The organism is Tenacibaculum sp. TC6, from assembly GCF_050606265.1.
Lineage (GTDB): Bacteria > Bacteroidota > Bacteroidia > Flavobacteriales > Flavobacteriaceae > Polaribacter.
Genome location: NZ_JBOCUK010000002.1, coordinates 115,343 through 173,013, shown reverse-complemented (window position 1 = coordinate 173,013; position 57,671 = coordinate 115,343). Strand labels below are relative to the sequence as shown.

39 protein-coding genes (1 of these 39 cut by a window edge) are annotated in these 57,671 nt (G+C 32.1%); 8 read left to right on the top strand and 31 right to left on the bottom strand.

Annotated elements, in window-relative coordinates:
* The 4 genes from ACQY1Q_RS02250 to ACQY1Q_RS02235 all read right to left on the bottom strand — a co-directional run.
* A protein-coding gene (locus ACQY1Q_RS02250) for a glycosyltransferase family 2 protein (protein ID WP_431003657.1) crosses the window boundary here: on the bottom strand, window positions 1–660 show its 5' portion. The gene continues 261 nt to the left of window position 1, outside the view; the window shows 660 of its 921 coding nt (coding positions 1–660); it begins with the start codon at window positions 658–660; the stop codon falls past the left edge of the window.
* Window positions 661–662: 2 nt separating this feature from the next.
* On the bottom strand, window positions 663–1,907 hold the full coding sequence (locus ACQY1Q_RS02245; RefSeq protein ID WP_431003656.1) for a hypothetical protein: 1,245 nt from the start codon (window positions 1,905–1,907) through the stop codon (window positions 663–665).
* A 19-nt stretch (window positions 1,908–1,926) separates the two neighbouring features.
* Window positions 1,927–2,742: a hypothetical protein gene (locus ACQY1Q_RS02240; protein ID WP_431003655.1), complete on the bottom strand. Its 816-nt coding sequence runs from the start codon at window positions 2,740–2,742 to the stop codon at window positions 1,927–1,929.
* A 213-nt stretch (window positions 2,743–2,955) separates the two neighbouring features.
* Window positions 2,956–8,487 (bottom strand): alpha-2-macroglobulin family protein, encoded by a 5,532-nt coding sequence (locus ACQY1Q_RS02235; RefSeq protein WP_431003654.1) that lies wholly within the window; start codon window positions 8,485–8,487, stop codon window positions 2,956–2,958.
* Window positions 8,488–8,769: 282 nt separating this feature from the next.
* On the opposite strand from ACQY1Q_RS02235, the gene ACQY1Q_RS02230 reads away from it, so the two are divergent.
* From ACQY1Q_RS02230 to ACQY1Q_RS02220, 3 genes are all read left to right on the top strand, one after another.
* On the top strand, window positions 8,770–9,351 hold the full coding sequence (locus ACQY1Q_RS02230; RefSeq protein WP_431003653.1) for a tRNA-(ms[2]io[6]A)-hydroxylase: 582 nt from the start codon (window positions 8,770–8,772) through the stop codon (window positions 9,349–9,351).
* 62 nt (window positions 9,352–9,413) lie between these two features.
* The gene (locus tag ACQY1Q_RS02225) at window positions 9,414–9,851 is read left to right on the top strand and encodes a DUF4268 domain-containing protein (protein WP_431003652.1); all 438 of its coding nucleotides are present in this window, start codon (window positions 9,414–9,416) and stop codon (window positions 9,849–9,851) included.
* A 17-nt stretch (window positions 9,852–9,868) separates the two neighbouring features.
* A complete protein-coding gene (locus ACQY1Q_RS02220) occupies window positions 9,869–10,345 on the top strand; it encodes a CAP domain-containing protein (protein ID WP_431003651.1) in 477 nt (158 codons plus the stop codon).
* A gap of 14 nt (window positions 10,346–10,359) precedes the next feature.
* Here ACQY1Q_RS02220 and ACQY1Q_RS02215 read toward each other — a convergent pair whose 3' ends face one another.
* On the bottom strand, window positions 10,360–11,316 hold the full coding sequence (locus tag ACQY1Q_RS02215) for a hypothetical protein (protein WP_431003650.1): 957 nt from the start codon (window positions 11,314–11,316) through the stop codon (window positions 10,360–10,362).
* A 141-nt stretch (window positions 11,317–11,457) separates the two neighbouring features.
* The gene (locus ACQY1Q_RS02210; RefSeq protein ID WP_431003649.1) at window positions 11,458–11,793 is read right to left on the bottom strand and encodes a DUF4870 domain-containing protein; all 336 of its coding nucleotides are present in this window, start codon (window positions 11,791–11,793) and stop codon (window positions 11,458–11,460) included.
* A 764-nt stretch (window positions 11,794–12,557) separates the two neighbouring features.
* Here ACQY1Q_RS02210 and mnmE point away from each other — a divergent pair.
* Window positions 12,558–13,952 carry a tRNA uridine-5-carboxymethylaminomethyl(34) synthesis GTPase MnmE gene (gene mnmE / locus ACQY1Q_RS02205; protein WP_431003648.1) on the top strand — a complete coding sequence of 465 codons (1,395 nt, stop codon included), beginning with the start codon at window positions 12,558–12,560 and terminating at the stop codon, window positions 13,950–13,952.
* 670 nt (window positions 13,953–14,622) lie between these two features.
* On the opposite strand, the gene ACQY1Q_RS02200 is transcribed toward mnmE, so the two are convergent.
* A complete protein-coding gene (locus ACQY1Q_RS02200; RefSeq protein ID WP_431003647.1) occupies window positions 14,623–15,333 on the bottom strand; it encodes a hypothetical protein in 711 nt (236 codons plus the stop codon).
* A gap of 367 nt (window positions 15,334–15,700) precedes the next feature.
* Between ACQY1Q_RS02200 and ACQY1Q_RS02195 the strand changes: the two genes are divergently transcribed.
* Entirely contained in the window at window positions 15,701–15,985 is a 285-nt protein-coding gene (locus ACQY1Q_RS02195; protein WP_431003646.1) for a hypothetical protein, read from the top strand.
* Window positions 15,986–16,218: 233 nt separating this feature from the next.
* Here ACQY1Q_RS02195 and ACQY1Q_RS02190 read toward each other — a convergent pair whose 3' ends face one another.
* The 14 genes from ACQY1Q_RS02190 to ACQY1Q_RS02125 form a co-directional block, all read right to left on the bottom strand.
* Window positions 16,219–18,540 (bottom strand): S8 family peptidase, encoded by a 2,322-nt coding sequence (locus ACQY1Q_RS02190; RefSeq protein WP_431003645.1) that lies wholly within the window; start codon window positions 18,538–18,540, stop codon window positions 16,219–16,221.
* A 4-nt stretch (window positions 18,541–18,544) separates the two neighbouring features.
* Window positions 18,545–19,657 carry an AAA family ATPase gene (locus ACQY1Q_RS02185; protein ID WP_431003644.1) on the bottom strand — a complete coding sequence of 371 codons (1,113 nt, stop codon included), beginning with the start codon at window positions 19,655–19,657 and terminating at the stop codon, window positions 18,545–18,547.
* Between the two features lie 603 nt (window positions 19,658–20,260).
* Window positions 20,261–21,382, bottom strand: a complete 1,122-nt coding sequence (locus tag ACQY1Q_RS02180) for an ABC transporter permease (RefSeq protein ID WP_431003643.1) — start codon at window positions 21,380–21,382, stop codon at window positions 20,261–20,263.
* Window positions 21,383–21,815: 433 nt separating this feature from the next.
* Window positions 21,816–22,922 carry an ABC transporter permease gene (locus ACQY1Q_RS02175; RefSeq protein WP_431003642.1) on the bottom strand — a complete coding sequence of 369 codons (1,107 nt, stop codon included), beginning with the start codon at window positions 22,920–22,922 and terminating at the stop codon, window positions 21,816–21,818.
* Window positions 22,919–23,647 (bottom strand): ABC transporter ATP-binding protein, encoded by a 729-nt coding sequence (locus ACQY1Q_RS02170; protein ID WP_431003715.1) that lies wholly within the window; start codon window positions 23,645–23,647, stop codon window positions 22,919–22,921. The genes ACQY1Q_RS02175 and ACQY1Q_RS02170 overlap by 4 nt, the downstream gene beginning before the upstream one ends.
* Window positions 23,647–24,549, bottom strand: coding sequence for an ABC transporter ATP-binding protein (locus ACQY1Q_RS02165; protein ID WP_431003641.1), 903 nt, complete (start codon window positions 24,547–24,549; stop codon window positions 23,647–23,649). Before ACQY1Q_RS02165 ends, ACQY1Q_RS02170 begins: the two co-directional genes overlap by 1 nt.
* 5 nt (window positions 24,550–24,554) lie before the next feature.
* The gene (locus ACQY1Q_RS02160) at window positions 24,555–25,448 is read right to left on the bottom strand and encodes an HlyD family secretion protein (RefSeq protein ID WP_431003640.1); all 894 of its coding nucleotides are present in this window, start codon (window positions 25,446–25,448) and stop codon (window positions 24,555–24,557) included.
* A 73-nt stretch (window positions 25,449–25,521) separates the two neighbouring features.
* Window positions 25,522–26,781 (bottom strand): TolC family protein, encoded by a 1,260-nt coding sequence (locus ACQY1Q_RS02155; protein ID WP_431003639.1) that lies wholly within the window; start codon window positions 26,779–26,781, stop codon window positions 25,522–25,524.
* Window positions 26,782–26,882: 101 nt separating this feature from the next.
* Complete coding sequence (locus ACQY1Q_RS02150) at window positions 26,883–27,494, bottom strand: TetR/AcrR family transcriptional regulator (protein WP_431003638.1); 612 nt, start codon at window positions 27,492–27,494, stop codon at window positions 26,883–26,885.
* Between the two features lie 206 nt (window positions 27,495–27,700).
* The gene (locus ACQY1Q_RS02145; protein ID WP_431003637.1) at window positions 27,701–27,991 is read right to left on the bottom strand and encodes a chaperone modulator CbpM; all 291 of its coding nucleotides are present in this window, start codon (window positions 27,989–27,991) and stop codon (window positions 27,701–27,703) included.
* A 2-nt stretch (window positions 27,992–27,993) separates the two neighbouring features.
* Window positions 27,994–28,884, bottom strand: a complete 891-nt coding sequence (locus ACQY1Q_RS02140) for a DnaJ C-terminal domain-containing protein (RefSeq protein WP_431003636.1) — start codon at window positions 28,882–28,884, stop codon at window positions 27,994–27,996.
* 278 nt (window positions 28,885–29,162) lie between these two features.
* Entirely contained in the window at window positions 29,163–30,014 is an 852-nt protein-coding gene (locus ACQY1Q_RS02135) for a hypothetical protein (protein WP_431003635.1), read from the bottom strand.
* Window positions 30,015–30,016: 2 nt separating this feature from the next.
* Window positions 30,017–40,135 carry a SpvB/TcaC N-terminal domain-containing protein gene (locus tag ACQY1Q_RS02130; RefSeq protein ID WP_431003634.1) on the bottom strand — a complete coding sequence of 3,373 codons (10,119 nt, stop codon included), beginning with the start codon at window positions 40,133–40,135 and terminating at the stop codon, window positions 30,017–30,019.
* Window positions 40,136–40,167: 32 nt separating this feature from the next.
* Entirely contained in the window at window positions 40,168–42,087 is a 1,920-nt protein-coding gene (locus ACQY1Q_RS02125) for a T9SS type A sorting domain-containing protein (protein WP_431003633.1), read from the bottom strand.
* A 556-nt stretch (window positions 42,088–42,643) separates the two neighbouring features.
* Here ACQY1Q_RS02125 and ACQY1Q_RS02120 point away from each other — a divergent pair.
* Window positions 42,644–45,223 (top strand): M12 family metallo-peptidase, encoded by a 2,580-nt coding sequence (locus ACQY1Q_RS02120; protein WP_431003632.1) that lies wholly within the window; start codon window positions 42,644–42,646, stop codon window positions 45,221–45,223.
* A 67-nt stretch (window positions 45,224–45,290) separates the two neighbouring features.
* Here ACQY1Q_RS02120 and ACQY1Q_RS02115 read toward each other — a convergent pair whose 3' ends face one another.
* Window positions 45,291–46,535, bottom strand: a complete 1,245-nt coding sequence (locus ACQY1Q_RS02115; RefSeq protein ID WP_431003631.1) for a response regulator — start codon at window positions 46,533–46,535, stop codon at window positions 45,291–45,293.
* 222 nt (window positions 46,536–46,757) lie between these two features.
* On the opposite strand from ACQY1Q_RS02115, the gene ACQY1Q_RS02110 reads away from it, so the two are divergent.
* Window positions 46,758–47,114, top strand: coding sequence for a hypothetical protein (locus ACQY1Q_RS02110; protein ID WP_431003630.1), 357 nt, complete (start codon window positions 46,758–46,760; stop codon window positions 47,112–47,114).
* 4 nt (window positions 47,115–47,118) lie between these two features.
* Window positions 47,119–47,505: a YchJ family protein gene (locus ACQY1Q_RS02105; protein WP_431003629.1), complete on the top strand. Its 387-nt coding sequence runs from the start codon at window positions 47,119–47,121 to the stop codon at window positions 47,503–47,505.
* A gap of 2 nt (window positions 47,506–47,507) precedes the next feature.
* Here ACQY1Q_RS02105 and ACQY1Q_RS02100 read toward each other — a convergent pair whose 3' ends face one another.
* The 9 genes from ACQY1Q_RS02100 to ACQY1Q_RS02060 all read right to left on the bottom strand — a co-directional run bounded on the left by ACQY1Q_RS02100 (window position 47,508) and on the right by ACQY1Q_RS02060 (window position 57,481).
* Entirely contained in the window at window positions 47,508–49,916 is a 2,409-nt protein-coding gene (locus tag ACQY1Q_RS02100) for a hypothetical protein (protein ID WP_431003628.1), read from the bottom strand.
* Between the two features lie 12 nt (window positions 49,917–49,928).
* Entirely contained in the window at window positions 49,929–51,353 is a 1,425-nt protein-coding gene (locus ACQY1Q_RS02095; protein ID WP_431003627.1) for a hypothetical protein, read from the bottom strand.
* A 281-nt stretch (window positions 51,354–51,634) separates the two neighbouring features.
* The gene (locus ACQY1Q_RS02090) at window positions 51,635–51,796 is read right to left on the bottom strand and encodes a hypothetical protein (RefSeq protein ID WP_431003626.1); all 162 of its coding nucleotides are present in this window, start codon (window positions 51,794–51,796) and stop codon (window positions 51,635–51,637) included.
* Between the two features lie 248 nt (window positions 51,797–52,044).
* The gene (locus ACQY1Q_RS02085; protein WP_431003625.1) at window positions 52,045–53,196 is read right to left on the bottom strand and encodes a hypothetical protein; all 1,152 of its coding nucleotides are present in this window, start codon (window positions 53,194–53,196) and stop codon (window positions 52,045–52,047) included.
* On the bottom strand, window positions 53,193–53,672 hold the full coding sequence (locus ACQY1Q_RS02080) for a hypothetical protein (RefSeq protein ID WP_431003624.1): 480 nt from the start codon (window positions 53,670–53,672) through the stop codon (window positions 53,193–53,195). Before ACQY1Q_RS02080 ends, ACQY1Q_RS02085 begins: the two co-directional genes overlap by 4 nt.
* A 124-nt stretch (window positions 53,673–53,796) precedes the next feature.
* Window positions 53,797–54,351, bottom strand: a complete 555-nt coding sequence (locus ACQY1Q_RS02075; protein ID WP_431003623.1) for a transposase — start codon at window positions 54,349–54,351, stop codon at window positions 53,797–53,799.
* Between the two features lie 171 nt (window positions 54,352–54,522).
* Entirely contained in the window at window positions 54,523–55,428 is a 906-nt protein-coding gene (locus ACQY1Q_RS02070) for an immunity 49 family protein (protein ID WP_431003622.1), read from the bottom strand.
* 10 nt (window positions 55,429–55,438) lie between these two features.
* Entirely contained in the window at window positions 55,439–56,860 is a 1,422-nt protein-coding gene (locus ACQY1Q_RS02065; protein ID WP_431003621.1) for a hypothetical protein, read from the bottom strand.
* 138 nt (window positions 56,861–56,998) lie between these two features.
* Complete coding sequence (locus ACQY1Q_RS02060) at window positions 56,999–57,481, bottom strand: hypothetical protein (protein ID WP_431003620.1); 483 nt, start codon at window positions 57,479–57,481, stop codon at window positions 56,999–57,001.
* Between the last annotated feature and the right edge of the window lie 190 nt (window positions 57,482–57,671).

The window sequence follows — 57,671 nt, the reverse complement described above, 5'->3', positions numbered from 1 at the left end:
ATAAGCCCCCATTAGCAAGCCTATTTTAGGAGTGCCTTCGCTCAGCATTTTTTTTAGTACTCTGTACCAATAATCGATTCCCTGATAAATAATACGTTGCTCTATGTATTTTACAGATTCTCCATGGGGTCTTTTTAGAATTACATTACTTCCGACTCCCATATAAAAATTATGAGAGGTAACTGTTTTTAAAGGCTGATTCAAATAATATGCTTCTTCAGTTATGGGCGTTATTTCGGTTTCCAGTTTTTCAATTTCCGGACAGATTTCATTACTAGGAAATAGTTGAATTCCTACTACTAAAAAGTCTATGTTATACTGTTTCATTAGTGAACTTGCTGTTTTTAACAAGTCTTTTTCATAGAGATCGTCTGCGTCTAAAAAACTTACCAAATCTCCTGTAGTTTTAGAGAAACCAACGTTTCTGGCATATCCGACTCCATAATTAGCCGTAAGCTCTATAATTTCTATTCTGGTATCTTTAAAGAGTATTTGGTTACATGCTAAGTAATTTCGTGCCACTTCTAAACTACGGTCTGTACTATAATCATCTACAATGATTAATTCAAATGGCTTTTGGGTTTGTGATGCTAAAGAGGCTAAGGTTTCTTCAATATACAGCTCTTTGTTATGCAAGGGTATGACAACTGAAAATTTCATCGTTATAATTTTAATACACTAGGTAAAATACAAGCTCCGCTGTGTACGTTGATAATACTTTTTTCTGATCCTCTGTATACTCCTAAACCATATACCTCTTCGTTATAAGCTAACAACATTCCTACGATATTCACTTTTATATCTTCCAACTGAATTTCTTGTTGGTTTATGTATTCTTGTACCATATAATCTTTCCAATTTGTATCCAATAGCGTTTCCCACAATTCAGGAGCACATTCATTTTTTACATACATATCAATACCTCTTCCTCCACTAGTTTTTTTTAGTATCCAGTTTTCTTTTGATGTTTTAAGTGTATTTCGTATTTCTTCTGAATGCAACGTGTAAGAAGGAATTAGGTATTTTTTCAAAAAAGCATATTCATCTGCACTCATATAGTCAAGCATGATTTTTTCATTATACAATACCGATAAGATTCGTTTATCATGAACTAATATGGTAGATCTCACATCATTTATTGTCATTTTGGATGCCATCATCTTTTTCAAGATTTCAATAGGAATGTTTTTCAATTCTTCTCGATCCATTTCTATAATGAATTGTGTTACTACTTGATTTCCTATTTTTAGTTCCTCTCTTTCTAACACCAACGCACTTGGCAAACTGTTTTTGATGGTATATCCTAATTTTTCCAACTCTTTAAACAGCAAATACGCTTCTGTTCCTTTTTCTTTTTGATGTATATAAAAAATAGGATACGCTTTATTGAATTCCCGAGCCAGATTAGATACTAAATGTTCTAGTTTTTCAAATGATTGGTTACTGCTGTCTTCTAATGGTATTAGATGGTTCATTATTGTATTCAAATAGTAACTCACCATCCAACCATTTATAGGGTACCTACATCCTATTTCACATATTTTGGCTTGTCCTACTGTATCTAAAAGAATATCAGGTCGGTATATTCCTACCGAATAAGGTATTGATGCGACTTCTTTTAAAATAGTTTCTAATTGATAATCTAACCGATAAATATCTCTGATTCGATTGTCTTCAAAGTAATTGTTTACAATCTCTTTCAGTGCTTGATTAAGCAGTTTATTTAGCTTTTTATATTCGTTAAACTGTGTGTCAGACACTGAAACTGCATAGGTTGTAAATGCATCTACATCATGATTTAACTCGGCTAATGTCTCTTTTAGAAACTTTTTATATTTTGTTTCATCAACTCCTATTTTGGCAACTACATACTCATGAAGTTCATGATCTATATCTTTAACTGTCATATGAAATGTACTTTCATGGTTACATAGCATATTCTTCTGAAACCTGTTTATATAAAACATTCATTACCTCTGCTTTTAAACGCAAATAGTCCTCTACAATTTCTTGTAAGTCATAATCTTCCACATGAATATTAAAAGCTTTGCTGTATGAGTTTATAGCATCTACTGCATGGAAAAAATGGTTTTTTTCTGTTGGTCCACAGTGCACACTAATCCATGCCAATGTTTTATCTATATCTTCATCTGACAACCTTCCTTCTTCTCGTAACCAACTTTCAAATAAAGGAATGATAAATTCTACTTCTCCATGTGTGTATATTTCATGTACCAATGTAGTTAGTAACCCTACCATAATATCTTTATTTCTTAGTGAGTTTTTATCTTTCCAAGCTTTAAACTCAATGGCTTCTTTGTTTAAATAAGTATTCGACAACCAAGAATCATCTCCTGTAATATTTGTTGCCATGTTATAAAACAATATTGAGTGTAAAATTCTTCCGACAACAGCTAAATCTTCATCTACAATTCTGTTTAAACTGGAAACTGCTCTAAACAAATCGTATTCACTATTTACTTTTTGTTTTTTATGAATAATCATAGTCATACGATTGCTTAATCCGGCAACTGTCATAGCACTATTATTCGTTTGGCTCCAGCTTTTAAAAAAAGTATTTAGGGTTTCTTTTGCTTGTTTTTGAGCAGTTAATGCTTTAAAAGATTTTTCTATTTGACTAAACTTTTCTTCTTGAAGTGGAAAATACGTAGCTAATTGTGTTTTCAAATGTGAATCTTCCATTTGAGTAATTACGGGTAAAATGATTGATAGTAAGCTCATAATTAGTATGTTTAAAATATACTCTAGTTTAAGCTTTATAGTAACTGCTTACAGAAAAAAGGCCCTAAACGATTTGATTTAAAGCATGAAAGTAGATGATTTGGAAATAAATTATAATGTTACATTATACATACTAAAAAAGCTGCCTTATAGAATAGAAGACAGCTTTTTAGCTTTATAAAAATAAAATATTTCTTAGTTATTTATGTCGTATTATTTTACAACTTTTACCCATTTTCCTTGAGTACGTACAACATAATTGTTATCATACATAGCTTCTGCCTGTACTCCTGGTAAATAGTAGTTTCCTAAATAAGATGCATTTAATAAAACTCTAAATGTTTTAGTTTCATACTTATTTAATGTAAAATAATTACTAATACTAGCATCTCTAATATCTGTATAATCAACTTTTGATGAGGTCGTATTGTTTCCAAAATCTGTAAAACGGGTATTAATAATTTCCCATCCTGAAGGAATATACTGAGTTAGAGCTACGTTTTCTATTTTAGCGTTTGTAGCGTTTTTAATCTTAATTTCAGCTATAAAATTGGTTCCTTGTAATAAATTATCCGGTTCAATAGTACTACCTTCTTTTGTTTTATAGACTACTGAAGCTTCTAAGTTCTTTTGGAATACTTTTTCTTCTCCAACCGGTAATATTCCTGAGTTTAGGAGTCTTACATACACAACTCCTTTACCTGTGTTAGATACTTTAATACTATTCTCTTTTTGGATTCCTTCTAAAGTTGTTGTATATAACGCTTTAGAGGTACTTACTTTTTGAGATTTTCCGTTTAATGAATAGGTTACCTCAATTCCTGCATTTTCTCCGTTTTGTAATGCATATGCACTCATTGCCAATAAACTATACGCTGTTGTTTGCGTACTCATCCATTGTTCTTCTGATAAACTTTGAGCAATTTCTCTTGCTAACTTTATAGCAACCACCTCATTATTTAAGAGTATATATGTTTCAAGTGCCATTGCTTTATTTCTTGTTTCCGAACCGTAATTGTAATAATACTGACTTGTATAATTTTCTGCGGTAATTGTATTCAGAATAGAACTTGCTATTGATTTTTTTCCTATTAAAGCATAGGCAGCTGCCAAACGGGTTTTAGCTTCATTAGAAATTCCTGACGTTTCTTTTAAACGGTTCATTGAGGCTAAATCCGGACTATTGGCTAAACTTAACGTGTATAAACGATACGCTTGTGCTAACGAGTTATCGTAGTAACTATTGGTATTTCTCCATCTACGTGCTTGTTCTTTTTGATAGTTGATCCATTTAGCTCTGAACCCTATAGGTAAAGCATATCCTTTTTTAGCTGCTTCTATCATAAAGTGTCCGGCATAAGAAGTACCCCAGCTATTAGCTTCTACGTTTCCTTGCCAATACGATAAACCACCACTAGCTAATTGAAAGTCTGATAATCTTTGAATAGTTGCTTTGATGTTTCTTTCTATAGATTGCTTTTTAGTGTCTGATAATTCAAAGATTTCCGGTAAATATAATTGAGGAAATGCACTTGATGTTGTTTGTTCAACACATCCGTGTGGATACTGAATAAGGTATTCCATACGTTTGGTAAAGTTCATTGGAGGCAGTGTTGACAATTCTACATTAGCTGTGTTTGTGCCTTGAGTACCAAATGTTGCAAAATTAATTTCACTTTGTTCATTTGATTTCAAAACTAAATCTTTCACTTCAGTAGTTACCGGATTAGGATTTAACACATCTATTTCAACTTCATAAGAGGCTTTTTCGCTTCCTGAAACGGCTTCTATTTTTACTTTTCCTATACCTTTAAAATCATTTACTTTTAACGTAAAATATGCCATTTTTTCATCCGGCTGATCAAATGCTATAGTTTGTGTTCCTTCTCCTTCAATTGTATAAGATGCATCCGAAGCTACCGTAACTTTTACTTTTTTAATGGTAGGCTTCATTGCAAAAACGGTTACCGGTAAGGTTACGGTTTCTTGTGGCGTAATTTTACGTGGTAACGAGGCTAATATCATAACCGGTTTACGTACAAATGCTGTTTTTTCGCTACTTCCGTAAGCCTCTTTTGTTGCATTTGTTGCTACTACCATAGCTCTTACAGAACCTACATATTTAGGTATTTTTATACTGTGTTCTTTTATATCTCCTTTATCTAAATTAAACGGACCTAAATACGTAACCATAGGTTTAAAACGGTTTGCTTTCTTGTTTTTGCTTCCTGCTTCCGCTTCATCTCCTCCGATACTTAAAATTTGATTTACTTTTCCTCCGTAAGCTCCTATTACATCATCAAAGATATCCCATGTTCTTACCCCTAATGATTGACGAGCGTAAAACGTATCCCAAGGATTTGGCGTTGTAAAACGTGTTAAGTCTAACAAGCCTTCATCAACCAAAGCAATAGTATAGGTCATAGGTTTTCCGTCTTTTTCTTTTATTCGAATGCTTGCTGTAGTTTCAGGACGTAATTCATCAGCCAATTGAATTTCAGGGTTTAATTGGGTTGCCGAATCATGAACCATCATTGGTATTGAGCCGTACATTCTAATAGGTAAGTCATTTATTGTTTGACTATGTTTTTGTAGCAATGAAATATTTACAAAAACATTAGGTGTATATGTTGGAAGCACCGGAAACGTAAAACTGGTTTGTTTTGCTTGTGTTTCTACCCAAAAATGACTTAATACTTCTGTACCGTTTTCTATAGTAATAAGTGCTCTGCCTCCTTCTGACGACGGGAATTTAACCGTAGCTGTTTCATTTACTTCATAGGCTTCTTTATCTGTACTAAACACTAACATTGTTGCGTTACTTTTATCTTGATTTCCTTTCTTTTTTCCATACCAAGAAGGCCAATCAAAATACACTACTGATGAGGTTACATGCTTACTTTTTGTATCTGTAACTTTAACTAAATAGCGTCCCCAATCATTTTCATCTATTTTAAGATCAAAAGTTCCTTTACCTGCTGCATTTGTTTTTACCTGAGTAGTTTTATAAGGTTCGTGGTAACGAGTTCCGTCATAACTAGACAATCCGTTATCAGAAGTATTCCACCACCATCTCCATGAAAGTTTATAAACTTTAACCTCTAAATTGTTAGCAACTCCTTCTCCGTTTTCATTTACAGAAGCTACCTTGAATGTATAATTTTCATCTGTAAATAAATAGTTTTTAGATTGTGATTCTTCTGCTAATTGCAATCCTGCATAGGTTGTGTATGGAGATACTTTTTTACTAAATACATCGGTACTAAAATCGCCTCCGTTTTCATATACTTTAGTAATAAAACTTGCCTTTAACATTCCGGGAGCTTTAGTATCTAGTTTTGGTTTTACTGAAAATGTAGTTTTCCCTTCATTGTCCAAGTTTCCTCTTAAAACGGTAAATTCTTCTGTTCCGAATCTACGAGTAGCATCATCAAAATTATAATTTTTAAATGTTGGAAACTCTGTTGCTGTTTGTGAAAACTTTCCGTTAATGTCTAGTTTTAATCCTCTGGCAATTGCACCATGTAACCATTTTACTTCTGCCTCACCTGCTATTGGGTTATTTGCTTTAATAACATCGGCATTCATTTGAAGTTTTATTTTTAAACGGTTAGGTTTTATGGTTTCTATTTTTAATGTTTTATTAAAAACAGCACTTCCTACGCTTACCCTTAACTTCCAATTTCCTGTAATTGCCTCTTGGTTTGTTTGTGGTGTATAGGCATATACGTTATCTGAATTTTTCAGTATTATTTTGCGTTCAATAATTTTTCCTTGCGGATTAATCAATTCAAATTTTATTGGGTGGTTATCAGGAATTGGATTGGCTTTATCATTCAACACAAAGGTTAAAAATAATTGATCTCCGGGTCTCCAAACACCTCTTTCTCCGTAAATATACCCTTTTAATCCTTTTTGTAATTTAGCTCCTGACACATCAAACTTACTCATTGACAAAGCATTTCCTTCATTCAATTTTAAATAGGTTGTGTTGGCTTCTTTAGTTACTACCGCAAAAAATGCATTTGCCGTATCTTCAAACATTGCTATTCCTTTTTCATCTGTGGCAGCAGTTACTACAGCTTGTTGTTGTAAGTTATACAGGGTTACTTTTGCAGCAGCTACCGGCAAAGTTGTTACTAAATCGGTTACAGCTACGAATATTTTATTATTATCTCCTTTTTTAACAATAACCCCTAAGTTGGTTGCTAAAATATTGGTGCTAACATCTTTATTATAGTAATATGAAACAGTACAAGGATTCTCTCTATCATTCCAGTTATATCCTTCTCCGTCTCCGTAGTAATAATCGTAATAATAGTCGGTACTGTCATAATCTTTCGTATCTATCTCTTTTTTACCATATACTATTGTTTTTGCTTCTGCGGCATTATCACATGTATAATTAGCGTATTCTTTAATAAATCCTAATTCTACTCTATACATTGCTCCGTTTTCAACTTCAATAATATCTGCCAGGTTAATTGCATAGGCATTTTCTTTACTTAAGTCCACTCCCTGATTAGCTAAATTAACCGTGTATTTTGCTACAGGACGTCCAACATAACGCAGATTTCCTTGGTTATCTAAGTTATTGTATTGTAAAAACTGTAATACATTATCTTTATATATTTTATAGATTGTTGCATCTACCGCTTTTAAGCTTACTGCTTTAAAGTTAATTTTTAAGTTATCTGAATTAGGTAAAATGGTACCACTTTTAATAAAACTTACTGCCGGCTTTAACTGTTCAAAATACAGTGTTTTTTTATAGTTTTCTTTTAAAGCATAGCCATCGGTGTTTTTAATTCCTTTAAAAATTTCTATATCTACTTTGCTTTTAAATGAAGCTTCCGGATATATTGTTACAACATTGTTGGCTATTTTATAACTGAATTGTCTTTTTTGAGTGTTTTCAAACTGTATAAGTCCTTTTAAGTCTTGTGATTTTTGTATTACGTCTGAAAAACTTATTTCTATATGTTGTTTATCGGTGTCTGTAACTTCAACATTGAGTACTTTAAAGTTGTTTTTACCGGTAATTACTACTTCTCTTTCTCCGTTTGAGGCAGAACCTATTGAGGTTCCGTTCCATGTAACTTTTAGATTTTTATCATCTACAAATCTTTGTAAGCTATCTATTTTAAAATATACTTTAGAGGCATACCCTTCTGTAACATCAAATTTTATCTTTTTTGTTTTTCCTTCATAATTGGCAACTACTAAATCCGGAAAATTAGCGCTTTCAATAACATCACTGGCCGTTAAAATTCCTTCTACATAATACCAGTCTTTGGTATATACTTTAGGTGATTCTAATGAGATATTAAATAGTAAATCTTTTGTTTTTAATTTTACGGTGAAGTTTTTTAGTTCGCTATCTATATTATCATATAGTTTTGATAAATGTAGTGTTACGGTATATTCCTGATTACTTTTTAGTTTTTCTGAAGGAGCAAAAGTTAACATGTTATCGTTAAACGTAACCTCTCCTTTTACTTTAGGTTCTATACTAAAAACATCATTATTTACATTGGTTACATTAGGTGTTTTTTTCAGTAAAAACTGTAATCCGGATGTGGTAGAAATTAGTTTTTGCGGAAACACGCTTATATACTCGTTAAACGCATTTACGTTGCTTTCTGTTTTTTCTTTTTTCTTACATGCATTTATTGTTATTGCTAATAATACTAGAAGTAAAAAACGAAAAAAACCAATTGAGGGTTTCAAAGTATTTTTTTTCATTATAGTTTATCTTAGTTTTAAATAGAGTTTTTTTGATGTTCTTAAACTTACGTTTATATTTTAACCTTAAAATTACTCAAAAAGAAAATAGTAAAACCAACAGATTTAGAATTCGTAGTTATTTAATGAGTATTCGTAATTCATCTACGTATTTTTTTAGAAGCAATTTTAACTTTTTAACCTTGTTTAAGAGTTTTTCGTATACAAAACTAGTCAATTTTAGAGGATTTCTACTAGAAATAGTTTCTATATTTTTTAATTTTACAGCCTCAAATATAAATTATGCTTGGATTAAAATTCGAAACGGAAACTTCATGGGTAGATGTTGCTAAAAACGGGTTACAACAGTTGTTAACCGATCATGCTTTTGCCGAACAAAAGGCGGCTTCAAACGCTGTTTCTATTATTATTAATTATTCTGAAGAGACGGAGTTAGTAAAAGATATGAGCGACATTGCTATTGAAGAAATGGAGCATTTTAGAATGGTACATAACATTATGATTGAGCGAGGCATGGTTTTAGGACAGGCTACTAAAAATGATTATGCGCTAAATTTGCAAAGGTTTTTTCCTCATACCGGAAATCGTACCGAGGCTTTAGTACACAGATTATTAGTGGCCGCTTTAATTGAAGCGAGAAGTTGTGAGCGTTTTAAAGTTTTTGCTGACAATATGAATGATGAGCAGCTTTCTAAATTTTATACTGATTTAATGATTTCTGAAGCTAATCACTACACCCTATTTTTAGGGTACGCTCGCCAATATATGGATAGAGAAATTGTAGACAAAAAGTGGAGTGATTTATTGTCGTTTGAAGCTGAAATGATGAAAAACAGAGGAACTGTTGCTAAGGTACATGGGTAAATTAATTATGAATTGTTAATTATCAATTATGAATTTATAATTCGTAATTAAAAATTGATTAAATGTTTAGTAAAGAAGAGTCTGCGCGTTTGCGAAAGGAATTTTGGACCAGTTTTGGAAAGTCTTTTCCTAGAAAATGGTTATTGTACAATACCAAAATAAAAGGTTTTGCGTTTAAGTTTCAAGCGGATCGTAAGTTGGCTTCTGTTTGTTTGGATTTTGAACATCCTGAAGATATTGCCAACGAGTTATTATATGATCAATTGATTTCTCTAAAAAAAATATTAGAGTCTGAGTATTTACCTGAAGTTATTTATGATGATAATTTTGAGTTAGAGAATCGTAAGATTATAAGGCGTATTTACGTTCCGTATGAAAAAAAGTTTAGTATTCATAATAAGGATACCTGGAGAGATTGTTATGAGTTTTTTGTTGATACCATGACGCAATTTGAGTTATTCTTTTATGAATATGAAGATTTTATTAAACAGGCCATTTAATCTTTTTGTATACTATTATGAATTCTTATTCTCTTAAATTGTTTTTCACTCTTACTTGTTGTTTGTTTTTTTCGTGTTCTGCTTCTACTTCTAACGAGCTTATTGAAGGAATTACGCCTCCTAATTTTGAAACAGAAATACTTTTATTAATTAATAAGCATAGAAAAAGTAAAGGTTTACAGGAACTTCAAATTTTAGAGGTGATTAAATCTCAAACGGATAGTCATACGAACTACATGATTCAACAAAATGCGTTGTCACATGACAACTTTAATACTCGTGCCGATTATTTAAAAAAGCATGCTAATAGTATTGGAATTGCTGAAAATGTTGCTAAAGGTTATTCTACTGCGGAAACGGTTGTTAATGGTTGGTTAAAAAGTGACGGGCATCGTCAAAACATTGAAGGTAATTACACGCATTTTAATTTAACAGCAAAACAGAACAAAAATGGTGTTTGGTATTACACTAACATTTTTGTTCGTGTTCAATAAGTTTTTGTATTCGTTTACCAACCAAAAAGTCTTTTTTTGACTTTCACACTTCTGATGATTAGCGCTTCAGAAACGAAAATCTCGTGAAAATCATAACTAACGCGTTCATAACCTCCTACTCTCCATTGTGGTCCGTAAGAGTTTTTAATAATAAACCCTTCCTGGTCATAGCCTATAATGGTTACTGCGTGTCCTGAATACTGATTACCAGGGTAAGGGTAAATTGGTTCTATAGGTTTCGTGCTATTCAAAATTTGTTGATTGATGTTAGGAAACATGCTTTTTGCTATTGAGTATTTCTGATATACCCCGTTACCTATATTTACTTTAAATCCGTCATCAGGAGTAATGGTATGAAACTCTTTTGAAGGATACCCTCTCCACGCTGGAGCGTAAAGAACCGGATATGATACCGGAATGGCTTTAACTCCTCTTCTAAGTTGTTCTTTTATATAGTTTATGTTTCTGGCTTTTTGGGTGTTTAAATACTCTAAATCTGTAACAAAAACGGTTGCTTTCTTTTTATACTTAACTCCTAATGTTAGAAGTCCTACTTCTCCTTCATACATATAGTTTATAAATTGATCTTCTGTCATCGGACGTACTTTGTCATAATCTAACTTATAAGGCAAGTATTTTTCTTCAATTACCCCGTCTGTTTTTAAAGATTTAATATATGAGAATAAATTGTGTCCCTGAGTAATAGGGGTTTTTCCATATTGGTATCCTTTTTGAAATCCGTACAAATATTTTTCACTTAAATCTTTAGGTACGTTAGGAAATGTTTCTAAGGCTGCTGCTATTGCAAAAGCAGTACATGTGTACTTTACTCCTTGGTTTTTTACCGGGGATTGGCTTTGCCAATGAATTACCGATAATAAATTGCTTACTTCATTAAAAGTTGGGGTTTGTGCTTTAAGTAGCGAAGTAACAAGTACACAAAGTACTAGTAAATAGCTTTCTTTTTTCATTTTTCGTTGTTTTAGTTGATTTTCTCAAATATATAAAAACATTTGGTTGAAAAACTAACTTTCAACTGCTTAGTTATTTTTATTTCATAAAAAAATCGCCGTTTTAGGGCGATTTTCTTTCAAATAATTATATGCTTTTTTTTATATAAATTTTATAGTAAACGGGTAACTTGGTTGTTCGTTGTTACTTGCTTTTATTGCATTGATTATTGGGTATATTAAGTAAAAGGCTCCGATTACCAGCATTCCTACCAATCCTAATCCGAAAAGGATTACTAATGGAATACATATTAATAGGTATAAAAACATGGTTATTCTAAAGTTAATGATAGAGCGTCCGTGTTCGTCCATATCCACTACTTCATCTTTTTTTACTGCCCATATAATTAGGGGTACGATTAATCCGCCTATTCCTGTTACAAAGTCTAATAATTGACTTAAATGGGTTAATGCTAATAATTGACTATTTCTTTTCATTTTGTATAAATATTGGTTGTATATAATAGACGTTTTAGTTTGTTTTTTGTTACGGTTTGTTTCTTTTTATCTTTTTTATGCTAACAAAATTCTATATCATGTTTCTTTTTATAAATGGGTTTAAGTTTGTGTTTATTGGGTATCAGTTGAAGGTGTCTCGATACAATTTCTCTTTCTTTTAGACAGAAAAGTTACTACCACTGTCGTTTTTTCTTAACGACTTAAATTTTACATAGAAGAATCTTTTTCTAAGCTATTTTTCTTTTTCCATTGCTGAAAAAGAAACCGACTTTGGAGGTTCACGAATTCCTTTTAAAATCAATAAGAATTAATGAGCTAAACAAAAATCCAATGCAAACGTAGGTAATTGCTCCACATCATTCTCTTTCGGAGCTTCATGCGTTGTGCTACGCACTGCACTTCTCTTCTTCGTTTGAACGCAACGTTTATAATGATGAAACCTACTGATCTATTTTAAAAGACTGCTATGGTGAAGGTCTTTACTTTGCTATGAGTTTATATTTATTGGGAAATGTCATAGATTACCTTTGTATTTATTTAGCCTATCTTTCTTTTTCTTGATAAAAAGAAACAAAAATCAAGTGCAAACGTAGGAAATTACTACACCATTTTCTTTCGGAGCTTCATGCGTTGTGCTACGCACCACACTTTTATTTCTTCATCTAAACATCAGGCTTTATTTTTTAAATGTTTTGGAATGTTCCTCATTTGCCTCAAGATTTTTGACTGCGTATATTTGCAGCATGATTCAAAATGATACTATTGTTGCTTTAGCGACTCCTGCGGGTGTGGGAGCCATTGCTGTTATTCGTTTATCAGGTGAAAAGTCTATTGAACTTGTTGATTCATTTTTTTCTTCTGTTAAGAAAAATAAATCACTGGTACAGCAAAAATCGCATACGTTACATTTGGGGCATCTAGTTCATAATAATAGTGTTATAGATCAGGTATTGGTTTCAATTTTTAAGAATCCGCATTCGTATACGGGTGAAAACGTAGTTGAAATTTCTTGTCATGGTTCTAATTATATTCAGCAAGAAATTATTCAGTTGTTTTTACAAAATGGTTGTAGAATGGCAGATAATGGTGAGTTTACCATGCGTGCTTTTTTAAATGGTAAGATGGATTTGAGTCAGGCAGAAGCTGTTGCTGATGTGATTGCTTCTAATTCTGCTGCTTCTCATCAGGTTGCTATTCAGCAAATGCGTGGTGGTATTACCAATGAGTTACAGGAATTGCGTGGTCAGTTATTAGATTTTGCTGCTTTGATTGAGTTGGAATTGGATTTTTCGGGTGAAGATGTTGAGTTTGCCGACAGGACTAAGTTTAGGGAGTTAGTTACCAAAATTTCTTTTGTTTTAAAGCGTTTAATTGATTCTTTTGCGTTTGGTAATGCTATGAAAAACGGGATTCCCGTAGCTATTATCGGAGAGCCTAATGTGGGGAAATCTACTTTGTTAAATGCGTTGTTAAATGAGGAGCGTGCTATTGTTTCTGATATTGCCGGAACTACGCGTGATGCTATTGAGGATGAAGTGGTTATTAATGGCGTGGTGTTTCGTTTTATTGACACTGCGGGTATTAGAGAAACGGAAGATGTTGTTGAGAGTATTGGTATTCAAAAGGCTTTTGAAAAGGCTGAAAATGCACAATTGATTATCTTTTTAATTTCTGCTCAGAAGTTTATTGAGGCTCCTGAGTCTTTTCTTCAGGAAATTGCTGCGATTAAAGAGCGTTTTCCGCATAAGCGTTTGTTAACTATTGCTAATAAAATTGATACTATTTCTGAGGAGCAATTGGCTTCTTTAACTGCACAAATTTCTGATTTGGTATTGCTTTCTGCTAAACAGAAGATTGGTATTGATACGTTAGAACAGGAACTTACTTCGTTGGTGAATACCGGGGCTTTAAGTAATAATGAGACTATTGTGACTAATTCGCGTCATTTTGAGGCTTTAACGCTTGCTTTAGAGAGTATTGAATCTGTTAAACAGGGTATTGAACTGGATATTTCTTCTGATTTATTTGCTATTGATATTCGTGAGTGTTTGCGTCATTTAGGAAATATTACCGGTGAGTATGATGTTGATAAGGATATTTTAGGTCATATTTTCGGGAATTTTTGTATTGGGAAGTAGTTCTTTGTTCTCGATACTATTTTTATGTCATTAACATTCCATAAAAATCACTCGAACTGACCTTGTTAATTAGGACGTAGGAATTGGGAATTAGGGATTTTCAAAGACTTAAAAAATAACCGTCTAAACTTGTTTTATGCTATTATTTTATTAGCTGTTTATTTGTCAACTATTCTGTTTAGCATAAATATAGTACAGCTTAGAGGTATAGCTTTTTTATTTTTTAAGGATTCTTGCTTTCTGTATTGGGAAGTTATTTATTAAACCTTAACATATTGCATTCTTTTTTATAAACTGATATTCTTTCTTTAGTATTTCTTCGCTTGAACGGAATGGACTTAATAATGAAACTTACTTCTCTAAAAATCACTCGAACTGACCTTGTTAATTAGGAGTTAGGACGTAGGACGTAGGAATTAGGATGTAGGAATTAGGAATTTTCAAGGACTTAAAAAATAACCGTCCATACTTATCTAATGGTATTATTTTTTAGCTGTTTATTTGTCAACTATTCTGTTTAGCATAAATATAGTACAACTTAGGGGTATAGCTTTTTTTCATTTGGAAAAGAAATATGGTTTGTATTGTTTTTTATGGTAATGTACTTTTCTTTTTCTTGATAAAAAGAAACTAAAAAACCTCGTAAATTTTGCTTTTACGAGGTTTGTTTTTAAATAGTTAGCCCTTTTATTTGTTTGTATTCGTTGGAGGTTTGTCCGTATTGTGCTTTTACAAAGTTTTTTATGCTTTGTGTTTGCTTGCTTAAGGTGTTGTAGAGTCCTTGTCTTTGTTCTGTAACGGGTTTTAAGGTAGCCAACGCCAAATCTACCGCTTCTGAGCTTGCTTCTGCCTCTGTTGCCAAGGTGTTTAATGAGGTTACGCTTAGGGTTTCATTGATTGGGTTGTATGTTTCTCCTAAGCTACTTAGCAGGTCTATCATATTTTTAAAGTTGGCTACTCTGCTTGCATAGGTTCTTTCTATTTGGCTAATGGTTTTGGTGTCGGTTTCTTCTTTGTTGGTTGTTTTTTTGGATGCTTGACCGCGAATTTTGTTAATGAGGGTACTTATTTGTGTGAGTTCTACACTGTCTTTTCCTTTTAGTGCTTCAACAAAGGCTCTTATGGGTGCCAGTTGCCTGTCGATAGCATTGTCATTTTCTGTAAAAATCTTTTTTCGTTCGTTTGTTTTTAGCGTATAGTCGGCTTTTACATTGTTGTATTGGGTTTGCAGGGTTTCTATTTGTTCTATAGTTTCAGTTAGTTTTGCTACAGAGGCTTCTTCTACCGGTGGTTGGTAATTGGTAAAGTTGTTTACAATGGTTTTTAGTTTTTTAGCATTTCCTAGTCTGCTTGCCAATGATTTTTGTGATGTTGATGCCATAACAATTTGGTTTACGTTATACAATTTTTATTGAAAATTGCCAGTATGGGGAAGAATGGATTCGATATAGAAACTTTTGCTGTTTCGTTATCCTTTTTTCTATGTTTTAAGAATTTATGGGAGTATTTTTATAGCTTTTGTTTCTTTTTCAACTCTTTCTTCTTTAGCTTTTGTTTTTGTTAAACGGTTTGCTAACCTTTAACTGACTTTATTTTCATGTTTAAACTTAGGAGTTATTTATTTAATAATCAAACTTATATGGTTGCACTGGCTGTTTTTAACAGCTATTTAACTTTTGTAACTCGTTATTCTTAAGCTTTTTATAAAATAATAGGGTTCTTTAGGCTTGTTATACGTTCCTAGTACCTTGTTAGACGTTCCTAGCGCCTTGTTAGATATTCCTAGTGCCTTGTTAGACATTCCTAGTGCCTTGTTAGACGTTCCTAGTGCCTTGTTAGACATTCCTAGTGCCTTGTTAGACACTCCTAGTGCCTTGTTAGACGTTCCTAGTGGCTTGTTAGATGTTCCTAGTGGCTTGTTAGAAATATTCTACTTAAAATATTCAAAAGGGAAAAATATTGAACAGCTCGAAAGGTTATATAATTCCGAAGAAATTTATGTTGTATTAAAAAGTACTAAAAGAGCGTATTAGTAATGATGTATACAGAATGGTTGCCGAACGTTATGATAAGCCTTTATTTTTGCGTTATAAATTTAAGAAATAGTTACACTTTATAACAACAGGCAAAATTAAAGAGTTCATAAAAACAAAAAAGCTAGAGATAACGTATATCATCAGCTTTTTTATTCTTACAAACATTCTTCAGAATCCTTTAAGTTTTTTTTTACATAAATTGCAAAAACTTAAAAAAACAATTAATTACACTAATTATTATTTACTTGAATATCAACATTAGTTTCAATTCTTAGCGGCACAAGAGCACTATATTTATTAAGGATTTTGTTATAGATATCAACTTTGGCTTTTGGAGCTCTAACCGATAATAACAAAGAAAAACTAACTTTATCATTTTTTGCTCTGTTTCCCCTTCCTAAAGCATGTATATGAAAAACTGGATTACTTATTCCATTTGCCTTTTTATTTATACTTCTTATATCCAAGCTATCCCATTTTAAATCGTTTCTTAATTCCGATTCAGATTTAAACTGTGTAACGGCAGAATTTGTAACTGGATATTTTGACTGCTCCCAACCTTGTTCAAGTAAAACCTCATATTCCTTTTGATTCGCTACAATATCAATAATTTTGGTCTTAGGAATCTTCCCGTCAATTTCAATATTATTTACATTTTTAAATTGATATTTATTTTTATTTGGGTAGAAAGTTGTTTCAACAGTTGATGAAGTATAATCATCTGAACTCAAATGATCTACATCTGTAAGAACCGAAGCTGTCCAATTGAACTCTACAGTTCCTTCATCTATAGACTCATCCCATGGTATTGGAAATTCAGCATATTTTCCTGTTTGGATTTCTCCTTTATAGATCAAAGTATATGAATTTTCACCACAATTTGTAATATCATCAATACTATCCAACATTGAACCATGCCCCATTTCATAAGAATAAGTCTTTTCTTTTTTCACTGCTCTATGAATTAAAAGAGTTTTCGCTACCAAAGGAGAAATTACACCATTAGATTCACCAACTAGTAATGCTGCATTTCGTGCAACAAGAGGACTTGCAAAACTCGTTCCCATATTCCATGATTTTTTTCCAACGGTATTTGATATTAAATGTATCGGGTGTTGATCACACCCTCCAAATGCCATTATATCTGGCTTCATTTTATTACCTTCCCTACCCGGACCGATACTACTATATGGAGCTCTCACTATCTCTCCATCCTTCTTGGTATAAGCACCTACAGCCAAATTGTTTACAGAGTCAGAAGGAGATTGTATCCTATCATAACCATCAACATCTCCATCATTACCTACAGCTATACAGAAAAGTATATTATATTTTTTACTTAATTGGTCACATGAAAATGTAAACCTCGATATGCTATCGTCATAAATTGGTCCTTTTGGACCTAAACTAAGATTGTATACTGAGATAGCTTTATTATTAGGAATAATAGTCTCTATAGCGTCTATTACATCATATAAATCGGGGTCTTTAGTTTGGTTTGTTAAAACACCGAAGCTTTTTATTGACAAAGGAGGCTCTGGCAATACATCATTTTTCCCAAATTTATTGAGAGGTCCATACAACACTGCACCAGAAACTTGCGTCCCGTGATCTATCCCTCCAGGCAATAACTGTCCATTTACACTAACTTCTGATTCTGAATAGTTCTTTAGAAAAGGGTTTTGATCATTGATTCCTCCATCAATAACACCCACTGTTATTTCAGGTTTTTTCTGGAATACGGGTGGTTTTGGTGCACCATTCGTCAAAGTTCCTCTGCTCAATTGAGGTAAACTTCTCATTTCTAAAGGATGCAATGTTCTAAGAGGGTTGTATCCTTTAATATTTTCTAATAAACTTCTGTTTCCCCGAAGACTTATAAATGATATACCATTTTCATATTGTTTATACTTTAAATACCTTTCATCAATTCCTGATTTTTGAATTAAACCAATAAAATGATTAAGTGATTTACCTCTATCAATATTAAAGGGATGAAGCACTACTTCCAACCGCCCTTCATTCCAATCATCAGAAATCCCGAATATTTGTTCATTTTGAGGCATTAAACCTAATGATGTAACTTTTTGTATATCCTTAATGAAAGAGTTCCTAAGTGTACTTGGCTTTCTATGTAGTTTTTGCTCAAACCTATTTAAACTTTCTTCAGTTGTCCTTACAAAAAACATTTTAGATAAATTAAGTTCATTATTTGGTTTAATCTCATATTCAGATTTTGGTCTCCAAATTCTAGAACCAATTTCAACTAGCCCTTCTCCATTACCAATATCATTAAATAATGTCTTCGGATAATATGACTTAGCAAGAAAATCAGGATGTATTATCATACTTAAAACAATTTCATTAGGCAACCTGGACGTGCTTGGCATGTCCTCTATTACCATTTTAGTTTCCCGAATATTGCTTAAAATTGTTTCTCTTGCCTGATCATAGCTTATTGGAAAATGCTTTTCCCCAAATCCACCACTTTTTTCGATTGGCTTTCCATAAATTTCACCATTGTATAAGATTGGTCTTTTTCTTTTATCCATAATTTTATTGCTTTGATAGATGATGTTGTACTCCTGAAATACTTAGTCCAGTAATTTTTGAGAGTTCTCTTACTGTAATTTTATCCTTTAATAACTCTTTTGCTGTAATACAAAAAACAGCCCTAAGTTTCTTGTCTTCTCTAAACCCCTCAATCTCTTCAAATAACGAAAATATAAGGGACTCATTTTTTAATACATTTCTCCGTTTAACATTGTTTGCATATTTACAAATATCGGCTGCACTTTTCCCCTCATGTAAGCTTGATATAGGCTCTAGAATATCCAAGGATAAATCCGTGTTATCAAAAAAGTCTCCTAATTCTTTTTTTAAAATTTGCAATCTAGTTCCTTGATCTGGAATTGGAATTTCAATTGAATGGTCAAATCTTCTCCAAATTGCTTTATCTAATAACTCAGGGTGATTACTTGTTGCAATGAATAATGAAGAGATAGGCCAATCTTCGAGCTCCATAAGAAGTATATTAACAACTCTTTTTATTTCTCCCAAATCTGTGTTATCATCTCTTTTCTTAGCTATTGCGTCAAACTCATCAAACAAAAGAACAGAAGAATTATTTTTCGCATACTCAATTACCTTTTTGAGATTGGCTCCGGTCTTTCCCATTAAACTCGATATACTAGCAGACAAATCTAAAGTTATAAGGTTTTTGTTTAATGAAGATGCAATAAATTTTGCAAGCATGGTTTTTCCTGTTCCAGGTAAACCTGTTAATAAAAGACTTGAAGATGGTCTTATATTCTTCTCAATTAGCAAGTTGATGTTTTCTCTTTCATTTAAAAAATCTTCGATTCTATCGTTTATTTGTTTTGTTAAAATTGGTATCGGATTAGAACTCAAGTCAGGTTGATTTACAAAAGCCATATCTAACTTTGAATCATGATCTATAGGAATAGGACTCTCTCCTACACTTCTAATATTTGCTCCTCCATTAATTATAAAAGAACTAACTATTTGATTTATATCATTAAAAATATCAGGTTGATCTTTTTTAAAACTCCTTGCTAAACTAAGAGCTGCTAATTCCACTTTTCTCGACTCTCCTAGCAACCCTGCATTTATTAAGTCTATAATGAATTTTTTTGTTAACTGTTTCAATTTTAAAAACTATTAAAGCATTACTGAACAACAAAAGTATTAATAAAATAAAACAAAAAACAATTTTTGTTCGGTTTTTTTTAAAAAAACCATAAAACAACACAAAAAAACATTCAAATCCATTTATAACAAAATAGCTATTAAAAACAAATCAAATAGTATAAGCAAAATAAGAATTTCAAAACATCAATAAACACATAATTTTAGAGCAATAATCTAAAGAAGTTATTTTATAATATTGGGAGAACCTAATAATAAAAGAAAATATAGAACAAATTTAATTACAAAAAAACAGAAACCTACCAAAAGAAATTAAAATCTTCCACCACTACTCCACCTTAAAATACTATAGACATTGATTTTACTAAGGTTATTACTTTTTGTATTGGGAAGTAGTTCTTTGTTCTCGATACTATTTTTATCTCATTAGCATTCCATAAAAATCACTCGAACTGACCTTGTTAATTAGGATGTAGGAATTAGGGGTTAGGGTCTGGGAATTAGGAATTGGGAATTAGGGATTTTCAAGGACTTAAAAAACAACCGTCCAAACTTATTTAATGGTATTGTTTTTTAGCTGTTGGTATTGACTACTTCCTGTTTTTAGGTTGTTTTTTTATAGGTCCAAACTGCCAAGGTATTCATTAGAAGGGCATATAGTATGGTTTTTATCATTAACGGATAAACGTCTGCCCATCCGGAGCCTTTGAGCATTACCATACGTATCATTTGTACAAAGTATTTAATAGGGTTGAATTCTGTAAGGATTTGTGCCCATTTAGGCATGCTTTCTATGGGGGTGAATAAGCCACTCATCAGAATAAATATTACGGCAAAAAACCACGCTATAAACATAGCTTGTTGTTGGGTGTCTGCAAAGTTAGAGATGAACAAGCCCATTCCTAAAATTACTAAGATGTATATGGAGGTATAGAAATATAGCAACGGTAAGCTTCCTAGTATTGGAATGTTAAAAATGACTTTAGCCAATAGTAAGCCTATGGTGAGTATTCCTAAGCCTAGTACCCAAAAGGGAAAGAGTTTACCGATGATGAATTGGTGCTTTTTTATGGGGGTTACATTTATTTGTTCTAGGGTTCCTATTTCTTTTTCTCTAACAATATTCATTCCTGATAGAAATAGTGTTATCATGGTTACTAATAGTACTAAAATTCCGGGTACCATAAAGGTTTTATAGTTTAGGGTTTTGTTGTACCAAAACAACGGAATACTCTCTATTGTGCTTAGGTTTTGTATGTCTTTCGACCCCTGTATTAAATTACTGATGATGTTTTTATTGTATCCTTGTATTATTTGTGTTATGTACACATTTATTATTCCTGCTGCGGAGCCGTCTATTGCGTTTATAAATACTCCTATGTTATTGGTTTTGTTTTTTTGCAGGTTTCTTTCAAAATGGGTTGGAATGTTTATATAGGCATTTATTTTTCCTTCTTGCATGGCTATGGAAGCTTCTTTTTCTGAAGAAAATATAGTGGCTATTTTAAAATAGTCGGATGCTTCAAATTGTTTTATCAATCCTCTGGAAGTGCTGCTATGGTCTGCATCTACATAGCCTAGTTGTATGTTTTTTATTTCATAAGTGGCTGCATTGGATAAAATAACCAGTTGTAAAATGGGGAGTATAAAAATTATAGGTAGCATTCCTTTATTTCTAAAGATTTGCTTGAATTCTTTTCTAATGATATATAGAATAATTTTCATATGTTTATTTTATTCTTCTTAATGGTTTATACGATTTATGGTTTATTATTTCGCATTTAGGTCTATTGTCTCTTCGAGTAAAATTAGTTGAATAAAATGAAAATAATTTTGTATCGAGAAGTGATAGCACTTGTTCTCGATATAATTTTTAATTCATTACATTCTTAAAAATCACTCGAACTGACAATACACGAAAAAATTATCCGTAAATCGTATTAATAGTATACTATTAATCTTATACCATTTGAAATTTGAAATGACCGCAATAAAACGTTCTTTTTTCCTTTCTATTTCAGAATAAAAAGAAACCATAGCTTAGGCTATGCTTTAGTTTTCTTCTTTATATAAAGAAAAAAATCTTCATTTTCTTTTACAGTAATTTCAAACCTCAACTGGTATTATCATAATTATCTTAAACAGGTCTGCTCCTTCTTTACTCCAATCTTATTTTGTATCGTTTTATACTTAGGCTTATAAAAAACAGGCTCATGGCTATTAAAATCAGGGTTTCTTTTAATACGTAACTGAGTCCGATTCCTTTTAACATAATTCCTCTTACTATGGTAATAAACCATTTGGCGGGTATGATGTTACTGATGACTTGTAATGGCATTGGCATACTACTGATAGGGAAAATAAATCCTGATAGTAATATGGTGGGGAGCATTAATCCCATGAGTGATATCATCATAGCGGTTTGTTGTGTACCTGCTATGGTTGAAATCAGGATTCCTAATGCTAACGAGGTTGTAATGAACAGAATGCTTTCTAAACCTAATAGTAACAGGCTACCTTTCACGGGCACATTAAACACAAAAATGCTTAACAGTACAATAATCAAAGCATTGGTAACGGATAGAAAAATATATGGAAATACTTTTCCTATAATTACCTGAAAGGGTTTTAGTGGTGATACTAACAGAATTTCCATAGTGCCTTGTTCTTTTTCACGGGTAATTGAAATGGAGGTCATCATGGCGGATACCAACATTAACAGCACGGTCATAACTCCGGGTACAAACATATAAACGCTTTTGAGTTCTGCATTGTACATCATGCGGTTTTGACTGTTTATTTGATAGGGTATGGTTGTGTTTTTATTAAGTTCTTGCTGGTATTTTTTAAGTATGGCAAACACATAGCTGCTTATGGTATTGGCCATATTGGGGTCAGTGGCATCGGTTAACACTTGTACGGTTGCTTTATTTTCTTTGATGAGCTTGTTTCCGAAGTTTTTTTCAAATTGTAGTACTGCTTTTACTTTTCCTTTTTGAAATATGGAGGGTATAGAAGATTCTTGTTGTACATAACTAACTATGCTAAAGTATTTGGAGGCTTCTATTTTATTGGTAATTTCTTTGGTTGTTGCGTCATTAGACTGGTCTAATATGGCTATGTTTACATTGTTTATTTCATTAGTAATGGCAAAACCAAAGAGTAATATTTGGGCTATGGGCATTCCGAAGAGTATAAACAGCGAGCGTTTATCTCTGATGATGTGGTAGCATTCTTTTCTAACAAAACCTATAAATTGTTTCATCCTCTGGCTAGTTTTAAAAATACATCGTTCATGGTAGCTGCATTGAATTGTTCTTTTAGTTTTTTGGGGGTGTCCAAGGCTTCTATTTTTCCATTTACCATGATGGATACTCGGTTACAGTATTCGGCTTCATCCATATAATGGGTAGTTACAAAGATGGTCGTTCCTTTGTGTGCTGCTTTGTAAATCATTTCCCAAAATTGGCGTCGTGTAATAGGATCTACGCCTCCTGTTGGTTCATCCAGAAATACGATTTTAGGTTCGTGTAATAGGGATACGGAAAATGCCAGTTTTTGTTTCCATCCTAAGGGTAAGGATGCTACCAAATGGTTGGCTACGTTTTGGAGTTCTAATTCTTCTATTAACTCGTTTCTTTTTGTTTCGATTTGTTGTTTAGATAGTCCGTAAATTCCGCTAAAAAAGTCGATGTTTTCTTTTACTGTTAAATCATCATACAACGCAAATTTTTGGCTCATATACCCTATGTTCTTTTTAATAGATTCTGCTTCTTTGTATACATCAAATCCGGCAACTTTTGCTTTGCCTGAGGTTGGTGAGGAAATGCCTATCAGCATTTTCATAGCGGTAGTTTTTCCTGCTCCGTTAGCTCCTAAGAATCCAAAGATTTCTCCGGTTTTTACCTGAAAGCTTATTTGGTTTACGGCTATAAAATCACCAAACTGCTTACTTAGGTTTTCTACTTCTATAACATGGTTTGTTTTCATCATTTTGCTAGTTCCATAAAAACGTCTTCAATGGTAGGCTGGGTTTTTTCTATTTGAATATTGGTTAATTCTTGTTGTTTTAGATAGGTTACCAAGCTTGCTTCATCCAGTATAGGTTGTTGGTCTGTATAGTGTACAAATTCGCCAAAAGGGAAAATGCTGTGTGTATGTTTGTATGTTTTTAGGCTTTCTATTAAGCGATACATATCGTCTGCCTTTATATTGTACAGCGGTTTTGAAAAATGTTTGACAATGTCTTTTGGGGTGTCTATTTCTAAAATATTTCCTCCTTGAATTAGTGCTATACGGCCGCATAATGCGGCTTCATCCATATAGGGGGTTGATACCAAAATGGTGATTCCTTTTTTTTGCAAGCGCTTTAGCATTTCCCAAAATTCTTTTCGTGATACCGGGTCTACCCCTGTGGTTGGTTCATCTAAAAATAATACTTTAGGTTTGTGTATGAGTGCGCAACACAATGCTAATTTTTGTTTCATTCCTCCCGATAGTTTTCCTGCTCTTCGGGTTTTAAAGGGTTCTATTTGTACGTAGATTTCTTTTATTACCTCGTAGTTTTCTTCTAGGGTTGTTCCGAAAATAGTAGCAAAAAAGTGCAGGTTTTCTTCTATGGTTAAATCTTGATAGAGTGAAAAACGTCCGGGCATGTACCCTACGCTATTTCGTATGGTTTTGTATTCTTTCAGTACGTCTAAACCCGCTACACTTGCCTGCCCTTCATCTGCTATTAATAGCGTGGTAAGTATGCGAAACAAGGTTGTTTTTCCTGCTCCGTCGGGTCCTATAAGTCCGAAAAGTTCTCCTTGTTTTACATTAAAAGAGATGTTAGACAGTGCTTTTATGGTGTTATAGGATTTGGATATGTTAGAAACGATTATGCTCATGGTTCTTATTGTTGTTCTAACCACATTTCTGCCGGCATACCTATTTTTAAACCGCCGTCATTTTTTACTTTTATTTTAACGGCGTACACCAAGGCTACGCGTTCTTCTTTTGTTTGGATCATTTTAGGGGTAAACTCGGCTTCAGAAGCTATCCAACTAATGGTTCCTTCATAGGTTTTCATTCCTTTTTGATCGTCTATTTTAACGGTTACTTTTCCTCCGATTGTTAGGTTAGGTAATTGGGGTTCTCCTACATATACGCGGAGCTCCATAGTAGATAAGTCTGCTATTTTATACAGTGGTTTGCCAAAGTTTACAATTTCATTGGGTTCTGCATATTTTGCTAATATGGTGCCTTGAACGGGGTTCTTAATTTTACTTTTTTCTAATTGATCATTGAGTTGTTGTATTTGTATGTCTATATTTTTTAACTCATTTACTACGGGTGCATTTTGTATTTCAACACTGCGAATACTGTTTTTTAAAACAGCTATTTCTCCATCTACATCGTCTAATTGTTTTTGTGTGCCGGCGTTGTCTTTTAGTAAGTTTTGTATTCTTGTTTTATTAGTATTGGCTGTTTTTAATTTGGCTTGTAACACATTGATTTGTGATAAAACGCCTTTAGATTTGGCATTAATTACTTCTTTTTGAATTAGTAATTGTTCTTTTTTCAGATGTAACGGAATGGTGTCTATACAGCCAACGAATTCGTTTTGTTTTACAACAGCGCCTTCTTCTATTTGAAAGCTTATTAATTTTCCTGTATTTTCTGCTGAAATGGTTATTTCTGTAGCTTCAAAATTTCCGTATCCGTCTGCTTTATCGCTATTGTTTTTGCAATTGGAAAAAAATATAGTTACCCATAGTAACAGTGTTATGTATTGTATCGATTTCATTTGAATAAACTTAGGTTATTGGTTATCAATTGTCAATAATTATTAGTAACTGCTAACTTTTTGACTTTTGACTCTATTTAGTATCTCCTTTTATCGTATTGTAATTGGCTTTAGTTAATGCTAATTGTATTTTATGTTGATTGTACATGTTTTCTGTTTCATAGAGTTTAGTTAACTCTATAATATACTGTGATGGTGTTATGACTCCGTTTTTTAATTGAGCGTCTGATGCTGCCACTACTTCTTTTTGTAAAGTCATTAGTTGTTCATCAATTACCATAGCGTCTTCTAACGTTTCTATTTCTTTTTGTTGTTCATTTAAGGCTGTGTTGGTGTTTAGTTTAAATACTTCTTCTTGGGCATCTACCAGTTCTTTTGAAAAGTTTAAGGCTTCTCTTTTTTTCTTATTCCCATTCCAATCAAACACATTCCAATTTAGTTGTACGCCTATGATATAGTAGGGTCTAAAATCATTTTTAAGCATATTGAGCCCCGGATTTCCATAACCTCCGGTTGCAAATCCGTTGAGTTCCGGTACTATTGCTTTGGATAGTATTTCTTTTTGCTGCTCTATTTCTTGTTTTTGTAAGTTAAACAGTTCTAATTCCGGTCGGTTTAACACCGTATTTTTTGCTAGAATGATGGTTGGTTTTTGAAATTTTGTTTCTGCATTAACGGGAACTCCTATTAGGGTTGCTAACGAATAAATTAGGGTTGCTCTATTGTTCTTAATTGCTTTGGTTTGTTGTTGTAGTTTTAATAGTTCTGCTTCCAGTATTTTATCGGATGTAGGTAACAAAACACCATTGCTTATTCCTGATTTTATTTCTTTTAACTTGCTTGTCAGTTGTTGTTTTCTTACTTCTATTAGTTTTAATTGATCGTCAATGAGTAGTATTGAAAAATAAAGTTGGTTTACTCGTTGTTTTAATTGATAAAGGTGTACCTCAACTTCTTGGTGTTTTTTATCTGTGGTTATATTTTGCAAGTCTTGCGTTGCCTTAATTCTACCTCCGTTGTATAGTAATTGATTAGCAGTGAGGGTAGCTCTGTACTGGTCTTTGTTTAATGGTTCTATGCCTGTGTTAGGAAACGGTACTTCTGTTACTTCTGATTGATAGGTTGCTTGAGCATTAAGACGTAGCTGAGGTAAGGTGTTGGTTTTTATAACCGAAAGTTCCTTTTCTTTTTGTTGGTCTAAAATTGCTTGTTGTTTTACCAACGGATAGTTTTCTTTTAACTTATCATAGCAATTCTCTAAACTGAGTGTTTGCTGACTATATCCTATTATTGTTGTTAAAAATAATAGGGTTACTAATAGTGTATTTTTCACAAGAATACCTTTAAATTAAACTTTCTTTATTTTATTTTAATACATTTTCTTTAGTTAAAGCGGTTTGCTTGTTATGCTACATTCCGCTTTGAAGTTGCTTTCTATTTTTTTATCGCATTAATTATAAATTCCGATACTTCTTTTTTTCTGCTTTCCAGTAAAACTTTATAATTTTCATCATCAACATTAGCAAGTGCTTTTATTAGGGGCGCTCCTAAAAAAGGGAAAATGTTTAGTGATATGATATTAATAAATAGTTGTTCTGCACTTATAGGTCTGATGCTTCCGGTAGCAACTTCTTTTTCTACTTGCTTTTTAAACTTATCGAGTTTAGGAAAAAATACATTGCTTTTTATCTCTTCAATAAATTGTGGCTTTCTATTCAGTTCTTGGATGATAAAATTTGGTAAGTACGGGTGTTTTATCATAAAACTAAGATAGTTGTGGGTAAAGTTTTTTATTTTTTCTTCTATGGTAGAATCGTCATTGAGGATGGCATTTAATTGTGGTGCTAATAATGAGAATGCTTTTTTAAATACTGCTTCAAATAATAGTTGCTTACTTCTATAGTAATAATGTAACATGGCTTTATTAATACTTGCTTTATCTGCTATTTCCTGCATTCGTGCGCCATCCATTCCCTTTGATTGAAAAATTTCTTGTGCTGCTGTTAATATTTGTTCTTCTGTTTTATTGTCTTTCTGCTTTGCCATACTTTAATCTAAGTTAACCATAAAGTTTAACCATTTGGTTAACAAAGATACAAAAAACTAGTTTCGAAATACAATTAGTCCTTAAATTTTAAGTTGTTAGCTTTGTTTTTAACGAAAAGTACTTGTTAAATAAGTAATATAGTAGTGATGTTTTTTATCTATTAGTAATAGAAATAAGATGCATTTTCAAACAACGATACTCTATTTTATTCGTATAATTTTAATTTATTTTGTAACTGTTGTATGGTTTTGTGCATTGAGTTCATTTTACTTAGCATGTTATTAATTACATCTATACCTTGCATATTGACCTCTAAATCATAATACAGCCTGATTATTTTTTCTAACCTAGGTAATTGTTCTACATACAGGTATTTATCGGCATCTTTAACTACAAACTCTATGAGCTGAAAAGATTCAATGCTTTCTATAAATTGCTCGTCTAAATTATGATGATGAATAATCTTTTGTATGCTTATTAGTTCTTTATCGTTCATTTCTATTTTAATTTAGAAAGTTTAATAAATAAATCACGTTGTTCTTCAGTTAAACCAGTAGGAATTGTTATTGTATATGTTACATATAAATCTCCCAACTGATCTTCATTTTTGTACTTCGGAACCCCTTTACCTTTTAATCTGACTTTGGTTCCGTTTTGTGTTCCTTCTTTTACTTTAAGTTTTACTTTGTCAACAAAGGCGTCTATGATTACTTCTCCTCCCAGTACTGCTGTGTATAAATCAATTGTTTGTTCTGTATATAAATCAGCTCCATCTCTTTTAAAAAGAGGGTCAGGACTTATTTCGAAAGTAATATATAAATCTCCCTTAGGGCCTCCGTTTAAACCGTCTCCTCCATGTCCTTTTATTTTGATGGTTTGTCCGTTTTCAACACCCGCCGGAATGGTAATTCTGATTTTTTTATTGTTTAGAGTAAGTACTTGTTTTTGTGAAGTATATACATCTTTTAAATTCAGCTGTAACGTGGCATTAAAGTCTTGCCCTCTAAACTGCGTTGTACGTCTATGTGAACTTCTTCCTCCTCCAAATGCTGCATTAAAAAAGTCGGAAAAATCTGTTCCTTCAAAGTCTGATGAAGAGGCATGTTGGTATGAACTTCCGCTACTATAATTTCTTTGTTTCTTGGCTTGTTCATAGACTTTAGCATGTTGCCAGTTCTCTCCATATTCATCATACTTCTTCCTGTTTTCCGGATTGCTTAAAACCTCATTTGCTTCATTTATTTGCTGAAACTTCTTTTTAGCTTCATCATCATTCGGGTTTGTATCCGGGTGGTATTTTCTAGCCAGTTTACGGTATGCTTTTTTTATATCAGCCGAAGTAGCTGTTTTGTCTACTTCTAAAACTTTATAATAATCTATAAACTCCATTTTTCTTTTAAAATAATTTAGGAAATTAAAGCTTTAAAATTGTTTCAGAAGGTACAAAATATTCCTTAAAAAAGAGAGGTTTGAATTTCATAATTTCATTAGCTTCTCTACTTTTATTTAATTCTTTTCAAAAGTTTTGATTTGGATGTTTAATAAAAAAACCGATGAGTTTCATCGGTTTTAAACTCATTTTTTCTTTTTATTTTCTTTTATTAAAAAGTAAGCTGCTATACAAATTGATATTAAAAGGCTTATTGGGCCTGCCATAATTTTTTATTTTAATTTTTCCAATCACTTGAGACACCTAAATCTTTTATATAGTACTTTTTTCCTTCTAAATATTCAGTATAGAAAGAATTTGACTTTATATCTTCAATTTTTGTTTTTCCTGCTACTGATATTTTTTCAAGTTTAGCTAATTCTTTTAATAACGGTTCAATAGTAGCTATTTCTCCTTGATTTTCAATTGTCAGGTTCTTAACGTTAGGAAAACATTTAGGCAACAAATTCACATCTAAACCTTTACAATTAGTTATATCTAAAGTTTCCACATTCATATTTCCTTTAAATGAGTTTAAATTCTCTAATTTAGGTAAATGAGCAAGCATTAATTTTTTTAACTTCAAATCTTCAATTCCTATAAGGCTTGTTAATGTGGATTGAAAAATATTTAACTCTTTAAGCTCTGTAAGTTTTCTTAAATATTCTAAATTTTTATTTTTAGTATTCAATTTTGATATAGAGAGCCTTTCAAGAGTCGTCATTTTATCCAAACCAATGGTGTTTTTATACCAGGTGTAGCCTAGAGATTTCAAGTTTGTAAAACTTGAAAAATCTAAAGCTCCACAATCTTCTAATCCAAGATGCGATACCTTGGTTAATTGATTTACTATCTTATGTACATCCTCTTCTTCTACTGAAGCAAAATTCACATTTTTAACAGGAATTGAATTCAGATGCTTAAAATCTTCGATATCGTACCCATAAATCGGGTCAAAAATTGTTAGCAAATCATTTGAATTCTTTAAAAAGTGTTCATTAATGTCCTTAATAAATCTTGGATCGTAAAAAACATTTTTTTGCATTCCTAAATCAACTACATATATTTCTTTTGAGTCTTCTGTATACATTATTATTTTAAAACTTTTGCTCCTCCTGAAATTATCCTATTATATTCAGCTCTAATTTGTGCTTTTTGAGTACTGGTTAAGCCTTTGTATATTTTGGCTCCGGGAGAATTAATTGCATTCAATAAGTTTGTTCCTCCTTGACTAATTGCGCCTCCATTTGCTGTAATTCCAAATTGTTCCATTACCAAAGCTGTTTTATCTACACTTAATCCTGCAACTCCTTGTTTAACCTCGAAAAATTCTACAGCACTTCCTCCTCTTTGCTTTAGACTCACCCTGGCTCTTCTTTCTCCTCCTTTACCTACATATGATGTAATATTATTTCCTCCTTTAACATGATAAAAACCACAACTGTTATGTACTAATATGCCTAGCTGAGATGCAAAATAATTATGATTTCCATCTACTGTAAAATTATAGGCAATTTGTACTTTTTCAATTCTTTCAGACTTTAGTAGTACTTTTTCTTTACCATTAAAAGTCCTAAAAATTGTTCCTGTTGCTAATTTACCTGCTTCTACCCATTCACCTTTAACATAAAACTCGTGATCATCTGTAGTTTCAATAACTTCGTTATCAACATACAACTTTAATACATGATCTCTACCTGTTTTATAAAGTGCTGTTACTTTTTTAAGTTCAACTTCACCTGAATCAGTATTATAGGTCCATACAGAATCTCCTATTTCAATATCTTCTATTGACTTTGCTCCTGACTCTAGTAATACTTTTGTTCCACCAGCAAAGCATTTGCAAGGGTTAGAAAGATTTACTCCTGTAAGTGATTTAATTTTTGCATCATCAAAGCCTATTTTTTTGAGTCCTTTAGCTACAGCATCTGCTCCATATTTATTTACTAAATCACCTAAACCTCCTCCGGCAAGATCTCCTATAAAACCAACTGCAAAATCTTGCAGAGCTTGTTCTTTCGTGTATGAACTTCCTTGATCTAAAGCATTAACCAGTACATCTCCTACCGCAGTTGCCGCTGCTTTTCCTAGTCTACCTCCCGGGGTACGCCACGGAATCAATCCTTCTGCTGATGAGCGTCCTACCTGCCACCAATTTACACTATCAAAAGCTTCACCTATAGAATTTACATTCGGATCAAACAAATATGCCATAGTGGCTTGTGCCATCATATCTGCTGCTCCTGCTGCTCCTGCTTTGATTAGTAATGGTAAAATTGGGAGTTCACCATTAGGATCTGTATATTTTACAGGGTTTTGGAATGAATACGAATATGGACTTCTATTAGGGAATTTTTCTGCTAACGGATCCACACTTTGCCATACCGAAGTATGTGGGTCATAGTACCTGTTTCCATAATAATACAATCCTGTTTCTTCATCTAATTCTTTTCCATTAAATAAATACGGAGTTCTCTCTGTATTACTATGTTCTTCTAAGAACGTTTCTCCAAAGGCAAAGTATTCGATATGCTGAGTTACTTCACCATTTGCGTCGGTAATATACGAAGAACTTCCTACATGATCCGGATGATAATAATAAACAAAGGCTTCTTTGTTTATTCCGTTTCCTCCTGTTCCATTTCCATTACTTCCGCTATTTCCTCCTCCATTTCCGTTCCCATTCCCGTTTCCGTAACCATAAGCATTACCATTAGGCGGTGTTTGTCCGCTATTTCCTGCTTCTCCGTCAACCTTTGTTATTTCCAATCCTAAATCAGCGTACATTTTTAAGATACTTCCTTTTAATGCACTTTGTTTATTCATGTAATTAACCTTGTTATTGGTTCCGCTTCCCGCTGTAGGTTGTAACAAGCCATCACTACTTTCAGCTAGTTTTGTTACAATACGTTGATTTTCGATATAGAAATGCTTTGTAACCTGGCTATTACGTACGACTACATAAGGGTTTACGTAAATAGTGTAATTTCCTATACTTCCGCTACCACCTGCTTTTGCTCCATTAACACGTACATTCTGCCCTCCTCCGTTGTTTTTTAATACACGCTCATTATTGGCATCATATACATAGCTAAATAACGCTCCATTATCTGCAATTGCTTTAATTCTGTTTTCTTCATCCCATAGTATCTCACGTTCTTGCCCGCTAACATCATGAGTCCAACCTGTTTGATTTCCATTGACATCATAGGTATAATTTTTTTCTCCTATCTCAATAGGTGCATGAGGTTGTTCTTCTCCGTATGTGTATTGGTAATTGTAAGTTGTTTTGTTACGTGGGCTCCACTCTTCTTCATCATATCCTTTAAATTGATGTAATTGTTCTTTTTTTGTTATGTTATGAATAGCATCATATTCCATAATAAGACTGTACTTATTTTCATGATTGCTACCCAAATGACTTCCTGTGGCTTTTGTTAAACGGTACAAATCATCATATTCATATACATAATCTGTTTGCCCACCCATTAAATTACTCGTAGGTAAATCTGAATTATTTTGAAGACGTAAAATATTATTTACCTTATCATAGGTATATACATTATCCATAATCTTACGATTGGCTGCGGTTTCAACCTCCATCGTTTTAAGACGTCTTCTGTCGGGCTCATAAGAATAGAATGTTTCTGTATTGTTACCGTAGTTTAGGTAAACACGTTGTTCAAACTTATCGTAATCAAGTTGTTTCAAATAGCTATACTCTGTTCCATCTTTTATTCCTTTTAAACTAGTAAGCTTTCCTCCTAAATTATAAGTATAGGTTACTTTTTCACTATCAGGATATACCATTTCCGTAATACGATTCCACGTATCATAGGTCCACTCTGTAGTAAATGTTAACAGCTCTTTATCCGGTATTACAATAGTTCTTATGTTTTTAACTACCGCTCCTAACGGACTATAAAAAAACTCTTGTGCTCCTGTAGCATCTTCTTGCAATACAATACGTCCTGCTCGGTTATACTCTGCTCCTGCATCACCATACGTATACTTTACATTATTTTGCGGATTATGAGGATATATAATTTCTTTTAATCGTTCATAATCATATTTGTAAGTAATTGCTGTATTTGTAGCAGCCAGATTAGCTGTAATTTTTTGTGTAAGATTATCGGTTAAATCGTATTTAAATAGCGTAGTTCCTGAATCCGGATGTGTTACTTCTGTACGTCTTCCTAACCAATCATATTTAGAAGAAGTAAGGTTATCATAAGCATCTCTTACTTCAACAAGTTCGTTAATAGGGTTGTATTTGTAACTTGTCCAAATATCTGTTCCTTGACTATATAATTCTAATACAGCAGTTGATAAGCCTCTAACATTGGTAAAACTTTCTTTCCAAATACCATTGGCATCTGTTGTTTTCTTTTTAAACTGTATATTTCCATCTCTGTCACTACCAAATCCATATTCATTTTGAGTAGTTGTAGCATCAGGAAGGGTGACTACTAAAGGTCTGTCTAAAACATCATAGGCTGTATTTGTTGGTGTTACTCCGTCATAAGTTACATTGAAAGCACCTTCGTTTCCTTTACTTTCTATTACAGGGTAATAATTTTTTACAGAACGTCCAAAGGCATCAAACGTGACTCTTCCGGACACAATCATTTTTTCAGCATCGGCTACCTGCGGACCTACATGAATTGTTCCATCTTTTTTAGTTTGTAGTTTTCTTCCTAATCCATCTATAAAATTTACTGTTTCTAAATCATTATCCGGATGGGCCGGGTCATAATGTTTTGTGAGTGTCCAAGGAACTGTTGCTTCCGGATGATATTCAAAGGCAATGGTATAAGGTAATCCGGCTGTTAATTCAAAAGGTCCGGTAATAGTGGTTATACGTCCAACATCATCAATGGTATAACGCATTTGTTGTCCGTTTAACTCCGTATTAAAAAGTACCTGACCAAATCTGTAATCATATTCAGATGAAGAGCTATAGCCATATCCATCAGAAATGTGTACCGGATACGTTTGTACTTCATTATCGTACTGATAACTTAAAAACAATCTTTCACCTTCTTCATTTGCTGGGCGTGTCATTTTGGTTATATTTCCATAGGTATCATACTCCATATCTGAAGTAGCCATACTTCCATCAGCCAAGTATTTCCTAATCTGAGTTACATTACCGGTATTGGTATCTATGTCTGTTTCTCTTTTTCTATATATTTGACCTCCAGCTGTTACTGTAATACCACTTGGAGAATTCATTATATAGTTACTTGATATTGAATGGTATGTAATTGTGGAAGAAATATCATCATCTGAAGTTGGTTCCCCAAAATCTGTATAACCAATAACGTTTCCTAGCACATCATACGCATACGTCATTCTCATACTTTTCTCTGCTGAACTTCCACCTTCATAGTAGTTTTTAGTAGTTTCTACTGCTGCCGGAAATGCTGCCAATGCGTCATTCTTTTTGAATGTATCAGGAAGTGTAGTACCTGAGTTGATGTCTTTAAGTTCAAATGTGTTGATGGTTTCTGTATACAGGTTTTCATTAGCATCTTGTAATGCTTCTCTAACCAACAATCCTTTTTCGTAATAATTAGTATTGCTATATTCCTGAACAACCGTACGGTAAACAGCATCATTACTTTGTGTATCTAATTGATTGCTTTTTATTTTTCTAAACCCGTAAAAATCACGCTCATGTCTATCATAAAATCCATCTTCATATTCAAAAGAGCTCCTCATTATATCTGCTCCGTCTCCTTCAAATCCATCATGCACTTCTAATGAAGTCATTGCCCACACATTACTAGGATGGTTATAGGTATTTCCTACTCGATTATAATTTACAGTGAAGCTAGCTCCTAACGGACGCTCCACACTTTTCAACATATTAGTACGACCAATTGTTGATCGTTTTACGGTTAAATTATTGTCTTTGGTAGATTGTAAAAGATCCGGGTAGCCATCTCCGTCTATATCCTGAATTTGTGTTAGCTCTCTACTTGCTCCTTGCCCAACATTAGCACTTGGATTAAAACATAATTTAAACGCAGGGGTTATAGGTGTTGGAAGCGGGATACATAATGTAAAAGCTACATTAGCGCTCTCTGAAGTAGATGAGTTTTCACTAATTGCATTAGCTCCATCCCAAAGAATTGCTCCGGCAAATCCATTTCCGGTATTCAATCTTACTTGAATAGGAGTTCCTAAAATTAACTCATCTACCAATCCATCTCCATTTACATCTTGTAATATTTTTTTGCCTTCACTTTCTGATCTGGATAAACTTATTCCTCCTGCTATACTATTGTTTCCAATATTGATTCCTAATCCTGCACCGTAACTTTTACTTTTTCCTTCCTGAACCGGTAAATATCCCCATGGTTCTACAGGAGCAAACTTATACCCTAAGTTCAGAGCAACATTTCCACCTTCATATACACGATCCGGAAGTCCGTCTCCGTTTACATCTTTCCAGCTATACTCTATTTCATTTTCTCCTTTAGCAAAGTTTCCTGATAAACCGCCACCGGCTCCTTTTCCTACTTCTAAGGTTCTATTCTTAATATTATAAATAGTTCCTCTGCTATCTGCTGTGGCATACGTTCCTCCTAAGGTTACCCCATCTGATTCATTATGTGATAAGTTATTAACTCCAAAATTGTGAGCAGTTGCGGTATCTACCAATCCACCTATGGCATTGGTATATTGTATATGGCTTTCGGTAACAATATCCGGATAACTATCACCGTTCATATCCATAAAATCACTCAACACTCTGGTTTCACTCTGTGTTTTACTATAGCTTCCATTAGCGCCAAATGTTCCACCACCAACACCGCCTCCTAGAGAATATGAAGTACTTTTAGTTTCTGTGATTTTATTAATTGCAGAAGCTCCAGAACCACCATTTGAAGCAGGAATAGGTGAAATTACACTTAAATCATCTTGTCCCATTCTGGAACTACTAATTGTTGAAGCTTCGACATACGTTAAATTATCATATCCTTGCCAACGTTGATTTTTAGTATCAGGAATCATCATGATAAAATTGCTACTCGCAGGATTATACCCTCCCTGATTCTCATACATTTGTTCTAATTCTTCCGGTGTAGAAGCTCCGTTTAAATCAATTGTATTTCCATTGGTAAATGCATCATCCAATTTTAGTTCTGTTTCATTGATTGGTTGCGTGGCGCGGTTTCTATTTCCGTTATAAGCGAATTGTCCCCAGTTACGGTATTGAGGACCAAAAATCATTTCATCATTTACAGTAAATAATCCTGTTGAAACCGTTTGCGGCGTTCCTAAAACTGTTAGTATGGCATTATGTTGGGTAATGGTTTCTGAAAACGCTTTATCAGAAACATGATATTCTAAAAATATTTTTTCTCCGGCTACTAAATTCAGTGTTACAGGTGTATTCCCCGACACAACACCGGAAACTACCGTTAATTTTTGCTTAGCTATTAGCTCGTTTACTTTCTTTACAGAAAATGTAAGCATACCAGAAGGTGTTCCTGTAAAAATTAACTCTGAATCTATTGTTATTGTTTCATCCTGAACTGCTTCATAAGCAACCGTTTTATGAATGGTTTCTGTAAACATTGTGTAGAATACAGAAGGATACAATTCTAGTGTTGGGTTTCCATTAACATCTGTTAAATTTTCTGTTGGATAATTAGGATCGGATGATGTTGTATAATATAATCTAGGTGTCCAACCAATATCTGACCAATCAATATTTGTATCAGCTTCAACTGAAAAACTAAAACTGTCTCCGGCTTGTACCGCTAACGGTAAATTAATTGGTTGATTTACTGTTTGGTTTCCTGTATAAGTTTGTTCCCAAATAATAGTTCCGTCTGACTCTTTAGTGATTCTTGCAACAATATCATCTGAAGTGACCGGCTTAGTAAAGGTTCCTTCTATAACAATACCTCCATCTATGGGTACTTCAATAGATTGAAGGCCGCTTACTAAAAAATCATCGTTTGCCGTAAACTGATAAATAGGTTGATCATTTGCGTTATTCAAACCATCAATATGTTCTGAATAGGTAATAACCGGACTCCAATTTACTTGGTCATCTGTTCCGTCAAAAACAGATTGCACTCTAAAGTAGATACGATCTCCTTTGGTTACATTAATGGCACCTACTCCTGTTGGTACTTTAACTCCGTAATCATTTGCCGGAATGGTTGTATTCCAAAGCTCAGTTGCTACATGTTGTATAGTAACACGAACTCCATCTGCTGTTCCTGAAGGTTCTGTTGGTTGTTTTAAATTAACTCCTCCGCTAATGGCTACTATACCATCATAAGGAGCTTCCCACATTCTAATTACATCATGTAACGGATTTTGATCTATAGCATCTTCTATTTCCTGCGGATCAATTGTAAATACATTACTATCAATAACACCTCCTTGGAAAACAGGGCTTGGCGTATCTGCACTAGAAGTAGTAAATACAGGTTTTCCATCTGCATCAATATGATTAAAAAATACCTGACCTCCTACTGCAATATCAATCAGTTGATCTCCGTTAACATCAGTGAAATATACGGTAGTTTGTGATTTAGATTTGCTTTTACTTAATCCTATAAAAGCTGAAAAATCTGCACACCCGGCACTTAACTGAAATCCGTAATTGGTTGTACTACTTTTATCTTTATAAAACTTATTGATTCCTGAAATTGGTAATAAATCTCCAAAAACGGTGGTTCCATTAGGCCCTGATTCATTGGGACGGTAACTAAAACCATTACCGTTCATGAATACTTTATCCGATAATCCGTCTCCGTTAATATCTATTAATGATAAAATTCCATCACTCGTAGATTCTCCATAACCAAAATCACCTCCCAGCGTATTACTTTTACAAAATAACTGTCCGTCAAAAATTCCGAATGTTATAGCTAAACCAAAACCAAAATTATTGGATTTAGTTCCGCTTAATGCAGAAGCATCATCATTAAAATGTTCTAGTGGATTGATAAAACTTCCTCTTACATGATCATCTTGAGGTGTCCAATTTTCTGCTGTTGAAAGTGGTTTATATCCTTCAGAGGCTTTTACATCATCATAATAATCAAATGTGTGATTCGTAAACTCTTGTCCGTTGGCATCAAATTCTGTTATTTTTTCTAATAATGTTTTATAAAAAGCTCCCTGTTTATAGTTCAATTCATAATGTCGAATGTTTTGCCCATTCAACTTAACTTCTATTTTTCGTAATAAATCGGCGGTAACTTGTTTAAAACCAAAACGAGCATTGATGTTAACATCTATACGTTTACTTTCTCCCAGTTCTCTATCTCTGGTAAATGTTACTTCGTATTTACCTTCGGTATTTCCGTGTCCTGTATACGTGATTCTGTTAACATAAATGGTATACCCCGGAACTGTTCCTCCTATAATTCCGGTATCTTCTACCTTCGTACAATGATAACGGACAAAATTATCGTTCAAATCTCGTACTTCTACTAGTGCCCAATGTGCTATATTTCCATCTGCATCTTTTAAAATTGAGGTTTCAACAATTCCTAAATTTTGCGTACCTCCGTAAGAATAGATTGTTCCTGATTTATCGGTTACTTCCCACCAATAATTTGTAGGGTTATTTCCGTGACGAATAATTTTGTTAAAACTTCCTTCAACTCTTGGGTAAAACTGTTTTTCTCCTGTTCTTGGCTGCAGCTCTCCTCTATGTGCTACCGGGGTTAGCATTTGCCCTCCCATAGAATAGGTTTCCGTTTCTTCTGTGGTACTGTATCTTGGTACTCCCCAACGGGTATCTATAGCTATTGACGGAATTTGTAAATCCCAACCTACTCCTAACCAACCGTTACCACTGCTACTATTGTATTGAATTCCTATTGAAGGTTGCATTCCCTGGCGTCCGGCCGGTACAACAATCGGGTATCCTACATTAGCAGACCCCATATTGTTTATATTGGGTGGTCCAATCATATTGATTGCTGCTGACGGATTTGCTGATTTAATATCTTTAATTGACGTAGGTGTAAATCCTGCTGTTTCCGGAGATTCAGGAACTTTTATAATTCCATTAATCATATCTGTAAAATGGGTAGTTTTAGATATGATTGTTCCTTCTTTTATTAGCAAACTATCTTTAGGTAAGGCAACCCAGTGTTTTTTTACCTCGTCATAGAAATATGTTTTTATATCGTTTGCCGTATAACCTTCCGGAATCTTATTTTTATCGTATCCTAATTCAATGGTGGCTTCTTTGCTAAATTGTGTTCCGTGTGGTAAAAATCGGTAGGCACTATAATTACTTGTTACATTGACCATTCCCATATCCAATACCGGAATATCAACTGAACGTAGTGCAGTAATAGAAATAGACTTACTTTCTTTTAGAGATTGTATTGGTATTTCAATTTTTGCCCCTTGTACAGACAGGTTAAATTTAGCATTGGGTTGGTAAACTCTCTCGTTAAATACACCTCTTGGTAACGCTATTCTATTTACTCTATCTGCTTTTAATGGTTGGGTAAAATATATGGTTTGTTGTATTATTTCTCCATCCGGAAAAACAGCTTTTACATCAACACTCCATTTAGGTTCTTCCCCATCCTTGTTAACCAGTATTTCAAAGGCATTATTAATATTTTGTACTTCTTTTTCTTCTACGTATATTTTTGCTGCTGTTGCAGCATTTCCATCTACAAATCCTTTAATATATCCAATGTTATCAATATAGATTTGTGATTCGGGTTGGTTAATGATTACACTTCGTCCCTGCTTTCCTTTCTTTTTAATCTTTAATCCAACATTACGTACTTCATAATGGTAGTTTGCATTCTCCGGTAATGTAAATCGAACATAATTAGCTCCGCTGCTTAACCAATTGCTATGAATTTGCTCTTCTTGTAAAGTCCATTCATTCTTTAATTTTACATAATGCCCTCCTACAGCAAATTGATTGTTTATACTATGAGAAATTCCTGTGTGATCGGTTATACCATATAGTTCATACGTTAAGAATACTTCTTCATCTGCTTTTGGCAATTCAGATAACTGAATGGTAAAGCTATTATCTGTTGGTGAGTCTATTGGTTTTTCTTTCGATGTTCCAATATATCCTTGTTTTTCTTTTGCCGGATAATATCGTTCCGGGTTATTATTAGCGAGTATATTTGTTGTATAGATAAACAACAAAATAGGACTCCAAACTAATATGAGGCGTAATAAACGTTTCATATTCAATCTTTTTTAAGTTAGTTGAATGAATTTTATTCTACAATTAATTTCTTTACTACAGTTTCTTTAGGAGTGGTTAAAATCACCTCATACAATCCGGTAGTTTTTATAATCTTTCCTTTAATACTTACTTTGTTTCTGTTTTTAACTTGATATGTATTAATAACTCCTCCTACTGCATTAAATACTTGTACTTCTATATTTGCTTTTTCTCCAATTTCTACATCTATACTATAATTGCCATCTTTTGTAGGGTTTGGAAATAAGGTAAATGCACGTATATAACTGTCATGAATTTCTATGCTGTCTGAATACGTACATCCTGAGTTAGTGGTAACTGATAAAGTATAAAGCCCTGAGGTTGTAATCTCTTGCGTTTTTTCTGTACCTATAATTTCACCATTTTCATTTTTCCATTCATATTTTTCCACAGCATCAACCTCAGAAATTTCTGCTTGTAATGGTAGTGTTTGTTCAAATTTTAATGTTTGATCTTCTCCTAAACTAAATGTTAAAGCCTTTTGTTCTGTTATGGTATATTCAGCGTTAATAATATCACCTAAATAGTCTTTCACTTCTAATGTGTAATTTCCTTTTCCAATATTTTCAAGAGCTAAATTTTCTGTACTTACCCATTCTTTAATTGCTAATCCGTTATTTTTTAAAGTATACGTATAAGGAGCAATACCACCTTTTGCCTCATACTGTAGTGTAGTATATCCTTGTGGGCATATCAAAGGACTTTCATTCGTTAACGTTGCTTCTAACGGTTTTTTAATAGCAAAAGTGAAGATTTCTTTATCTGTTTTTCCTGTATTCCAAATTAAATTATCAAATGTTAAAATCCCCTCGGATGATAATGAATTTGGTTTTATATATCTGTTGTTTTCATTAGTTGAAAAATCACCGGTTGCTTCAGAAGCTATCACTAATAAATAATTATCTAACTCATAAAGTTGGTCAAACATTTCAGTAACATTTACCTGTACTTGAGTTACTGTTTCTTTTGATTTAACCCCGGTTGTTTTTACCATCCATTGACGATTAGAAAATATAAGTCCGTCACTTTCTCTGGTTGTTAATGAAGCATTGTTATCACCAACAACTATAAAATTTCTATTAGTTAATTCACTTGTGTTTTGTTGATTAGAGGTTGCTTTTTGAGTTGCAGAAAGCACCATAAATTCCGGGGCATTGGCAGATGTAGACTGTTTTTGATACACCTCCATTTCATCATCTCTTCCAATACCTATAATATTATGTGTATAACTTCCATCTTCTTCAGCATCCCAGATTACCTTTTTATTAGATGTTATATAATTTTCTCCATTAGTGAGTGTTATACCATATTTTATAGCTAAAGCTGTTTCATATTTTTGTCTGGTTTTACCTCTTAATCGTCTGTTAAACGCTAAAAATTCAGCAAACTTCCCTTTAAAAAATCGGTTTTCAGATTTTTCATCAATTGTTCCTATTCTTAAAAAAGTTTTTGAATTTGGTAATGCTTGTTGAGTACGATACAACTGTAAGTAGGTATGTAAAATAGCTATTCCTTCTTCTGTACCCTTATAATAAGCTTCTTTTTCGCTATTGAAAGTCCTTTGTGTAGTTAAACCAATAGTAGATTCTTCACCCTGAAGCTTCCAAACTTCTTTTTCTTCGGAAGATTTTTCAGATTGAAATACTGTAAATATGGTTACTTGTGATAAGTCAGCTATTGATTTACTAATTTCTAAATAATCATCTATACCATTAAAGCTGATAACCTTATGGTAATTAATCATCTTTGCAGATGTAGTGTCTTTTTCTTGGATTCTTTGTAAAGATTCTCCATAATACGTAATAGCCTCAGAGTTTGGCATATTTGCTTCTATATGAATAAATGGTGTTTGACCATTTAACATAAGTACACAAAATATACTTAACACCGAAGCAAAGTAATTTTGCCTCATAGTCTAAAAAATAATGATGTTATAACCGCAATTCTTTTTGAAAAAACAAGTACACCCTTGATTTTCACCCTCCTAAAAATAGGCAACATTTTTAACTTAACAAAATTTCAAGTATTCGGGTTTCATTTTAATGGTTGTAAAAAAGCCGGTAAAATCAATTAGCCAAGTGAAGTTTATTGAGGATTCTTTATTTGTGTTTTTTACAAAAATTAAATAAAAAATAATATTCATTTTTTTCCAATCACAATTAAATGGATTTTATCAGCTCTTGTAAATACTATTTTTTTTGATTTATAAAAGGTTATAAACCTGTATCTTATCTATTTTTTACCTTTTTATTTTGAGTGCTTTCCCTAATCATTTGTTTATAGCTAATTCGGAAATTGCAGTCGTAATTACACCGATGTTTTTACAAAACTTACACTATAGAAGTCCCCTAAAAACATCACCCTTATGCAATTGCTTTCAGATACGTATCGCATTCTATCATGTATGATATATTCATGATCGCGGAAACCGAAAAGCGAATGAGTAGGAATCATTAAAAACTAATCAAATGAAAAACTTTAAACATTATCTAATTTTGCTGTTGTTAACATCTGTATCTTTTACAGCTTATGGGCAACAGAGAGTATCTGAATTAATTTCCAGTGCTAAAAAAAGAGGGCTTGCCTTTGAAAATCAACGTGTTTTTTCTGAATCTAATACCAAGAAAGAAAGCGTTTTAAAAGACAACGTTTTTATGACGCTTAAAAATGTGTCTTTATTAAACTACAATACAAGCCCCAGAGAGCTTCAAAGTAAACAAATGTCTATTGACATTCCTATTAACGGTTCAATTAAAACGTTAGATCTTATGGAAGTTGAGGATAAATTTTACTCGTACGATGTAGTTACCAATCAAAAAGAGCGTTATAAACCTAACCGAAACCATTCTAAACACTATAGAGGTGTTATACGTGGTGATGAGCAACATAGCTTAGTTGCCCTCAGTTTTTTTGATGGTGATGTTAAAGGGTTTATATCTTCTAAAGAAGGTACTTACACTTTAGGAAAATTGAAAGACCATGCCAACATTATTGTGTACAACGAAAAAGATTTGTTACAAGTAACTAAGTTTGAATGTGAAATGGTTGAAAACAGAATGGATATTTATGATCCGAAAGTGTTGGATGGTACCGCTATTTCAGCTGATGCTTACGGTACTAATTGTGTCCGTTTTTACTTTGAAACCGAGTTTGATATGTTTCAGTCTTTGGGTTCTGTTGCTAATGTTGAAAATTATGTAACTGCTTTATACAATCAGGTAGCTATTTTATACTATAATGAAGGTATTGATACGGTTATTTCTGAAATTAATGTATGGACTAGCACTGATCCGTACACCTCAACAAATACAGCAGGGTTATTATCTCAATTTCAAAGTAATACTTCTTCAATTAACGGTGACCTAGGTCATTTGTTAACTTTTAGAGGTATTGGTGGTGGTAGAGCTGCCGGATTTAACGGTTTGTGTAATGCTAATGTTGATTTAAGTTTAGCCGTATCAGGAAACTTAACTTCTTCCATTACTAACGTTCCTAACTATAGTTGGAATGTTATGGTAGTTACACATGAATTCGGACACTTATTTGGTTCACGTCATACCCATGCTTGTGTTTGGAATGGAAATAATACTGCTATTGACGGTTGTGCAGGTTATACAGAAGGTGGTTGCGCTCTTCCCGGGTCTCCGGCTCCGGGTGGAACTATTATGAGCTACTGTCATGTAGATCCTGTAGGTATTAATTTTAGTAACGGTTTTGGTCTTCAACCCGGTAACGTTTTACGCAGTAATGTAGCTAATGCTTCTTGTTTAACCGATTGTGATAATTGTGTAGCTACCGGTGCTAACTTTGATTTATATATGAAAGATCAGCCTTCAGACACTGGTGTAGAACCTAACCCTAATGGGGTAACTTGGATGAGCCAAGATATTTGGATTCGTCAAAATTTAGATGGTGGTACAGCTCATCAAAATGCCGAATATAAAACACTTACTCCTAATGGTGTATATGTACGAGTACGAAACAGAGGTAGTCAAACATCTGACTGTGCTACTCTTAAAGTATATTGGACAAAAGCATCTGCCGGTTTATTATGGCCTACCAATTTTATGAACTTCTTTCAAAATGTTGGAGGAACTCCTGTATTACATGGAGATATTGTAGGTACTGCACAAATACCTGCTATTGCTCCGGGTGGTTCTGCTATTATTGAATTGCCTTGGTATCCGCCTAATCCAAGTGATTATACTACTGACATACATCATTTTTGTTTAGCGGCTCGTATTATTTCAGCAGATGATCCAATGGCTAATGAGGTTAACGGACGTATTGAACCTAATGCACAAAACAATAATAATATAGTGCAAAAAAATATTTCGGTTCATGATACAAATCCGAATAACCTACCTACCGGATTATTCTTTAGAGGTGTAAACAGAGAGTCTCAGTTTATTAATGTATTATTTAGAGATAAAGGTTTTAAAGATGATAAAGTTGAAATTCCGTTTTTTGAAAGAGGGGGAACTATTGAAGTTTCCTTTGACAAAGAGCTTTTTGAGAAAATGTTAGCTAACGGATCTTTGAAAGGTGAAGGTATTAAGATTTTAGAAGAAAATAAAGCTTTGATTTACTCTAATACTGCTGTTTTTAGAAAAGTGCCTTTACAGTATCAAGAAAGCTTCATATTACAGTTTAAGTTTAATCTTGAGAAAATAGATGATACCGAAGAAGTTATTTTTGATATTTTACAACAAAGTGCAGAAAAAGGTACTATTCAAGGAGGTGAACGTTTTGTGATGGTTAAGTCTCTTAAAGGTAATGAAAAGAGACCTGTTGAAACTAAACAATACGATACTCCGGAAAATTTACAAATTGTTCCTAATCCAAATGACGGTTCTTTTGTTCTTAAACTATCTGAGTTAACAAAAGGTACTTATCGTATTTATGATATTAATGGAAATTTAGTACACAAAGGTAATTTAAGTGCTAATGAAACTAGGTTAAATTTACCTAAACTACCTAAAGGAATTTACTTTGTTAAAGTTGTATCTGGTAAAACTACATTAAAACAGACTTTTATTAAAAAATAATTTTTTCAATAGTTAAGTAAGTTTAATACAAAGCAAAGGCAGGTAATAAAACCTGCCTTTGTATATTTTAGCTTAGTGTAAATTTTTCTGTCTTTTTTTGTAATGTTTTGTTTTTCATTTTAAAAACATCTGTTCTTGTGTTTATCGTTTGTTTGTCTTTTTGAGATTTATAATTAGCATATCCAAACGCTATTTGAGCCAACTGAAATACAATTTTAAGAGAATCTTTCATTGATAATTTTGATCCGTCTACATGAACCCATCTTTTTAAAGGTTGCTCACATATTAACTGTTTAGCTTTTAGCAGACTGTATTCTTTTCTCATTCTCATAAAAATCTCTACATCAAATAACCATTTTGTAATAAATTTTTGTTCAAAAAGTAGCGGTACAATTTCTTTGTTGAAAATTTTAGCTCCACATTGTGTGTCTTTAAAATTCATGGCTAAAATTTTTCGAATAATAAAATTAATTGTTTGACTTATAATGGCTCTTGCTGAGTCTTTAGCAATATTAGCTCCCATTCTTTGAATTCTTGAGCCACTTACTATTTTAAAATTCGAGTTTTCTATGGTTGTAACTAAATCTTCAAAATCATTAAAATCGGTAGATAAATCCGCATCTAAAAAACCAATATAGTCTAGTTTTTTATTCTCTAACAGATATAACATTCCTTGTCTTACAGCCTCAGCTTTTCCTCCGTTTTTCTCACAATTATATACTGTAATGTACTCTTCTCTTCCTTGCTTTAGTTTTTCTAAAACCTCCAACGTATTGTCTTTACTACCATCATTAACAAAGCATAAGTAATATCCGGAATGCTCGTCAATAAAGTTTAAAAATTCATCTTTTAAGAGTCTTTCTTCTTCATTATAACACGGAATTACTACTCCTACACTTCTTTTTTGAATAATTACTTTATTTTTTGCTATTTCATTTTTATTATTTACTTCAGGGGTACCTATTAATCTTTTTGTTCTGGCACAAATTTCATTTAGGCTTATTGGTTTTTTCATATAGTCATTTATCCCTAAATCAAATCCTTTAATAATAGTTTCATCATCTACACTACCAGACAACATCATTATTGGAGTTGTTAATTTTCTATGCAATCTTATATGCTTTACTACTTCAAAACCTGATATTTCCGGCATATGAACATCAATTATTACCAAATCTGGCTTAAATGAGTCAAAAACCTTCATTCCTATCATTCCATTCGTTTCAGTTTTTACTTCGTAACCAATAGCTGTTAATCTTTTTTTAATTGGAAGTAACACTAATTTTTCGTCGTCAATTACTAATACTTTCATTTTAACTTAGTTTGGGGGTTAATCACTACAAAAATAATTCAGACTTATTTATGTTTTTTAATACAACGTTGGTTATCAATAGTTTTAAGGTTAAACACACATATTTATAGATGAACAGACTTATCTAAAATGACTTATCTATACTAATTACATTCAACCTTTCTATTTTTTCTATGGTTCTGTTATAAAATTGAGGTAATTTTGCTTTTTATTTAAGAATGGATGGTAGTAGAAGATTTAATAGGTGATTATTCTATTGTGGGTAATAATCAAGACGAAGAAAAAAGTACCTACAATGGTAATTTAAAACTTACACTTGATCGTAATCATAAAATTATAGCAAAATGGTCTATTGGTGATCATGAACAAATGGGCTCAGGCACATTTGATAATGATATTTTAGTTATTAATTTTAAATATGCCGGAGTTGACCGTTATGTTTATAAAGGTATTGTTGTTTACTGGTGTATTTCAAAAGATATGTTAGACGGGTTTTGGTCTGAAAAACATGGAAATCCTTTGATTCTTGGGAAAGAACGTTGCTTTCGTATACAACCTCCTCAAGAACTTTTAAATTAGTTATATGCAATGTCCTTGTTGTTCATCTAAAAACTACTCTCAATGTTGCCAAAAAGCACATAATAATATACATTCTGTTTCTACTGCTGAAGCCTTAATGCGATCTCGTTATAGTGCTTTTGTGTTGGCTAATATTGAATACTTACAAAAAAGCCACCATAGCACAACCAGACCTTCTTTTTCTGAGAAAAGAGATATTTTACTATGGACACAATCTGTCACATGGTTAAAATTAGAGGTTTTAAATACACTTAAAGGAACAATTAATGATGATACCGGCATTGTTGAATTTAAAGCTTATTTTATGGAAAATGGTCGGGTAAATATTATTCATGAAATATCTACTTTTTGTAAAGAAAAAGATCATTGGGTATACTTAAAAGGTAAGTAGTTTTATAATTTATATTCTTTACTTAATTTGTGATACATTTTTGCAAATGCTATTTCAAAATAAATAGCTACTTCTGTTGCTGTTTTTCCTTGCTCTAACATATCTAAAATTGGATTTAAGTGTGTATGCTTAAAATTATACCAAGTTCCTTCAGCTTCATGTAAATCTTCTTTTTTAAAGTTTTCAAGTTGTTCTAACATATACTGATTTGCTTTATAAGCTGATTCTCTTTTAGCCAAAAACTGTTTCAATTTTTTATTTTCCTTTCTATGTGAGTTCTTATAAAGAGAAAGAGCTTTATTATATTTTTGTTCTGTAATCCATTCTAACTTTTTAGCATCTGCATATAATTTTTTTAATCCTATATATGCTAAGTCATAATATGTATTTATATGATCTTGATTTTTATGCAAATGATCTAAGTATTCAATTGCCTTCTTTTTGTATTTATTTTTAGATTTTAGCTCAGCGTCTTTTAATTCTTGTTTTAAAATAGTAAGTTTTTCAGCTACCTTATTTATCTTTTGTATTTCCTCAAACTTTTTTTCATTAGTTATAGCTACAATTTCCGAGGTTATTTCATTAGGTTCTCCTTTAAATGTATATGCTCTATACGTAAACCCAAAAACATTACTATTTTGATCTTTTATCTTTTCTTTTTTCTTTGCTGATAAATCAAATGCATAATTATACCCAAATGTAATGGTAATATCTTGTGTATTCCTATTATTAGTATTTCTAAATAATTGAATGGCACTTAGGTTAAAGTTGTGTTTTTTTCTATATATATAATTAGCATTAGCCCTAATATTTGCTGCACTTGAACTACTTGTTTGATTTTTACTTTGGTTATAAGAACCGCTTATCGTTGTATTTAATTGATCCTTGAAAAATCGTTTATTAACAGCTAAAGTGGGGCCCCATGTAAAAGCATCTTCTCTACCAATGGTATTGTATGTAGTGTTTAATGCTGAAGTTATATTTAGCTTTTTATTAGGTAAGCCTATTGAATAAGAAGCATTGAAATTGTGAAATGTTGAGCCGTTACCTATGCGTACAATACCATTTTCTTCATTAGCTACAGTAGCTAATGAGTAGTTTGTATTTAAGTTTTGTCGTCTATTTTTTGTATTCTCAAGAATGTAACCAACGTTTATATTTGCATTCTGAGATAATTGTTTATAGTTAAACAACTCATTTTGATTATCTAATAAATTATCATCATTAATATTATCAAACTGATCCAATCTATTATTGGTAAAGGTTGTAAAGTTAGAATAGCTTCCTGTAATATTAACTTTTTTACTCATTGCATAGGAAGCATTAATACTACCTATTGTTCTGTTTGTTTTTGTTTGCTTCTGGTTAGCCAAATCATCACGTTGATAACCTATATTAAACGATAGGTTTATTTTATTTTTAAAGAGTGAAGTGGCTCCGTTCAACGTAATATTTTCAAAATCATTATTAAAAAAATAAGCTCCTAATGTTTGATATCCCGGATCTATACGTTCATAACCAACTCCAAACTTATATTTATTAAAACTATATTCCATTTCTGTTTTAAAAGCTTTATAGTATTCTGTTGAAGCTCTATTATTAAAAAAGATTCCTGCTAACCCATTACTATCTTCTGTTTTTTCTGCTCTCGTATCTTGTGTAATTGCTGTTGATGCATACTCTCCTTTAAACTTTAATCCTTCCGTTACCACTACCGATCCTGCAATACTTAATACTAAATTTTCTTTAGGCAAAACTTTCTTTTCTTCCGGAATTGTACTAATTGAATTACTATCGTCTTTTGCATAAAACCCTATAACTTGTACGTTATATTTTTCTTTTTGATATCCAACTTTAGCTCCATATCCCATTCGTTTAAAAGCAGGTTGTGTTCTATTATCCTCATTATCTTCAGTTGCTTTCAATAATCGACCATACATGGCTGCAAATGTAAAACCACCTCTGGGAGACAATTCAACTCCACCTCCTGTGAATTGATGTCCTGCTAAAGTATAAGGAGAAAAGCTCATGCTAACATCTCCTATATGAGCTTGAATCCACCTATATTTCGGATGTAAGCTTAATCGATTAAAGTTAAAGGGTAATTGATACTCTAACGCACTTCCTTGGTTTGAAAAACTATAACTTACAGGAATAGAAAATTCATATACATTAAAATTTAAACTTCCTTGTAAAAAATAAGTAAATGGTGATCTTGCTTCATTTTGATTAGAGTTATAATAGACTGTATTAGCTGCTATATTTCCATTTATCTTAAACGGCTTTCCTCTTCCTATATTTTCAAAATCAAATTGTTGTGCTACTAAATTCTCTGTAAAAATTAATCCAACTACAACCATAATAATTCGTAAACACGAATGCTTTTTTCCCATAATCATACTATCCTGCATTTTTTCTTTTTCCTAGTTTCTTGCTAAACAGCCTTTATTATCTTTTACTTTAATTTTATAATTGCCTTTTCCTAATCCACTTAATATCGTTTTATTTGCATTTGAAAATGGTAGCCAGTTGATATAATTTACCCCTCCATCAATTGAATATTGATAAAAATAAGTTCTGCTTGCTTCTCCTGTTGCTTGAATTTCTATGTAGCCATCATTAGTATCATAACAACTTTCATCGGAATGACTCGTAGCCGAAAAATCTACAGATGCTGCTTTTGCTATAACAAATGGATTGGAGGGCTCTAAACTGTTCCAAGAAGCATCTGTTCCGGATAAACTTCCTGAATGGGATTGGTATTTTACCACATAAGAATCTGCAGGCAACGGATTAGGCCATGTATAACTTTTATTTTGTAAGCTTGAAATATTCAGAATTTGCCCTCCATCAGCAATTATATCATATTCTCCGGTAATACTATTTTGGATATATAAAGTTATAGCCAGCGATTCACCTAGGTTTAAATCTCTATTAAAATTTAATGTGAATGAACCATCTTTATTATAGTTACAACTTGTTTTTTGTGTTACTACAGGTTCTTGGAGTTGTGGGGAAGCATCAAAAATATTAAATTTAAATATCTCCGAATACACAACAGGCATCATAATATCTTGTTCTTCATAAAATCCTAAAAAATTTTTTTTATACCCTCTTGATGGAGGAGGAGACAAAACCATTCTAACTCTAATAGTTTTTATATCCTTTAAAGGAGTCATTTCGTCTACAAGTATATCTTCAATAGTATGATTCATTGGAAATTTATTTTGAATACTTGGAGGAAAGTCTTTCCAAAAAAAAGTTGTTAAATTTGTTTGGTATTGCCATTTTACATAAGGAACATCTATTACGGGATCAGTAAATATATTCTCTTGAGATATAAATAATTTGTCTGTTAATGTCCTTTCACTATTTATTATCGAGGGCTGAACGTACTTAGGAAGAACTATTGCCCATTGAAAAATGTGTACAGGATAATTATAATTTGTATAATGTCTTATCTCTGAGGGGCCAAACCCAGTTTTACCTGCCTCTTCTAATTCACACCCAACAAAAACTGACTCAAATTTTTTTAAATTAATAGAACCTATTTTAGTTTCAAAAACTCCATTAAAATTTGGAGTATAACTTAACTCATATCTAGCTTTTAAAGGAAATGATGAATTACTTTGTATATCATGAATCCCTGTATCTCTAATAGCTTCATCATTAACTAGATAAGGAGGAGTTAGTGATTTATAATAAATTCTCCTTATACTTCTGTATGGTGCTTGACTTGTAGGTATAATTATATCATGTGTCCCCTTACCAGATAACCATAAAGTATATTCTTGTCCATAACCTAAAAAACTGTATAACAAAACAGTCAATATTATAATTTTTTTCATACCCTCCTAATCACTAATACAAGACTCTTAACCTGAAAACTTTGTTGTATTATATTTTTCTTTTATTTATTCTTAATTTTTAACTTTTTCTAACTCATATATTCACAAGCAAAGTACTCGCACTAGAAGGAGAACTAATTCTCATTATATGATTACCTCTCTATTGTAAATATAGATTAATTACTTACTGCTAAATCACACTCTTATTTTGGTTAAAATTTCCCCTAATAAGTTTTTACCTTACTAAGTTTCTCTTTTTTGTACTTTACTATCATTTTCTGCTAATCCAATACCCCAATACTATCATTTGGAGAAACTTCCATAATAGTTATTTCTACTGTAGACAATAATTCATTTTTTGACTCTTCATCTTGTGCAAACTTTACCTTGTTTGCTTCATAAACAACTTTACCTCTGTAATATTTTTGCACTACTATAAACATATTTTTCTGCCTTGTAAACTAACCCCGTAATAACAACCCTAGTTAGCTCTCCATTGTCCTTTAATAAGGTACTCCTACTATACACTCTATAGCTATAAATTTCAGCTTTTCCATTAAAAACAATCCTACCACAAATCCTGAACTGGGCTTTTCAAATTGAAATGTATATTTTTTTGAGCTTTTATACTCAAACTCACTACTAATAAAAATATAATCAATAAATTCTTTTTCATACCTAATTATTACAATTACTCATCTATATATTTAGTAAACAAATCTTTTTGTTCCTTATATAATTCAAATAATTGGGATATATTGAGTACATCATAAACCCCTCTTGATTTTTTATATAATTCACTATCCATAATTGATGTTTTATCCATACTAGGTGTTAAATCTGAAAATATTTGAATCTTCATTTTTTCATATAAAAATATAAGTTCTTCAGAAGGTTTCTCTATTCTATCATTTTCATCTAGCCGAATAATATCTTTAACAATACTTCCATCTGTTTTCACTCTATTGAATTTAATTAAAGAGTAATTTTTGTTTGAATACTCAAAATCTAACTTACTCCTTAATACTATTGAATCATTATTTTTTATTATTTTAGATAGTAAGTTTTGATCTTGCTCTTTAAATTCATTAATAGTAACGTCTTTAAAAATTCCTGTAATAGTAGCTTTACTACTCACACTGTCTTTGAAATTAAATCTTGAACAATCTGCATTTTTAGTCATTGTTAATTTTGATGATAAACTTTCATTTTTTTGAATTAAAACTAATTCATCAAAGAGTTTTGTAAAATCTAAATTTCCAGTGTTTGATTTGGTCTTGGATATTAAAGTATTAATATCTTTATCAGAACTTAATCCTTCTATCAAGTTTGATAATACACATGGTTTAAACATTAACAAAGATTTCGTAAGTTTTTGTTGGTTTGGTCTTTGAAACAAATACCATTTACCACCTTTTTTAATCAACGATAAAATTGTTGGAAAAGGGAAAGGAATGTCTTTAACTTTAGCTGTAAACATAATATAAGCCATATCATTCCCTTCAAATTTATAGTTTGTTTTGTGATGTATTTGTATATAGGCATCCTCATTTTTAGTTTTCCTTATTAATTCAAAATCAACATCTTCTCTTTTAGGGTACTTCTCTTTGTCAAAATATAAATTAGAGGCAATATCATTGTTAAATGCAAAAAAACTGCTTAAAGCTACATTCTCAGGAGTGTCTTGTTTAAATTCTTCAGATTTAGATATTTTATACATCTTTCCTTCTGCTTCAGAGTAAACTTTAAACTCAAGATCATCTACTAAATTATACTCAAGAACTTGTTGAGCATATACAATTACATTAAAAAAAATTAATATTAAAAAGATATTTTTTCTCATATTCTAAAGGTTCTTTGTTTGTAATATTTTCTAAAAAAAATAATTATTGTTATTAATATAGGATAAAAGCTAATTTTTAATAAGACGGCAAAGTATAAGCCTCTTAACTTCCCGTTATAGTATTTTAATGGAGCGTCTTTTAAATAATAAGTTCCTGTTAGCTTACTTTTATATACAGGCTGGTATTCTAAATTAGAATCTAAATATTCAGGAAATCCTATTTTCAAATTTATAATAGAGTCATTACTTTGGAGAATTCCTTTTATATCAAAACGAATCGTTTCACTCGTATTTTCATTACGATATGTTTTTCCTGTTATTAAAAGTAAATCTTCCGACATGTATTTAGCTTTATCTTTTAAACTTTTAATATTTTTAATCTCTTTTAAATACCTATTATTAGTTACATCATTAATAGTCATAAAAATAGAAGCCAAGCCTAAAAAAAATAAAATAAAATAAAATATACCTCTCATAATAAACTACCACTTTACATTTTTACATTATAAATATATTCATCCCATTGTTTTGTATAACACCCCTCCCCCCTCTGGTGCTCGTTTGCAACGAGTATCTATATCTTATTTTTATAATTAAGAACTACCATAGTGGAGCTATATTAACATTACACATTTCTTTATTATTTTCTTCATAAACTATATAACTACTATTTACCCAATCTCTTTCATGATATATAAAACCAGCTTCTTTTGGATTATAATGAATGTAATTTAACCGTTGTTCTATTTTTTTAACTGTATCTAAAAGCACCGGATGAAAACCGTCTTGCCATACTTTGTAGCTCACAGCTCTACGTGTTCTTTTTGCCTCATAACTAAATTTATTTAATAGCCATTCTCTTCTACTTTCCGGATGTTCTTTAATTACTTTTATTAATTCCTTGGATGTAAACTTTTTAAAATCTCTTATTATGTTTTGTAATTCTTCTGTTACCGATGATACTATTAAATGTAAATGACTTGTCATATATACATACCCATGAACTTGTAATCCTTTATTAGAAATACAATAGTTTAATACCCTGTCTATTAACTCACTATAAACAGGTCGTATAAATAAATCTACCCAGCCTACTAATGTTAAGGTTATAAAAGTGGGGATAGTACTATCTATTACTTTGTATTTCTCTGACATTTTTTATTAGTTACTTTTTGGCGTTACAAACGCTCTTTTAGTTTAGTCACTCGTTATAAACGAGCGCCAGTGGGTTTTACAATAGCTTTACTTGGTATTGCTCACTCGTTATCGGCGCGAATTACAAATCCGCGCTATCAGGTAACCTATTATCATATAATTTATTCTATTTTATATTTCCCATTCAAGCCATTTTTCTACACCTGAGAAATCACCTTCTACTAACCATTTTGGTATATACTCCGATTCTATATTAATATTAATACCAGAATCATGTGCAAAAATAGTGGGGGCTAACAAACGCCAACTTACCCATCCATCAGACTCTTCACATCGATCACCAACACTGTAATACTTTTTATGCAGTAACAAAGCATCTTCTAATTGCTCATTAAAATAATCTTCTTTATTCATTAAAGCAGCCATCCAAACTCGTATTAAAGGTTCACGTATATAAAGTACAAAATTGGTGCTTCCTTTATCTACATCGTACATATTTAATGTAGGATCTGTAGCCTCTAAAGCTTCTTGAATATATCCCATCATATGCTTTGCTACTGAAGGATTATATATGTTTTGAACGACACGAAGTATTCTAAAATGTAATTCTTTATGTTGTAATGCAGAATTTTCAAAAGCCGAACGAGGTGCTCCCATTAACAAATCAATCCCTGCTCTATCACGTAATGCAAAAAACAATCCTAATGCCTTGTACCAATCAATAATTCCCATATAACTTTTATACGGTCTTCCTTTTAATGTGATTCGTTTATCTCTGAAACGCACTACTACATCTTTATCTATATTATAGCCTAAACTATAAAATGCTCTTGCCAACACGCGGGCATAGTGTAGTAATTTCATTTCCTTTTCTCGATCTATAATGGTACAAATTTGATAACTCTGGAATTCACTTAGATTCCTAGTCCAACTTGTTCCTATGTTGTTAGCATATTTATTAAAATTATTTTCGTAACGAGTTAATAATACTTCTTCATTTCTTATTATCAACTGATTAACACTTTCTTGGTAATAATCCAAATCTCTCTGTATAGTACGTTTTGCTCTTGCTATCATCGTTTAAGTTTTAATTAATATCAAATTTAGAAATTTCAGTAGCTTTTAAAGTTCCATCCGATTTAAAACCTTGTTTTATTTTAAAGTAGTCCACAAGACCACCATCCAATGCAAACTGTAATTCTTCTGCCAATTCACTAAACCCTGCATTTTCATAATTCTTAATAATTGCTTCGAAATAACTTGAATCAGACAATGTAACGGCTAGTTTACCATTCTTTTTTCTTAGTCCATCCATAAAACCTTGCATAACCTCTATCCTTTTTACTTTACCCCACATATTTTTAATCTCCTTAAAATGAGGAGGTACTATCCAAATGGTTTTACCATTAGAATGCTCTTGATCGTACTCACTCTTTACGCCTTCAATCATTTTTTTACTTTTAAACCTTGGGGCTTCAACTATTTTCATTAAAGAACCATCTGCATGGTAAATGAGTAAGTTATTAGGATGTTTTTTGCTGTTTGACCACCTACCATGATACAGAACTACGATCCTATCTTTGTAAACTTCAAAGAAAAAATACTGCCCTTTATCTTCTATTATGATTTCATTATCCTGATATTTCCAGGTTAACTTTGTGGGATAGTTTCTACTTTCCCAAATACGATTAATTTGCGCGTAATTTAAAACTGAACCATTAGCAGTTTCAAATTGTAAAGTATTTATTATTTGAGTATTGATAACAATCTCTTCCTTATCAACTTCAACCAAAGAATATTGTATATATTCTTGGTCTTTACCTAAAGGTATAAAATTCTCTGGAGCAGTTACAACCATTTTATTCCAAGGTTTCCAAAACTCTTTAAGTTCTCCATGCGTAAGCTCATAATGATACCATATGGACTTTTTATAGCTGTCTATTAGTTCTAAGGGAATAACCCGTTTCTCTCCATGAAAAGACACCTCTATTTCAAAATAAATTTGTTTACTTTTTTCATCTACAATAAACGTAAACAAACCACTATCCCAAGAAACTTTATAGTCATATACTTCAAACCTATCATTATAAACAGGTATTAATAAATTATTATCCAATTCATAATCGTAAATTTGGGTGCGCATTCTTTCATATAAGTAATTGGGGAAAATTAAAGAACTTTTTTGTTTTTCATTTTTAATCTTTTCTTCATCCATTTCATAAGAAACAAAATAGTCTTCTTCTTTAATTGTAATGAAAACTTTATTAAAATTTCTTTTCACTATTCCTTGACGATACTTCTTAAAAATACCAATCAATATGGGATCTATTTCAAAATTATCTGTTATATATTTCATTTCTTTTTCATCTTCAAAATAGCTAACACTAGCCCCATAAGAACCGCTATTATGAAACTCTATCTTGATAATAATTCTAATCCATTTGTAAACCTTAAGTTTATTTCTTATATAGTCGACTAAGCTTTTATATTCACCTGTTTTAATATCCATTTTTTACATAGGGTTAGGTTATTTCTACTGTAGACAATAATTCATTTTTTGACTCTTCATCTTGTGCAAACTTTACCTTGTTTGCTTCATAAACAACTGAATGAAACATTTTTAGAATTGCTATATAAATCCCCCTATTTATTGTCTTCTTGTTATTCTTTTTAAATATTCTTCTTTACTCCAATCTACTCCAGTATTCCAATATTTAGAAAAGACTTCATCCATAATCTTATCAAAATCAGGCTCAAACTCTTTTGTAGATTGATACCATTCTGGAGTATAAATAGAATAAGGATCCAAACCACTCTCTACCTGCCAACGCATTTGTTGATTTAATCTTCCTGACCAATAATTTACCTTACCTATTAATGTTCTATTAATATAAGACTGTTTATTTAAATCAGGTCTTTTCTTTAAACATTCTTCTAACCCTTTTTTTCTTACTAACTCTAACTCTTCTACTACCATCTCAAACAAATCTTTTCTAGAATCAAATTGCATTATAAATGATAACAAGTTATTGAGTGAATTTATGTAGTTTTTTTCATTATTAAAGTTTGCATACTTTAATTCATTTAATAACTTCTTAAAATCTCCAATTTTTATGTTTCTATCAACCATAATTAATAATTACTGTATTTGAATTAACTCAATTACCCATTTCTTATCCTCATTTAAATAAGGAGGTTTAATGACTTCAAATTGGCTTCCCGATTTAATAAGAACCTCTAATCTAAGGGTTTCTCTTTAACTTTAGTTTTACATTCTATTTTACCTCACTCAATTTATTAGTTTTTAAAATCTAAAACAT

Excerpts from the sequence above, each read along its gene's own strand:
- ACQY1Q_RS02175 (WP_431003642.1), bottom strand. The coding sequence starts at position 22,922 with ATGAAACAATTTATAGGTTTTGTTAGAAAAGAATGCTACCACATCATC.
- ACQY1Q_RS02070 (WP_431003622.1), bottom strand. The coding sequence starts at position 55,428 with ATGATAGCAAGAGCAAAACGTACTATACAGAGAGATTTGGATTATTAC.
- ACQY1Q_RS02220 (WP_431003651.1), top strand. The coding sequence starts at position 9,869 with ATGAATTCTTATTCTCTTAAATTGTTTTTCACTCTTACTTGTTGTTTG.
- ACQY1Q_RS02235 (WP_431003654.1), bottom strand. The coding sequence starts at position 8,487 with ATGAAAAAAAATACTTTGAAACCCTCAATTGGTTTTTTTCGTTTTTTA.
- ACQY1Q_RS02150 (WP_431003638.1), bottom strand. The coding sequence starts at position 27,494 with ATGGCAAAGCAGAAAGACAATAAAACAGAAGAACAAATATTAACAGCA.
- ACQY1Q_RS02215 (WP_431003650.1), bottom strand. The coding sequence starts at position 11,316 with ATGAAAAAAGAAAGCTATTTACTAGTACTTTGTGTACTTGTTACTTCG.
- ACQY1Q_RS02160 (WP_431003640.1), bottom strand. The coding sequence starts at position 25,448 with ATGAAATCGATACAATACATAACACTGTTACTATGGGTAACTATATTT.
- ACQY1Q_RS02115 (WP_431003631.1), bottom strand. The coding sequence starts at position 46,535 with ATGAAAGTATTAGTAATTGACGACGAAAAATTAGTGTTACTTCCAATT.
- ACQY1Q_RS02180 (WP_431003643.1), bottom strand. The coding sequence starts at position 21,382 with ATGAAAATTATTCTATATATCATTAGAAAAGAATTCAAGCAAATCTTT.
- ACQY1Q_RS02210 (WP_431003649.1), bottom strand. The coding sequence starts at position 11,793 with ATGAAAAGAAATAGTCAATTATTAGCATTAACCCATTTAAGTCAATTA.
- ACQY1Q_RS02225 (WP_431003652.1), top strand. The coding sequence starts at position 9,414 with ATGTTTAGTAAAGAAGAGTCTGCGCGTTTGCGAAAGGAATTTTGGACC.
- ACQY1Q_RS02200 (WP_431003647.1), bottom strand. The coding sequence starts at position 15,333 with ATGGCATCAACATCACAAAAATCATTGGCAAGCAGACTAGGAAATGCT.
- ACQY1Q_RS02090 (WP_431003626.1), bottom strand. The coding sequence starts at position 51,796 with ATGTTTATAGTAGTGCAAAAATATTACAGAGGTAAAGTTGTTTATGAA.
- ACQY1Q_RS02110 (WP_431003630.1), top strand. The coding sequence starts at position 46,758 with ATGGTAGTAGAAGATTTAATAGGTGATTATTCTATTGTGGGTAATAAT.
- mnmE (WP_431003648.1), top strand. The coding sequence starts at position 12,558 with ATGATTCAAAATGATACTATTGTTGCTTTAGCGACTCCTGCGGGTGTG.
- ACQY1Q_RS02240 (WP_431003655.1), bottom strand. The coding sequence starts at position 2,742 with ATGAGCTTACTATCAATCATTTTACCCGTAATTACTCAAATGGAAGAT.
- ACQY1Q_RS02140 (WP_431003636.1), bottom strand. The coding sequence starts at position 28,884 with ATGGAGTTTATAGATTATTATAAAGTTTTAGAAGTAGACAAAACAGCT.
- ACQY1Q_RS02060 (WP_431003620.1), bottom strand. The coding sequence starts at position 57,481 with ATGGTTGATAGAAACATAAAAATTGGAGATTTTAAGAAGTTATTAAAT.
- ACQY1Q_RS02230 (WP_431003653.1), top strand. The coding sequence starts at position 8,770 with ATGCTTGGATTAAAATTCGAAACGGAAACTTCATGGGTAGATGTTGCT.
- ACQY1Q_RS02190 (WP_431003645.1), bottom strand. The coding sequence starts at position 18,540 with ATGGATAAAAGAAAAAGACCAATCTTATACAATGGTGAAATTTATGGA.
- ACQY1Q_RS02065 (WP_431003621.1), bottom strand. The coding sequence starts at position 56,860 with ATGGATATTAAAACAGGTGAATATAAAAGCTTAGTCGACTATATAAGA.
- ACQY1Q_RS02095 (WP_431003627.1), bottom strand. The coding sequence starts at position 51,353 with ATGAAAAAAATTATAATATTGACTGTTTTGTTATACAGTTTTTTAGGT.
- ACQY1Q_RS02245 (WP_431003656.1), bottom strand. The coding sequence starts at position 1,907 with ATGACAGTTAAAGATATAGATCATGAACTTCATGAGTATGTAGTTGCC.
- ACQY1Q_RS02135 (WP_431003635.1), bottom strand. The coding sequence starts at position 30,014 with ATGTATACAGAAGACTCAAAAGAAATATATGTAGTTGATTTAGGAATG.
- ACQY1Q_RS02120 (WP_431003632.1), top strand. The coding sequence starts at position 42,644 with ATGAAAAACTTTAAACATTATCTAATTTTGCTGTTGTTAACATCTGTA.
- ACQY1Q_RS02075 (WP_431003623.1), bottom strand. The coding sequence starts at position 54,351 with ATGTCAGAGAAATACAAAGTAATAGATAGTACTATCCCCACTTTTATA.
- ACQY1Q_RS02105 (WP_431003629.1), top strand. The coding sequence starts at position 47,119 with ATGCAATGTCCTTGTTGTTCATCTAAAAACTACTCTCAATGTTGCCAA.
- ACQY1Q_RS02145 (WP_431003637.1), bottom strand. The coding sequence starts at position 27,991 with ATGAACGATAAAGAACTAATAAGCATACAAAAGATTATTCATCATCAT.
- ACQY1Q_RS02170 (WP_431003715.1), bottom strand. The coding sequence starts at position 23,647 with ATGAAAACAAACCATGTTATAGAAGTAGAAAACCTAAGTAAGCAGTTT.
- ACQY1Q_RS02125 (WP_431003633.1), bottom strand. The coding sequence starts at position 42,087 with ATGAGGCAAAATTACTTTGCTTCGGTGTTAAGTATATTTTGTGTACTT.
- ACQY1Q_RS02165 (WP_431003641.1), bottom strand. The coding sequence starts at position 24,549 with ATGAGCATAATCGTTTCTAACATATCCAAATCCTATAACACCATAAAA.
- ACQY1Q_RS02130 (WP_431003634.1), bottom strand. The coding sequence starts at position 40,135 with ATGAAACGTTTATTACGCCTCATATTAGTTTGGAGTCCTATTTTGTTG.
- ACQY1Q_RS02080 (WP_431003624.1), bottom strand. The coding sequence starts at position 53,672 with ATGAGAGGTATATTTTATTTTATTTTATTTTTTTTAGGCTTGGCTTCT.
- ACQY1Q_RS02100 (WP_431003628.1), bottom strand. The coding sequence starts at position 49,916 with ATGCAGGATAGTATGATTATGGGAAAAAAGCATTCGTGTTTACGAATT.
- ACQY1Q_RS02085 (WP_431003625.1), bottom strand. The coding sequence starts at position 53,196 with ATGAGAAAAAATATCTTTTTAATATTAATTTTTTTTAATGTAATTGTA.